53 protein-coding genes (1 of these 53 only partly in view) are annotated in these 57,671 nt (G+C 43.1%); 22 read left to right on the plus strand and 31 right to left on the minus strand.

Translation table 11 applies throughout. The annotated features are described in order from the left end of the window. From ACVBJC_RS12780 to ACVBJC_RS12810, 7 genes are all read right to left on the minus strand, one after another. Positions 1–1,028 carry the 5' portion of a replication endonuclease gene (locus tag ACVBJC_RS12780; RefSeq protein WP_447161157.1) on the minus strand. Its footprint begins 424 nt before the window's first position, so only the first 1,028 of its 1,452 coding nucleotides appear in the window; its start codon is at positions 1,026–1,028; the stop codon falls past the left edge of the window. Further along, the gene (locus ACVBJC_RS12785; protein ID WP_447161156.1) at positions 1,028–1,282 is read right to left on the minus strand and encodes a hypothetical protein; all 255 of its coding nucleotides are present in this window, start codon (positions 1,280–1,282) and stop codon (positions 1,028–1,030) included. Before ACVBJC_RS12785 ends, ACVBJC_RS12780 begins: the two co-directional genes overlap by 1 nt. Beyond that, positions 1,279–1,515 carry a hypothetical protein gene (locus ACVBJC_RS12790; protein ID WP_447161155.1) on the minus strand — a complete coding sequence of 79 codons (237 nt, stop codon included), beginning with the start codon at positions 1,513–1,515 and terminating at the stop codon, positions 1,279–1,281. Before ACVBJC_RS12790 ends, ACVBJC_RS12785 begins: the two co-directional genes overlap by 4 nt. Next, a complete protein-coding gene (locus ACVBJC_RS12795) occupies positions 1,516–1,749 on the minus strand; it encodes a hypothetical protein (protein WP_447161154.1) in 234 nt (77 codons plus the stop codon). A 78-nt stretch (positions 1,750–1,827) separates the two neighbouring features. Next, positions 1,828–2,241, minus strand: a complete 414-nt coding sequence (locus ACVBJC_RS12800; protein WP_447161153.1) for a hypothetical protein — start codon at positions 2,239–2,241, stop codon at positions 1,828–1,830. Positions 2,242–2,286: 45 nt separating this feature from the next. Next, positions 2,287–2,829: a phage regulatory CII family protein gene (locus tag ACVBJC_RS12805; protein ID WP_447161152.1), complete on the minus strand. Its 543-nt coding sequence runs from the start codon at positions 2,827–2,829 to the stop codon at positions 2,287–2,289. A 68-nt stretch (positions 2,830–2,897) separates the two neighbouring features. Further along, complete coding sequence (locus tag ACVBJC_RS12810) at positions 2,898–3,104, minus strand: DNA-binding protein (protein WP_447161151.1); 207 nt, start codon at positions 3,102–3,104, stop codon at positions 2,898–2,900. Positions 3,105–3,177: 73 nt separating this feature from the next. On the opposite strand from ACVBJC_RS12810, the gene ACVBJC_RS12815 reads away from it, so the two are divergent. Genes ACVBJC_RS12815 through ACVBJC_RS12835 form a run of 5 tightly spaced genes read left to right on the plus strand, consistent with a single transcriptional unit; the run spans position 3,178 to position 7,129 of the window. Continuing rightward, positions 3,178–4,245 carry a helix-turn-helix domain-containing protein gene (locus ACVBJC_RS12815; protein ID WP_447161150.1) on the plus strand — a complete coding sequence of 356 codons (1,068 nt, stop codon included), beginning with the start codon at positions 3,178–3,180 and terminating at the stop codon, positions 4,243–4,245. A 28-nt stretch (positions 4,246–4,273) separates the two neighbouring features. After that, positions 4,274–4,870, plus strand: coding sequence for a hypothetical protein (locus tag ACVBJC_RS12820; protein WP_447161149.1), 597 nt, complete (start codon positions 4,274–4,276; stop codon positions 4,868–4,870). Between the two features lie 43 nt (positions 4,871–4,913). Beyond that, the gene (locus ACVBJC_RS12825; RefSeq protein ID WP_447161148.1) at positions 4,914–5,498 is read left to right on the plus strand and encodes a hypothetical protein; all 585 of its coding nucleotides are present in this window, start codon (positions 4,914–4,916) and stop codon (positions 5,496–5,498) included. 18 nt (positions 5,499–5,516) lie between these two features. Then, positions 5,517–6,095 carry a hypothetical protein gene (locus ACVBJC_RS12830; protein WP_447161147.1) on the plus strand — a complete coding sequence of 193 codons (579 nt, stop codon included), beginning with the start codon at positions 5,517–5,519 and terminating at the stop codon, positions 6,093–6,095. A 2-nt stretch (positions 6,096–6,097) separates the two neighbouring features. After that, positions 6,098–7,129 (plus strand): phage integrase, encoded by a 1,032-nt coding sequence (locus ACVBJC_RS12835; protein ID WP_447161146.1) that lies wholly within the window; start codon positions 6,098–6,100, stop codon positions 7,127–7,129. Between the two features lie 114 nt (positions 7,130–7,243). Here the strand turns inward: ACVBJC_RS12835 and ACVBJC_RS12840 are convergent, their stop codons facing one another. The 4 genes from ACVBJC_RS12840 to nfsA all read right to left on the minus strand — a co-directional run bounded on the left by ACVBJC_RS12840 (position 7,244) and on the right by nfsA (position 10,803). Beyond that, positions 7,244–7,846 (minus strand): hypothetical protein, encoded by a 603-nt coding sequence (locus ACVBJC_RS12840; protein ID WP_447161145.1) that lies wholly within the window; start codon positions 7,844–7,846, stop codon positions 7,244–7,246. Positions 7,847–7,936: 90 nt separating this feature from the next. Then, positions 7,937–8,185: a hypothetical protein gene (locus ACVBJC_RS12845; protein ID WP_447161144.1), complete on the minus strand. Its 249-nt coding sequence runs from the start codon at positions 8,183–8,185 to the stop codon at positions 7,937–7,939. Between the two features lie 496 nt (positions 8,186–8,681). Then, entirely contained in the window at positions 8,682–9,023 is a 342-nt protein-coding gene (locus ACVBJC_RS12850) for a zinc ribbon domain-containing protein YjdM (RefSeq protein ID WP_447161143.1), read from the minus strand. 1,057 nt (positions 9,024–10,080) lie between these two features. Continuing rightward, a complete protein-coding gene (gene nfsA, locus ACVBJC_RS12855; RefSeq protein WP_447161142.1) occupies positions 10,081–10,803 on the minus strand; it encodes an oxygen-insensitive NADPH nitroreductase in 723 nt (240 codons plus the stop codon). A 297-nt stretch (positions 10,804–11,100) separates the two neighbouring features. Between nfsA and ACVBJC_RS12860 the strand changes: the two genes are divergently transcribed. Together ACVBJC_RS12860 and ACVBJC_RS12865 are read left to right on the plus strand one after the other, a co-directional pair. After that, the gene (locus tag ACVBJC_RS12860; protein ID WP_447161141.1) at positions 11,101–11,661 is read left to right on the plus strand and encodes a CBS domain-containing protein; all 561 of its coding nucleotides are present in this window, start codon (positions 11,101–11,103) and stop codon (positions 11,659–11,661) included. 262 nt (positions 11,662–11,923) lie between these two features. Continuing rightward, positions 11,924–12,922, plus strand: a complete 999-nt coding sequence (locus ACVBJC_RS12865; RefSeq protein WP_447161140.1) for a lipid A deacylase LpxR family protein — start codon at positions 11,924–11,926, stop codon at positions 12,920–12,922. A 54-nt stretch (positions 12,923–12,976) separates the two neighbouring features. On the opposite strand, the gene ACVBJC_RS12870 is transcribed toward ACVBJC_RS12865, so the two are convergent. Genes ACVBJC_RS12870 through bshA form a run of 3 tightly spaced genes read right to left on the minus strand, consistent with a single transcriptional unit; the run spans position 12,977 to position 17,218 of the window. Beyond that, the gene (locus ACVBJC_RS12870) at positions 12,977–13,798 is read right to left on the minus strand and encodes a hypothetical protein (protein WP_447161139.1); all 822 of its coding nucleotides are present in this window, start codon (positions 13,796–13,798) and stop codon (positions 12,977–12,979) included. A gap of 43 nt (positions 13,799–13,841) precedes the next feature. After that, positions 13,842–16,046 (minus strand): cation:dicarboxylate symporter family transporter, encoded by a 2,205-nt coding sequence (locus ACVBJC_RS12875; protein ID WP_447161138.1) that lies wholly within the window; start codon positions 16,044–16,046, stop codon positions 13,842–13,844. Beyond that, on the minus strand, positions 16,043–17,218 hold the full coding sequence (gene bshA / locus ACVBJC_RS12880) for an N-acetyl-alpha-D-glucosaminyl L-malate synthase BshA (RefSeq protein WP_447161137.1): 1,176 nt from the start codon (positions 17,216–17,218) through the stop codon (positions 16,043–16,045). Before bshA ends, ACVBJC_RS12875 begins: the two co-directional genes overlap by 4 nt. A 359-nt stretch (positions 17,219–17,577) precedes the next feature. Here bshA and ACVBJC_RS12885 point away from each other — a divergent pair, with 359 nt between their 5' ends. From ACVBJC_RS12885 to ACVBJC_RS12900, 4 genes are all read left to right on the plus strand, one after another. After that, the gene (locus tag ACVBJC_RS12885; RefSeq protein WP_447161136.1) at positions 17,578–19,731 is read left to right on the plus strand and encodes an LruC domain-containing protein; all 2,154 of its coding nucleotides are present in this window, start codon (positions 17,578–17,580) and stop codon (positions 19,729–19,731) included. A 14-nt stretch (positions 19,732–19,745) separates the two neighbouring features. Further along, positions 19,746–20,270: a hypothetical protein gene (locus ACVBJC_RS12890; protein ID WP_447161135.1), complete on the plus strand. Its 525-nt coding sequence runs from the start codon at positions 19,746–19,748 to the stop codon at positions 20,268–20,270. 435 nt (positions 20,271–20,705) lie between these two features. Then, positions 20,706–21,218, plus strand: coding sequence for a CIA30 family protein (locus tag ACVBJC_RS12895; RefSeq protein WP_447161134.1), 513 nt, complete (start codon positions 20,706–20,708; stop codon positions 21,216–21,218). 353 nt (positions 21,219–21,571) lie between these two features. Then, the gene (locus tag ACVBJC_RS12900) at positions 21,572–23,809 is read left to right on the plus strand and encodes an acyl-CoA dehydrogenase (RefSeq protein ID WP_447161133.1); all 2,238 of its coding nucleotides are present in this window, start codon (positions 21,572–21,574) and stop codon (positions 23,807–23,809) included. A gap of 99 nt (positions 23,810–23,908) precedes the next feature. Here the strand turns inward: ACVBJC_RS12900 and ACVBJC_RS12905 are convergent, their stop codons facing one another. Both ACVBJC_RS12905 and ACVBJC_RS12910 read right to left on the minus strand, forming a co-directional pair. Continuing rightward, a complete protein-coding gene (locus ACVBJC_RS12905; protein ID WP_447161132.1) occupies positions 23,909–25,318 on the minus strand; it encodes an ammonia-forming cytochrome c nitrite reductase subunit c552 in 1,410 nt (469 codons plus the stop codon). A gap of 88 nt (positions 25,319–25,406) precedes the next feature. Beyond that, positions 25,407–26,618, minus strand: coding sequence for an NnrS family protein (locus tag ACVBJC_RS12910; protein WP_447161131.1), 1,212 nt, complete (start codon positions 26,616–26,618; stop codon positions 25,407–25,409). Between the two features lie 429 nt (positions 26,619–27,047). Here ACVBJC_RS12910 and ACVBJC_RS12915 point away from each other — a divergent pair, with 429 nt between their 5' ends. Then, positions 27,048–27,668, plus strand: coding sequence for an NAD(P)H-dependent oxidoreductase (locus ACVBJC_RS12915; protein ID WP_447161130.1), 621 nt, complete (start codon positions 27,048–27,050; stop codon positions 27,666–27,668). Further along, positions 27,668–29,596: a monovalent cation:proton antiporter-2 (CPA2) family protein gene (locus tag ACVBJC_RS12920; protein ID WP_447161129.1), complete on the plus strand. Its 1,929-nt coding sequence runs from the start codon at positions 27,668–27,670 to the stop codon at positions 29,594–29,596. The genes ACVBJC_RS12915 and ACVBJC_RS12920 overlap by 1 nt, the downstream gene beginning before the upstream one ends. 157 nt (positions 29,597–29,753) lie before the next feature. Here the strand turns inward: ACVBJC_RS12920 and hpf are convergent, their stop codons facing one another. Next, positions 29,754–30,110: a ribosome hibernation-promoting factor, HPF/YfiA family gene (hpf, locus tag ACVBJC_RS12925; RefSeq protein ID WP_447161128.1), complete on the minus strand. Its 357-nt coding sequence runs from the start codon at positions 30,108–30,110 to the stop codon at positions 29,754–29,756. 593 nt (positions 30,111–30,703) lie between these two features. On the opposite strand from hpf, the gene ACVBJC_RS12930 reads away from it, so the two are divergent. The 5 genes from ACVBJC_RS12930 to ACVBJC_RS12950 all read left to right on the plus strand — a co-directional run bounded on the left by ACVBJC_RS12930 (position 30,704) and on the right by ACVBJC_RS12950 (position 34,566). Continuing rightward, positions 30,704–31,003, plus strand: a complete 300-nt coding sequence (locus ACVBJC_RS12930; RefSeq protein ID WP_447161127.1) for a hypothetical protein — start codon at positions 30,704–30,706, stop codon at positions 31,001–31,003. Positions 31,004–31,006: 3 nt separating this feature from the next. Beyond that, the gene (locus ACVBJC_RS12935; protein WP_447161126.1) at positions 31,007–32,638 is read left to right on the plus strand and encodes a PepSY-associated TM helix domain-containing protein; all 1,632 of its coding nucleotides are present in this window, start codon (positions 31,007–31,009) and stop codon (positions 32,636–32,638) included. A gap of 12 nt (positions 32,639–32,650) precedes the next feature. After that, a complete protein-coding gene (locus ACVBJC_RS12940; RefSeq protein WP_447161125.1) occupies positions 32,651–32,974 on the plus strand; it encodes a DUF3325 domain-containing protein in 324 nt (107 codons plus the stop codon). 187 nt (positions 32,975–33,161) lie between these two features. Then, complete coding sequence (locus ACVBJC_RS12945; RefSeq protein ID WP_447161124.1) at positions 33,162–33,683, plus strand: hypothetical protein; 522 nt, start codon at positions 33,162–33,164, stop codon at positions 33,681–33,683. A 436-nt stretch (positions 33,684–34,119) separates the two neighbouring features. Next, the gene (locus tag ACVBJC_RS12950; RefSeq protein WP_447161123.1) at positions 34,120–34,566 is read left to right on the plus strand and encodes an OsmC family protein; all 447 of its coding nucleotides are present in this window, start codon (positions 34,120–34,122) and stop codon (positions 34,564–34,566) included. A gap of 100 nt (positions 34,567–34,666) precedes the next feature. Here ACVBJC_RS12950 and ACVBJC_RS12955 read toward each other — a convergent pair whose 3' ends face one another. The 4 genes from ACVBJC_RS12955 to ACVBJC_RS12970 all read right to left on the minus strand — a co-directional run bounded on the left by ACVBJC_RS12955 (position 34,667) and on the right by ACVBJC_RS12970 (position 41,429). Then, complete coding sequence (locus ACVBJC_RS12955; protein ID WP_447161122.1) at positions 34,667–35,251, minus strand: lipid-binding SYLF domain-containing protein; 585 nt, start codon at positions 35,249–35,251, stop codon at positions 34,667–34,669. 312 nt (positions 35,252–35,563) lie between these two features. Continuing rightward, entirely contained in the window at positions 35,564–36,643 is a 1,080-nt protein-coding gene (locus ACVBJC_RS12960) for a DUF2955 domain-containing protein (RefSeq protein WP_447161121.1), read from the minus strand. Next, positions 36,633–37,778: an HlyD family secretion protein gene (locus ACVBJC_RS12965; RefSeq protein WP_447161120.1), complete on the minus strand. Its 1,146-nt coding sequence runs from the start codon at positions 37,776–37,778 to the stop codon at positions 36,633–36,635. The genes ACVBJC_RS12960 and ACVBJC_RS12965 overlap by 11 nt, the downstream gene beginning before the upstream one ends. Before the next feature lie 375 nt (positions 37,779–38,153). Next, the gene (locus ACVBJC_RS12970) at positions 38,154–41,429 is read right to left on the minus strand and encodes a S41 family peptidase (protein ID WP_447161119.1); all 3,276 of its coding nucleotides are present in this window, start codon (positions 41,427–41,429) and stop codon (positions 38,154–38,156) included. Positions 41,430–41,642: 213 nt separating this feature from the next. Between ACVBJC_RS12970 and ACVBJC_RS12975 the strand changes: the two genes are divergently transcribed. Continuing rightward, positions 41,643–42,059, plus strand: a complete 417-nt coding sequence (locus ACVBJC_RS12975) for a hypothetical protein (protein WP_447161118.1) — start codon at positions 41,643–41,645, stop codon at positions 42,057–42,059. A gap of 119 nt (positions 42,060–42,178) precedes the next feature. On the opposite strand, the gene ACVBJC_RS12980 is transcribed toward ACVBJC_RS12975, so the two are convergent. The 3 genes from ACVBJC_RS12980 to purE form a co-directional block, all read right to left on the minus strand. Continuing rightward, on the minus strand, positions 42,179–42,745 hold the full coding sequence (locus ACVBJC_RS12980) for a hypothetical protein (RefSeq protein ID WP_447161117.1): 567 nt from the start codon (positions 42,743–42,745) through the stop codon (positions 42,179–42,181). Next, positions 42,738–43,292: a sigma-70 family RNA polymerase sigma factor gene (locus ACVBJC_RS12985; protein ID WP_447161202.1), complete on the minus strand. Its 555-nt coding sequence runs from the start codon at positions 43,290–43,292 to the stop codon at positions 42,738–42,740. The genes ACVBJC_RS12980 and ACVBJC_RS12985 overlap by 8 nt, the downstream gene beginning before the upstream one ends. A 325-nt stretch (positions 43,293–43,617) precedes the next feature. Beyond that, on the minus strand, positions 43,618–44,121 hold the full coding sequence (gene purE, locus ACVBJC_RS12990) for a 5-(carboxyamino)imidazole ribonucleotide mutase (RefSeq protein WP_447161116.1): 504 nt from the start codon (positions 44,119–44,121) through the stop codon (positions 43,618–43,620). A gap of 482 nt (positions 44,122–44,603) precedes the next feature. On the opposite strand from purE, the gene ACVBJC_RS12995 reads away from it, so the two are divergent. After that, on the plus strand, positions 44,604–45,872 hold the full coding sequence (locus ACVBJC_RS12995) for a sensor domain-containing diguanylate cyclase (protein WP_447161115.1): 1,269 nt from the start codon (positions 44,604–44,606) through the stop codon (positions 45,870–45,872). A gap of 223 nt (positions 45,873–46,095) precedes the next feature. Here ACVBJC_RS12995 and ACVBJC_RS13000 read toward each other — a convergent pair whose 3' ends face one another. From ACVBJC_RS13000 to ACVBJC_RS13015, 4 genes are all read right to left on the minus strand, one after another. After that, entirely contained in the window at positions 46,096–46,713 is a 618-nt protein-coding gene (locus tag ACVBJC_RS13000; protein WP_447161114.1) for a transglycosylase SLT domain-containing protein, read from the minus strand. Between the two features lie 134 nt (positions 46,714–46,847). After that, complete coding sequence (locus ACVBJC_RS13005) at positions 46,848–47,288, minus strand: hypothetical protein (RefSeq protein WP_447161113.1); 441 nt, start codon at positions 47,286–47,288, stop codon at positions 46,848–46,850. A 2-nt stretch (positions 47,289–47,290) separates the two neighbouring features. Next, the gene (gene gshA / locus ACVBJC_RS13010) at positions 47,291–48,892 is read right to left on the minus strand and encodes a glutamate--cysteine ligase (RefSeq protein WP_447161112.1); all 1,602 of its coding nucleotides are present in this window, start codon (positions 48,890–48,892) and stop codon (positions 47,291–47,293) included. Between the two features lie 145 nt (positions 48,893–49,037). Beyond that, on the minus strand, positions 49,038–51,875 hold the full coding sequence (locus tag ACVBJC_RS13015; protein ID WP_447161111.1) for a M16 family metallopeptidase: 2,838 nt from the start codon (positions 51,873–51,875) through the stop codon (positions 49,038–49,040). A gap of 474 nt (positions 51,876–52,349) precedes the next feature. Here ACVBJC_RS13015 and ACVBJC_RS13020 point away from each other — a divergent pair, with 474 nt between their 5' ends. Both ACVBJC_RS13020 and ACVBJC_RS13025 read left to right on the plus strand, forming a co-directional pair. Continuing rightward, positions 52,350–53,600, plus strand: a complete 1,251-nt coding sequence (locus ACVBJC_RS13020; protein ID WP_447161110.1) for a dicarboxylate/amino acid:cation symporter — start codon at positions 52,350–52,352, stop codon at positions 53,598–53,600. A gap of 101 nt (positions 53,601–53,701) precedes the next feature. Continuing rightward, the gene (locus tag ACVBJC_RS13025; RefSeq protein WP_447161109.1) at positions 53,702–53,887 is read left to right on the plus strand and encodes a hypothetical protein; all 186 of its coding nucleotides are present in this window, start codon (positions 53,702–53,704) and stop codon (positions 53,885–53,887) included. Between the two features lie 434 nt (positions 53,888–54,321). On the opposite strand, the gene ACVBJC_RS13030 is transcribed toward ACVBJC_RS13025, so the two are convergent. The 3 genes from ACVBJC_RS13030 to ACVBJC_RS13040 are packed head-to-tail and all read right to left on the minus strand — an operon-like array spanning position 54,322 to position 57,553. Next, positions 54,322–55,452 (minus strand): sodium ion-translocating decarboxylase subunit beta, encoded by a 1,131-nt coding sequence (locus tag ACVBJC_RS13030; RefSeq protein ID WP_447161108.1) that lies wholly within the window; start codon positions 55,450–55,452, stop codon positions 54,322–54,324. An 8-nt stretch (positions 55,453–55,460) separates the two neighbouring features. Further along, the gene (gene oadA, locus ACVBJC_RS13035; protein ID WP_447161107.1) at positions 55,461–57,284 is read right to left on the minus strand and encodes a sodium-extruding oxaloacetate decarboxylase subunit alpha; all 1,824 of its coding nucleotides are present in this window, start codon (positions 57,282–57,284) and stop codon (positions 55,461–55,463) included. A gap of 20 nt (positions 57,285–57,304) precedes the next feature. After that, positions 57,305–57,553 (minus strand): OadG family transporter subunit, encoded by a 249-nt coding sequence (locus tag ACVBJC_RS13040; RefSeq protein ID WP_447161106.1) that lies wholly within the window; start codon positions 57,551–57,553, stop codon positions 57,305–57,307. Between the last annotated feature and the right edge of the window lie 118 nt (positions 57,554–57,671).

The following is a 57,671-nucleotide window of genomic DNA, read 5'->3' on the forward strand; positions in this document are numbered from 1 at the left end:
GGATTAGCCGTACCAGCCATTGCCGCATCAATCAGTGGTAAAATCACCCCTGATTCAGATTTAATCATGGTGTTCTCTAACCACTCGCGACCACTTCTTTGCTGCTCGCACCACTCGTTAAAGCTTTCTCTGCTTAAATAAGGACTGTCTTCACCCACAAGACCCGCTGCAACATTTAAATGCTCACAGCACAAATCACGTAATGAGCGCAGCTGATTAAGCCACCACTTAGGGCTAGTCATGCGCAAAATGGCGCACTCTGCTGCCTCAATAATTTGGTTTCGCTTTACGTCTGAGTAATAAGGCGGCTTAACTTGCCATTGCTGACACACTGCAGCTGCAGCGTCATAAGCCTTTAAAAAGGCAACATCACCGCTGTAATGGTTGGCGGTGTCTTTCACTTCATCTAAAACAATCAGAGCCAGTCGATTAGCCACATCTTTGAGTCTCTTGCTTTTGCGATATTTGATTAGGTCAAAGCCACCGAAATGCGTGGTTCTTCTGCCGTTGCTTTCGTTAACGTGTTTTGACGTGGTACTTAAAAAGCTGCCCACATTATGGAATGGGTACTTAAGCCATACCTTATTGATAAAATCAGTGGTTTTGCGTAGATAAATATTAGCACTGCGGATCCGCTTACTTGAGTTACCACCCGTTAGGCTAAGGCGGCGCTGATACTCTGCACTGATTTTAAGGCGGATGTTATTAGGCAGGTGACTCAAACGAGCATTGGCAAAACTACGATTACTATTAAGCACTGCAGGATTAGGGGAAACTTCCTCGAGTAGTTCGTTAACCTCTTTCAGTGCCTGGCGAGCATTACCGTTCTTCGGCAGTTCAGCGGTTTTATAGCCATCAAGAAAGGTTAGCTGTTGGTATTGTTCAAGCGTTTTTGGCTCAACTTTTTCAGTATGTTGGTAGTTAGCCGCAAACAAACACGTGCGCCCTTGCGGCGGCGCTTTAACTAATCCAGAAAAAACAGCCGAGGGCAATGCCTCGGACTGTGGTGATAATGTAGGGCTATACATTACAGCCCCTCGATACCATGAATCGCTTTGGCTTTTTCCAGCGTTCGGCGGATCCCTTTGGCTAAATTGGTAAGGTCATTAGCCAAGGCTTGCCAATATAAGCAGTTCAACGCGCCTGAATGTTTGGCTATTGAAAGGTAGCTTGAGTCTGCACAGGTATGCTGGTGCTCTACATACTGTTTTACGTCACTGACTAAAATGCGCTTTTCAGCCCGGTAATGGTTGAGTAAATGTCTGAAGGCAGCATTTTTCATTTTTTACTCTCCGCTTCGTTTTCTTTCACCTCTTGAATACATTTAGGGCAAGCTGTAGAACAAACTTCACCATCAGTTTCGTAGCCATGCCAACCATCGGCAGCGGCTTTATTAATTGCCTCCCCCACCGTGCTGACTCTCGAAATATAATTTGTGCCGGTACACATGAAACAAGTGATCACAAAGACTGATAAAACTTCAACTTCAGTGGGCTCGACGTTGAGTAACTTCATCTAAGCCACCACTTGGTTAACGTGAATGTTGTTGCGAATGGCAACCAAACGAATACGCAGAGTTTTAGCCACTGGCAACTCAAGTGCTTCAGCAATACCCTGCAAGGCTTCAATCACCGACTCGGCCACTATGGGCTCAATGGGATAACTAGAATGGTTTAAAGCGGTTATGACTCTGTTTGCTTCATTGCGAATAGCATCATCTGTTGTTAAACTCTGTTTTGTCGGTTTCATAATGTAAATCCTTGAAAATCTATTGATTGAGTCGACACGGCCACATCCGCTGTAACGGAAGTGGCTTTTTTGTGCCTGTTAATAGCTAACTTGAGCCATTGCGGCCTGATTACTTGCCAGCTCACCTGCAAGTTCTGCAAAACTGTCTTCTGTTGGAGTCTCAATTTTTGCGGTAATGAATTGCTCTCGCCCCAGCCCAATAGAACTGATCTCTTTTACTAATTCACGAATGGCTAGCATCGACATACGCACCGCCTCTTGTTCATCAAACGTCATGTTTTCAAGCGGAATATGAATGTGGGTACTGGGTTTTAGGCGGGCGCCAAACAGGATGATGGCTTTTTTTTGCTTTGAAAGGCCGCTGTATAGACTGGCCGCGCGGTTGCGTCCAAGCATAGAACGCACAGCAGCAATACTCTGCTGACTAGACGGGGAAGCAATATCGTTAGCGGCAGCTTTTTCAATATGTAAGTCGGTTTCTATTCTGGGCACAGCTTCATGCGCAGTTTGTTTTAGAGCATTTATATAATTCCCCTTCTACATCAGCCCAGGCATGGGCATGGCTTGCATTGCATCGCTCGCAACAGTGAGTACCGGAATAGCTTGAAACTTCTGTTCTACGTCATGCACAAAAATGGCTAACTCCGCCATCACGTAAGATGCACGCCTTACGGTTTCATGGCGCATCCGCTCAGTGACGCGTTTGGTGGCTTTAACATCTAAGGCCAGTGCACCTAGCTGAGCAGTATTGGCATTAATGTCGAGCGCCCTATCGGTTAACGCGGTTTTGCTTGCATTGGCTAAGTCGCCCAGTGACACCGAAGCCGCACAACCAAGATCCATCAACACCCCATCAACAATGCAACGATTACCACTGGCTCTGGTGATTTTCACCAACTCACTCACGGTCAACTGATGCGGTTGCTCGGGTAGCAGCTTATTGCGCAGCATCTGCGGGCGTTTCATTCCAGCGGCCTTGGCGATATCACTTATCACTTCGTCATTTGCAAACTGACGCAGTGCACCGGTTAGGTGAACTTGCTCATTTGAATACTGTGTGTTGCTCGAATTGGCATACATAGACGCAAAACTCCATTTTGCTAATCTTCAATTGAAGATAAAAACATTCAAATGACGACTCCAATGTTTTAGCTAACTAAGCAAAGCTCAGAGGCTTCTTTCATCAATGCCAACATGTTGATATACGGGCGTTCTTGCGGCTTACATTTAGGGCGAATAGGTAGGCGTCCTTCACGGACTAGGTAGCGAACATTATCAACTGAAGTGCCGGTACGGCGGGCATATTCTTCAAATGACAAGAATGGGGCGTCAATGTGTAGTGATAGATTGCTCATTTGATGCTATCCTCGAATTTATGTGTCTTTCTGTAATGTGGCGTTACAGACCGTTAAATCATTTGGTGAGGCTATGATTGATCATATTTGTACTAACTTCAATAGTGACGACGATAAATTTCGTAACTTTATTGGTAAACCATTAAATGTGAAAGGTGGAAAGGTTCTAGTAGATAGGCTTTTACATCTGTTCAATCTAAGAAATAAGGTTGAACTATCAGAGATTATTGGGGTATCAACGGGGTCTATAGCTACTTGGCAAACCCGATCTACTGTTCCTTATGAGTTGTTAATTCGAATTCATTTAGCAACGGGGGTTTCAATAGAGTATTTACTCTTTGATAAAGCCGAAGATGATTTGAATGTAATGAGCTATTGTATTAACCCTAATGAAACGCCAAGTTTTGTGACCATAAATCAGAACATTAAGAGTTTTCATTACCCATTACATCAACCCATTCACAGTGATGGTGGCTTACAAATCATAAATCGCTTACAGGAAATATTAGAAATTGATAGTAAGGCTGAATTAGGAAGATTGTGCTCTATAAACATAGGGACGCTAGCGACTTGGCAAACAAGAAAAACAACGCCACACGAACTGCTATGTAGAGTTCATCTAGCGACTGGTGTTTCAATGCACTACCTGTGTTTTGGTAAAGAGTGGATTCCTCCTCAAATTGAGAAGCCTGAAATTAAAAACTGGATGGAAGCCCCTACCGTTAAGGCCGATGAACAAAAGTATTTTAATAGAAACAAAAAACAACGCATTCCTCTACATGATTGGATGCTCAAAGAATCGGATTCTAAAGCCTATCTTTCAGTTTTTGAGATTGATGAAGGAGATATGAAAAGAGTAGATAAAATAAAAATCAATGATGAGTTTCTTACTCTTTTCTCTATCGATGATGATGGATTATCGATAAGTATAAAGGATACTCACTACTTTATAGATCCTAAAATAACTACGATAACTAAAGGGCAATACCTATTCAGAGTCAATGACTCATACCAACTAGGTGAGTTACGCCACCTACCCGATGGAAATATTTATTTAATCGAAGACCAAGAAAAATTTATCTTCGACCCGGCTTCAACCATAGTACTTGGAAAAGTAACCTCAATTTTAAAGCGTGTTTAATTTCTAGTTCAACCAAAAGGAAGTGATCATGTCAGTAGAAAATTCAACTGTTGTCTGGCAAGGAAGTACCAAGGATATTGAGTTTAGTTATGCCGATTTCAAAGGCAACAAAACTCGACGTAAGGTTCAAGTGAACAAGGTTTTATTCGATAAAGATAAACAGCAGTTCTATATAAATGGTATCTGCCAAGAACGAAATTCTGAACGAGATTTCAAAGAAAACAACATATCAACCATGATTAAAGTCGGCTCGAACAGATATGACTTCCAAGAGTGGTTGACGACTCTTGATGTCGACATGTTTGGCTTAATAGATGATGACTCTCAATCCGTAAAAGCTGACCCACTGCCTATCACAGAACAACCGACACAGACCTTCAGCGACAAATTGGAAGAGTACAATAGAAAGCAACAGAAAAAAATTGAAGAAACAAAAGCAAATCAGGTTGATACTCCAGCTCAAGCCAAGGCTAGAAAACTCATCAAACCCTTGTTTATATCGATTGGAGTTCTGTTCATAGTGCTATTTTTGATTTTGCTTTCATCTGCTGCAGATACAGATACAACAGCTAAAATACTGACCTCTCCAGCAGGCGATACTGTCAACATGAACAAAAATGGGTAGATTTACCCTGCTCAAATAAATTTAGAGATTAAGAGTAATATCTATGAGTTTAGAAACATTGTTTTCAACCAATATCATTGTCCCAATTGTCGTTGCATTTATTGGTTTTTTGGTTGCTGTAACTACTGCAATTATTGCGAAAGAACATAAGGTATCAGAGTTTAGGCAAGCTTGGATAAATGACTTGAGAAATGATTTAGCAATTTCACTGAAAAGTGCTTTTGACTGTATTTACGAACTTCAAAACGACTCAAAAAATCACGATATTCAGAAATATAATGAATCATTTAGAGAGCTTGAATTTAGACTAACACTAATAAAACTTAGGCTAAATCCGAAGAAAGACGCCTCATTTATTACACTGACTAACAGCTTGTTACATCAGCTTTTTGAGGTCCATAAAGCCCCTAATAAAAGTAAAGCGATTAGAGAATGTCAGAACTCAGCAAAAATGATTGAGGCATTAAGCCATGAAATGCTAAAGAATGAATGGGAGCGGGTAAAGCTTGGTGAAAAGGGTTTTTTAAGGTTTAAGAGTTTTGGCAAGTTTTTGGCGTCGACATTCATGATAGCAATCTACGTTTTATTTGTAATTGCACTAGTTAACTCACCCATTTTGTTTAACTAAAGTAAAAAGAGTTTTTAAATGACACCTGATATGACTATTTGGATTGGTGCTGCAGCAACCATTTTAGCTGCTTTTATAGCTGGAACTGTTGCTCTAACCAGCACGGTTATAGCTAAAGAGCAAAAAATTTCTGAGTTCAGATTGGCTTGGATTGATGCATTCAGGAACGATATTGTTGAACTAATAGCTTGCGGCACTAAAGTCTCAGCACTAGCATCTATAACTGAAGTCAACTCCAATCACGCTGAAAAATCGTTTCAAGCTAGAGCTGAATACTTTTCAATAGCTACAAAAATAAACCTCAGGCTGAATTGTGGTGATGGCCTAAACCTTTTATACGAAATAGATAGATTAATGCATACAGTTACCTATGGCGAAAGTAAAAATCGAATGATCGCTGTGACTGATGTTAATCATGAAATAATAAAAATATCACAAGAAATCATATCTGTAGAGTGGAAGAAAGTTAAGCAGGGCGAATTACTAAATCGCTTTTTTATCGGAACAGGAAAGGTTTTGATAGGTTCATCAATAACAGCATTTTTCTTTTATGTTCTTTATTCTGGCTTCCCACGTTATTGCCCAGTGGTTGGTTAACCATGTCTATTCGTAATCTAAAAGATAGCAGCGATAAACCTTGGTTATGTGAATGCTACCCTAATGGTCGGGATGGTAAGCGCATACGTAAGAAGTTTGCCACTCGCGGTGAAGCTACCGCCTTTGAATTATTCACCATGAAAAAGGTCGATGACAAACCTTGGCTTGGTGAAAAAGTTGATAACCGCCGTTTATCAGAGTTAATCAAACGCTGGCATGATCTTCACGGCCAGCAACTAACTAAGCCAGAGCTGCGGTTACGAAAGCTTGATTTGATTTGTAACGGCATGGGCGACCCGATTGCCAGCAAGATCACCGTTAATGACTTTGCCAATTACCGGCAGATGCGCCTCGATGGTGAAATTGAAGACGCTCAAGGTAAGATGAACAAGGTTAAACCCAACACCATTAACCATGAGCATGCTTATCTCAATGCGGTGTTCTCTGAGTTAAAAAAGTTAGGCGAATGGAAGTTACCCAACCCACTCGATGGTATATCTCAATTTAAAATTGAAGATACCGAGCTGGCGTTCCTCTACCCAGAAGAGATCCCTATTGTTCTAACCGAATGTGCTAACGCTGAATATGAACACCTCACCACGATTGTGCTGATATGTTTAGCCACTGGTTGCCGCTGGTCAGAGGCCGAAGGTTTGCGCGGCAGTCAAATAGCCCACAACCGCATTACCTTTGTTAAAACCAAAGGTAAGAAGAACCGAACAGTGCCAATAGCGAAAGAACTCGCCGATAAGATACCGCGTGCAAGAGGCCCATTATTCAGGCCATGCCGCAAGTCATTTGAACGTGCTATTAAACGCACCAAGTTGAATTTCCCAGATAGACAGATGACCCACATTTTACGCCACACATTTGCCAGCCACTTTATGATGAACGGCGGCAATATTCTGGTACTAAAACAGATACTCGGCCACTCCGATATCAAAGACACCATGCGTTACGCCCACTTCGCACCCGACCACCTGGACGACGCAATCACCAAAAACCCAATAGCCGAACTATTGGGTAAAAAATGAGATTACGAATTAGGGTATTCTTGATTGGGTATATCTAGGCATATTAGCCTCCTCAAAGTTATAAGGAGATGTCCACTAGATCGGGGGAAGAGCACTGCCCTTTTGAATGACTTGTTATAACTCATTATCGCAAAATTCTTTTGCAATACTTTTTAGGAAGTTTTGATAAAACTCAAGCCCTAGCATTGCAACATCAATGGGAGCAGGCCAACGCAACTCAGTATCTAAGTGTTTTAGTGGCGGTTGATACCATTTTTTACTACTTAAAACCTTTAACAACTCAATTCTCTCAGGTAGAAAGTTATGAACAATAGGATGACTACCTCGATAAGATGAGATATTGCCGCCTCTATCAAATGATAAGTGTTCGATGTAAACATCATCACCTGAGCCACCAATAGTCATAAATTGTTGTGCTCTTTTAGCTTCTATCATTTCTTGAACAGAATGCTGGTCACTATGCCTAGCATGATAGAGGTATTTTAATAAAGGATCAGATTTTCTTAATTTTATATAAGCACCTTGCCATGGTTGAAACTTGTTTCTTATTGGCTGGCATATTCTTTCAGCTTTAACCCAGCACTTCTCAATTGCGCCCAGATAAATCCGCCATTCATCTTCAAATTCATCGAATGAGTTTGATACTTTCATTCGCTGAATAGCTCTTTCTGCTGAATTTAACTCTCTCTGAGCTGATCGTAATGTATCTGATTCCACCTAAACCTCCAAAGAGTTATAACGCCTGTGGAATGTGCCGCAGTGGCGAAGCCACCTTTTAGCGATCGAATTGCCACACTTGTTATACATTTACTTACTACTACCGATTGTTTTTAGGAGTGTAGTAATAGCTATAAGCATACCAAATAATGCAAAACCTAAACCTGGAGCCACACTGATTAGTGATACTGATTTTCCTTCAGACTCTGCTGAAAATTGGAACTCACCCGATGCACCTTGAACAAAAAGATCATAACCAAGATATATTGATAAACCTGACACAAAAAAAGCACCTATAGCGACAATGATTGTAATCCAAACTGTAGATGGGTTATTCAATTAAACTCTTCCTATGTATTGATGTATAACAGTTTATTATACAAACCTCACAAGCTAGTCTACCTTATAAGCTAGAACGCTACTATGTACAAACACACAAAAATATATCCGCTAAAAATTGACTAACTTTTCCAACTTTACATGTTCAAAAATGGCGGCGGAATGGCGGCAACCATTTATAAAGGCTAACACTCCCTAACAGGCACTCAAACGTAACCATTTGAAAGTATTAAAATCTCTAGTGATGACGGCCTATTAGATAGGATGTAGGCTTTTTGGGCGGGGTTCGAGCCCCGTCAGAACAACATCCCACCAATACTAGGTTAGCAATAACCTTCAAAGGCCGCTAAACCCTTACCAGACGGGTTTAGCGGCTTTTTTGTATCTGCAACTTTTCCACACAAATAATTGATACCACCAATTTTAGACACAAAAAAACCTGCACTGGGGCAGGTCTTCTGTACATTCAAGCAGTTCTAGCTGCTTGGCAGTTCGATTAGTTCTGTTTTTTAACGAACTTAGACTTAAGCATCATTGCGCCGTGACCATCAACTTTACAGTCAATATCGTGGTCGCCATCAACAAAACGCTTAATAACCGCTTTAGTACCTACTTTAAGTACTAACGAAGAACCCTTAACTTTAAGGTCTTTGATTAGTGTTACTTTGTCTTCTTCAGCCAATAAGTTGCCAACGGCATCCTTTAAGATGATTGCGTCTGGATCCACGATAACTTCGTTTGGATTCCATTCATGAGCACATTCAGGGCAAACTAAGTTTGAGCCATCTTCGTATACGTAGATTGACTCACATTTTGGGCATGGTGGGATAGCGCTCATGGCATTTTCTCTTTAATAAATTATTTGTTGAATCCTATTAATACGTCACACCTAAAGCTGACGATTAAACGACTCACCTTTAAAGACACATTATAATAAAAATTTCGAATATCAGCTAGGCTCAAAAATTAGTCTTGTGAACAGGCCGCATTTTACATATGACATAGTTCGATCAAGTTAACAAAACCACCAAAAACAGATTGATTTACGTTCAACTTATCTAGCTCTAGTTGTTTTTTTCAACGCGTGCAAACCACTGCCAACGATTCTGATCACAGCAAATGATAGATATTGATGTAGCTCTCACCGAATGTGACAACATTCGATTAGCGCCATAATCTGAACTTGGATTGCTAGAGATTGCTTAAAGCGCACACGTCTCTTTCTAGCTTCGACAGTTAGCAAGCCTGAGATAAATACACGAAAGGAGCGTTTTGAACAGAAGTAACTCAAACAGAAACAAAAAAGGCTTACTAAAAAAGTAAGCCTTGGGAATGAGTGAAAAGCGCGTCGGGGTTAGCCATTACATACAACAACTCAGGGTTATGCTACATCCCTCGTTGACCGCGCTGTAAGCCCAGAAACTACACGGTTGCTACTCTTAGAGTCATGACCTCACACCTACATATTAGCTAGCGTCTGCATTTACTTTACACACACACTTTACACACACTACATACTCTCATAAATGCTTAGCTAATAGACTTACTACTTACAAAATAGTCACTGTCTAAGATACGCTTTTCATTATTCAGTATAGCCGATTTTCGCCCAGCCACAGGGCTGACAGTCAATATTTACCACTAATTCCCCCCTATTTCAGATGGGGCGAAAATAGCTTATTGTTTTAATAGGCTTTCAGCCTGTTAGTGCTCTCAAATATTATTTTAATGAAATACTAAACGGGTTTAAAAGCATTGACTCAAGCGCGTTTACGCTTAGCTCGAAGGAGCAGAGATTCTAACTGAAGCCTTACCGTTTAAGCACTATGTTCAAACCTCTCAGACGGTCAACAATAACAACAACGGAATCAATTGAAACTTATCCCATAAGGTAGTTACTTAATGCTGAACCCTTGGCTATTAATATACGCTCGCATAAATGGCCTCGACTCTTTATTCAGTGTCGATGTGATCTGTTCTGACCAAGAAACATGTTTATTATTGCTACTTCTAGCAGCGTAGTACTCTCTAACATGTTGATCATAAACGACGAGTATTGCCTTATCCATCGCTTGATAGCGATCTTGATGCACCACAATACTCAGCGGTAAACGAGGTTTGACTTCAGGCACATTGGCCGGATATCCCAAGCACATGCCAAATAAAGGCATCACGTTTTTAGGCAGACCTAAAAGTGCTGTCACCTGCTCAGGATCATTGCGGATCCCACCAATGTATACGCCTCCTAACCCCAAAGATTCGGCTGCAATGATGGCATTTTGTGCCATTAAACCGGTATCGATAGCCCCTATCAAAGTTTGCTCTGTAAAGCCTAATTGTGCATCGGGATGTATTTGATGATGGCGATTAAAATCAGCACAGAACACTAAAAACTCAGCTGCCGACTCGACATAACTTTGTCCACCTGCGAGATTGGCTAACAGCGCCCGAACCTCTGGAGCACTCACACGTATAATGCTGGAGCATTGAATAAAACTTGAGCTAGAGGCGGCATTGGCACAACGTAAAATCTGCTCAAGCTTTGGCGCTTCGATAGCCTGTTCCGTGAAATGCCTAATCGATCGGTGCTGTATAATTGTTGCTATGGTCTGATTCATATTCAGTTGGTTCTCTTATGTTCACAAGACTTAGCCAAGCAGCTACTCTCGCTGGTAATGAAAAAGGTTTTATATTCAATAAGTAGCTGTATTAACTACGCATATACGACTTAACTAAAACCTAAAACAGTAGAAAAAAACATCGATTTGGTAACAGATACATCAAAAGCTTAACTAAAATTAAATGTAATTCATAATTATTGACCCAACAGGCACTTGAGGAATAGGTTAGTCATTATGGAACGGAGATCACATTCTGCCATCTCGGTCAGCCATTTTTAGTCATGGAGTATTCTGATGCGAAACCTCGAATTATTTAGTACTGCCTCTATCGATCACCTTATGTGGTCAACCAAAGAGTATGAAACCAATCTCAACGAGTCAGCCCTGACTATCTTTACTGATTTTGATCACACTCAACCTATGGTTGTAGACGCCTCGACGACTGCAATTAATACCGCTGAGATTATGGAGAAAACCCATGCCTTTATGCGACTAGTTGTAGATAAAGATAATAAATTTCTAGGAGTGATTAGCAAGCATGAACTGTCCCCACACAGGATGATGAAACTTGCTGCAAAACACTCAATGCATATTAATGAGCTGCAAGTTACCGATATGATGGTAGCGCGTGACGATTTAATGGCTCTTGATTTCCAAGAAGTGCTGACGGCCAATGTCAGCGATGTTGTCAGGACCTTACAAGAGAATGGTTTACATCATATGTTGGTTATCGACCATCAGAAGCACCATATACGTGGGCTTATTTCCGCCAATGATGTGGCCAGAAAACTCAATGTGCCAATTAATATCCAACAGCCACCTTCATTTATGCAAATATTTAAGGCAACAAAATAAGTTAGGTAACTCAAGTCTATTCATAGAGCGATAAACTTGAGCTCTGAGATTAATCAATCTAAACGTCAAACCGTTTCGTTTATCCTCAGCGTTTAACAAAATCCCCTGAGTAACCGCACTGTTACTCAGGCTCGCAGCCTCTTTCCCCCTCATGCCCAGTAGCGCTTGCACCGCTTAATGATTTAAGGCTATGCTAGGTGCGTTAGCGTTATGTAGATCCTAGCCTGAAATCATACATTCCTGACCTATGAGGAGTCATGCATTGACCTTCTTATCTCCCCTGCAAGCATGTAGTGCTCTTAGTTTGGCTAGCGTGCTGGTTTTCATCCCCCACCCCTCCTTAGCAGATCAATGGCACTTTAGTTTTGATAATGACGTGGTTATTGGTCAAGATGGTGATTACTCCAATGGGTTTGTATTTGGCTGGCAAGCTCTCCCTCAAGCAGACTTTACTCAAGCTCCTTGGCCCTTTAGTTGGCAAAAAAGTTTACGGCTCTCCAGCCATAGCCATACTGCCCAGTGGGGGGCCAAAGTCTATCAAAGGATGTGGACCCCAACTGAGATTAAGTTTGACTATGCCCAGCCCAATGAACGTCCTTACGCCGGCATACTGGAACTTGAAAGCTTTACAGGTAGCTTTAGTGAGACGTTAGCGCAAAAGAACTGGTTTAGCATTGGTGTTATCGGCCCCGCGTCGGGTGCACAGACTATGCAAGAGTTCGTGCATAAAATTACCTCTTCAACCCCTCCTAAAGGATGGCAATATCAAGTCGAAAACCAACTTACTGTGCAACTGGCTTATGAGGTTGATGCATTAGCATTTAGGCAAAAAAGTACTGACGATAGCCAATGGGAACTTAGTGGTTATAGCCATAATATGTTGGGAAATTTTCGCTCAGAGGCGAGCCTTGGCCTTACGCTACGCTGGGGAGATGATTTAGCAAAAACATTTGGCCAATTGAGTAGCCATGCAGGTCATTTTGGTCAATACAGCGCGAGTGCACGCCAACATGGTAGCTGGACAGTATACGCCCGTGCGCAAGCGGGATACCGCTTCAACGACCTGACTATTGACGGCTCATTACCCTATGACTCATACCTGCAGATAAAGCACCAACAAGCCAGAGCTAGCACTGGTGTTATTTGGGCATTCCCCACTTGGTCTGTCAGTTGGAGTTTCGATCTCTACACCAAGGAATATGAGTCAGATCCTGATAAATGGCATGGTTATGGCGTATTGAGTTACAGTTTTATGTTGTAATTCAATAAGGCTTAGCTCGCTGTTAACGCCCTTTTCACGCCTCTGACTCGGCACTTAAAAACTAAAGGCCCAGCCAATCTGTGGGCCCTTTTCAACAAAGTCCATCTGATATTTTACACCATCGACTTCTGAGTCATTGCCAATTTGCAGGTAACGATAACCAATCCACACATTATGTAGGTCGCCGAACCGATATAGAGCCGAGGCATTGAAGCCATAATCTCGATCATTGTCACCATAGATTTTAGTATCGGCGCCTACTGACACGCCCCAAGCTTTTGTCATCCAATATCGATAAGTGGCCCCCACCAACCAGTCGAACAGATGCTCATTCGCAATCGGTACCTGAGTATTAATATTGATCAGTCCATCATCACTCAATGGTTTTATATTTAAATCAATTTTACTAAAGATATGCCGGACACCTGTAAATACACGCAAGCCAGGCGCGACTTCATAGCCCGCTAGCAAATCGTTAACGGCTAAATGCATATCGGTTTCGACATTGTGACCCGGGGAGATAATACCGCCAGAGATGGGCCCTTTAAGGCCCTCGGTCTGACTATCACTTTTAATCCTTAGGTAATTAACTCTAAGGCTATAGAGCCAATCCCCTTTCTGAGCATACAGCTCACCAATAACACCGAAGTTCAAGTTATCAATGATGTCTTTAAACGGCACGTCGATATCAACTCGCTCGCTATCTGCAGCAATTGAGCCAGAGATATCTGGCGCCCAAACCATGGGGAAAGCGATTAAATAGTTCCACTGCAGCTCTCCCTCATCATAGGAATCCGGGCCAACCTCATACTCTTCACTTGCAAAGACTGTAGAGTGAGTCATCAACATGAGTAATACCAAAGACGCTTTTTTCACCCGCTATACTCCTAACCATTTATGGCCCATTGTTTATCGACACTTAATCTACCCAATGCAACACATCTTTAATAACCGACCACCTAGGCTGTTTTGGTTTAGCGTTCTCACCTAAAATCCAATATCCATAGAGCTTGTCGACAAAACCTGACGACTTTTGTAGCTCCAACCAACTGTTTAAAAAGGTTTGTAATGACCCATTGTCAAGAGCCACCGCATAGGATGCTGGAAATGATTTAATCTCTTCTCGATTATAAAGAGTGGTGTATTCTGGGTATAATATTGTCCAGGTTTTACCGGCCTCTAGGCTTATCATCAAGCCATCCCATGTATTACCGTCGTCTTCAAAAAACATCCTATCCGATTGTATGGTTTCAAATTCAAGGTTAGGAAATTTCTCCTCTAAATGCGGAATGATTGAATAGCTGCCAACAGAAGCGATGCGAACTTTGCCCGCATCTTGGATCAATTTATCGGTTTTAAACTCATCGGCTCGATGGTCTTTCACCACAAAGGCGTAGTGCAGATCGAGTACAGGCGTAGTAAAGCCCACCAGCTCTAATCGCTGAGTTGTCATCTGCAAGCCCGATATCGCAATATCAAACTGGCCTTGATTAATCCCTTCAAGTACATTAGCAAAAGTATAAGGGATGAACGCAATGCTTAGATCCATCTCTTGGGCTAACTTTTTCATTAGCTCAACATCAAAGCCAACCAACTTTTGCTCCGCATTGTAGAAAGAAAACGGCACTTGTATCGGGTTATAGCCGACTCTAAGTACACCACTTTCTCTTATCTGTTGTACACTGCGAGGCCCATTCGCTGCTGCGACATCCCCCCAACTGTATGCGATCACTTGATCCGGCACTTTTTCTGCAGAGCTCATCTGCGCAACCACCTCATCCATCTCATATTCAGTATCTACAATCAAACTCAATAACCAACTTGAGCCTAACAAACATATACCAATAAACACTGGCGTTAACGCACTGTATATCACTAAACGCTTCATGCTGATTTTCGCGACACCCACCAGCATTGCCGTGCCGCCAACCGCTAAAATAAAGATATTCATCGCTGCTAATAACGAGGTAAAGCGACTGGTAAACAAACTTGAAACCATATAAAGCTGGAATAAGTCAGAAGACAGCTCTAATGAATCTAGCAACATAGGGATAGTTAAATAGACACTACCAAACAGGCTAACCAGACCATTTAATGACATAGGTAGATAAGTCAAAAAATCCAGCTCTTGGCCAGAAAACCACGCCGCAAACAGGACAAACACAATAGTAAGTAACTTACCGAGGTTAGGGAAACTAAACACAACCGGAATGATGATATTGGCATAATCATCACTTTGCTGACTGCCAATATTATATTTATGGAATAACTCTTTAGTCCGCTCAATCAAAATCGGGATCACGATAAAAATATTACCCGCTGCAAATGCGGTGACCATGGCATCTTTAGCAATACCGGTTATATCGCGATAAGAAAATGGCGTGATCACGGCCAGAATGGCTGGTAACACCCAATAAGTTAAAATAATAGTCATCACTACATGAGCAACAAAATACACCTGCAGCTTTTGAAACTCATCGAAATCCATGGTACCAGCTGTTGCGGCAGTCATGGCAAAAATGCCTATAGGCATCAACTTTACAATGCTTTGAGTCACTTTATTAAACGACTCACCCAATAGCTGCATCGGCTTCATTAACGAGTCTTTATTGTCGATAGAGATAAGCGCTATTCCCGTTGCAACACAAAATAGAACAATCGCAGGAATATAACTATTTGATAATGAGAAGAATGGATTTGAAGGGATATAAATATCAAGCAGATTAATCGAATTAGGATCTTCAAGCGCTGTCAGGCTAAAGAACTCCCCTGCCTGCCAGTCAGGAAATGTGTACTTAATAAAGTACATCGTCAGCAAACCAAAAGCCCAGATAACCAACATTAACTTACCGACTTTCACGCCAAGAGATTTGGCTTGCTCCATACTTAGGCTACCTAAGCTAGAAATCAAAGATACGATAATGTACGGAATAATGGTCATCTGCAGCAGCTTAATAAAAGCATCACCGATAACCGACATCCAGGCCAACATCTCACCAAAAAACAATCCCGCAGCAATACCTGCTGCAAACGACAATAACACCAACGTCGACATACTCATTTTTTGTTTTGGCTTATCGGCAGACTCTTTTTCTGGCGCTATTGCTGCAGTTTTGCTGGTCATGTAATGCCTCCTTGCTGACCCATATCGGCTACCTCTGTTTGAGAGTCCTTAATGGCGTCTTGATAACACTTAAGATATTGTAAAACCTTCTCTTCTGGATTAAATAGTTTAGCCGCTCGAGCTCTTCCAGCCTTGCCTAGATTTTGTTGCGTGTGTGGTTCAGTCAAGATGCCCTCCATGGCTTTGGCCATACCTAACGCATCATTAGGGTCAAACATAAAACCTGTTTTACCATTGTCTACCACTTCAGGAACACCATCGACGTTACTGCTAACCGTTGGAACCCCACAGGCCATCGCTTCGAGTAACACCATACTAAAAGACTCTCGATAACTCGGTTGGATCATGCAATCAGCATTAGGGAGATAATGCTCAACATGGGTAACATCTCCCACAAAGACAACATGCTTTAAAATCCCCAACTTTTCACATTGCTGCTTGATACCATCAATATCAGGGCCACTCCCGAGCAGTACCAGCCGAGCTTTGACTTTCCTAAGTAGCATGTGAAATGAGCGGATCACTGTGTCGCTGTTTTTTAGCGGCCTAAAATTAGACACATGCATCACGATTTTCTCATCGTCTCTCGCTAACTGACGTCGAACATTAATGTCTGCAAATTTGGGGGAGAAAACGTCTAAATCAATAAAATTATGAATAACATCAATCGACTTACTTTTATCGAAATGACTGTATATATAGTTACGTTGATAGCTCGAAACCGTCGTGACCTTACTACTTTTATGGATACTGAAACGATTAAGTGGATACAGAGGCTTATCTTGACCAACAATCGTCACATCGGTGCCATGAATAGTCGTGATGGTTGGAAACTTATGCTCGGTGATTTCACCCGCTAGATAAGCGCATAATGAGTGAGGAATGGAGTAGTGTGCATGTACAACATCAAGCTTAAATTGCTCGACCACTTCCACTATTTTAGCCGTCAATGCAAATGTATATAGAGGATCGGAAAACAGGGGGTAATTAATGGCTTCAACGGAGTGAAAGAATAAGCATTCTGAATCCTCTATCAATTTAAAAGGCCGAACACTGGAGATAAAGTGAACTTCATGGCCAAGCTTAGCAAGCCCTAACCCTAATTCTGTTGCTACCAGCCCCGACCCCCCGATACTCGGGTGGCACACTATCCCTATGCGCATCTTCGACATAAATTCCTCACCACCAAAACAGTTAAGAGAATGTTACAGCAAAAGAAAACTTAGCATCATTAGGAACTTAATCCAAGTAAATCCTTTTACGCTATTAATGAATAATTATCATGAAAATAAAGGTGAATATTAGCGGTTGATGTCATCATTCGAGCCGATATGGTGAGTCACATCTTTCCCTCAACTCTTACATCCAACACCTCACTCCTCACATATATTTTGATTTGCAAAATGCAAAAACTGATCTTTACCTTAATCTTTAAAAACAAATAAACCAATGAAAGTAAACAATAAAAATTAATGGCACAGCTTATGCTTTCACTAAATATATTAATAATATCGACAGTGAGAGATGCATTATGAAAATATCCAAAACAATCCCATTACGCTGCTCCCCATTAATTTTAAGCTTATTAATTTCTGCCAGTGTCAGCGCGTCCGCTCCCTTTAGTGCCTGTCCAACTGAAGCATTTGTGATCCAGAAGCAATCTAATACCCCCAAAAGCTACGGTGTAAACCTAGCAACTGGTAGCTATGTGGTGTTATCTGAGGATATGGGGACAGGCAACGGCTACAACGGCGTTGGGTTTAATTACCATGATAACTACATTTACGGTTGGGATTATGCAACGGGATCATTAGGCCGTGCCGGCAACGATTATCAAATTATCTCCCTTTCTGTTACCAAAGATACAACCGCTGCGAGTGCCGGTAATTTCTATGTCGGAGACGTCGCAATCAATGAAAACGTTTGGTATGGCTATCGAAAAGGTAAAGGGTTATTCAAAATCCCTCTTGATAACCCTGCAAGCTATAACATGACCTTAGTGCCTGGCAGTACCGCCTATGCGACCTATAATATTACCGACCTCGCCTTTCATCCTACCGATGGTTACATGTACAGCATTAGTAATGGATCTACAGGTAGGCTGTTGCGTATCGACCCCGCTAGTGCAGAAGCCACCGACTTAGGCGTGGTCATTACCTCAAATTCGGGAAACTTTATTTTTGGCGCACAATTTTTTGACCCTGATGGCAACCTTTATGTCAGTAATAACAGTAACGGTAATATCTACAAAGTTAACGTTGATTCGGCTTCACCAAGCGCAGTGTTATTTGCGTATGGCCCAGCCTCATCAGCCAACGATGGAGCCCGCTGCGCGTTAGCAGAAGTGGTGGTAGGTGATAGTGTCGACTTTGGTGATGCTCCTGATTCTTACGGCACCCGATTAAACTCAAATGGTGCCAGACACAACATCAGCGATAATCTCTATTTAGGCGCGAGTGTTGATAATGAGTCTGATGGTTATGCCGCGCCACTCTCCGATGATGCCAGCGATAGCTCTGATGACGAAGATGGCGTATCAATGCCTACGGGGTTTGAGCTTGGCGAGAGTGCGATACTACTCGTTACTGCTAGCGGTGGAGATGGCTACCTTAATGCTTGGTTTGACTGGGATCAAAACGGCGAGTTTGACTTAGAAGAACAGATTATCTTAGGTGAACCACTTGATAATGGTCTCAACACCCTCAGTATTGAAGTTCCTAGCTGGGCGAAGGCCGGACCAACTTGGGCACGCTTTCGTCTCAGTACTCAACAAGATATCACTCCAACAGGTGGTGTTGGCGACGGTGAGGTTGAAGATTACCCGGTAACCCTTACCGAAACTGGCGTGACCATTAATTACTACCCCTCTTCGTCTACCTATACCACCCTTGCCTATGAGGATCTTTACCCAGACCAGGGTGACTTTGATATGAACGATGTGGTCGTACAATTACGGATCATTGAGTATGTCAAAAATAATAAGGTTAGACGTATTGGTTTCGAAGCACAGTTAGCCGCTATGGGCGCTGCATATCACAATGGCTTTGCGGTTCATTTACCTGGTGTCAGTCGAGGGAAAATTAAAGAGTCTTTCATTAGTTGGTCGATTGATAACATTGCACAAACAGTGTCGCCATTAGAAACGGGGCAAACCAATGCTGTATTTGTATTTACTCAAGACCTATCGGACTACGTTACCTTAGAACAAGGCTGTGAATACCTGAGAACAGAAACAGGTTGTGAATCCGCCTTTAGAACCACCTGGTCACTGGATATTCCCTTCGATACCCCGGTTGATGAAAGTCTGGTGCCGGCCTTTCCGTATGATCCCTTTATATTTGCGACACCAAATACCGATCATGGTCTGGCCGCGAAAAATGTAGTAGGAGCAAATCCAGGCCGACAATTAGAGATCCACCTGAAGAACCAAGCCCCTACTGATAAGTTCTCAACTAACTACTTTGGAGCCCGAGACGATGCATCTAACCCAAGTGCGTCACAGTATTTCCAAGACGAAAACGGCATGGCGTGGGCAATTGAGATCCCAGTAACGTGGAAGCACCCTAAAGAAAAAGAGCGTTTAGATAATGCCTATAGTGAATTTGTTGATTTTGCAGCAGATAGCACAGGTAACACCAACCCGACTTGGTACGAAAATGCCAATGACTCACTCATCTTTAAATAACTAAGGGCTATGCCATGAATAATCAAATAAAGCGTTTTTTCAATCTACCTAATAGCTTACTGGCATGTATTGCCTTGTTGATTACAGCATGTGGTGGAGGCGGTGATGAAGGCTCTCCTGCTACACCCGCCCCCGTAGAAACGACCGCATCTACAACGACAACGACAGATACCACAAACACCACCACAGAGGAGCCGGCTCCAGATCCGACTTCACTGGACGATCTTGTAGTAGATGCAGATAACAAGCTAGAGTCTGCATATATGTTGACGATAAATGTCGATAAAGACAACACACAAAGAGGTTACTTCTCACTTTGCGATGACTATCAGATCTTAGGGGATAGTTACGCTGTAAATTTTGACTCCTGCTTGTTTAGAGGGCCGCTAAACCAAGGCAAGCTCAGCAAAGAGGTCAAAGTCGCTAACCATGAAAGCCAACTTATTGCGGTTATTTGGTTTTACGAGGGGCAAGATCCACAGTATTTACCGTGGCAATATACGCAAGACTCAAACACTCAGGTGTTAACCATCAATTAGCATAATAAACATTGTTTAAACCATTGCTTAAACCATTGCTTAAACCATTGTTTAAACCATTATTGCAGCGATGGATTCCCCCTATCGCTGCTTTGTTCATTTAAAAAAGCTCCCCTTCTCACGCCAATCCAATATGAGTCTGAGTAAAAGTTAAAGTAAGCGTCGAGTACAAGTTCGGCGACGGAATACGTCAAATTAATCCCAATAAATTGAATTAATCAAAACTTATAAACCAACCAGCCCGTTATAACGTATAAGCTATCAAGGTTTACAATTAGGCGACACACTATGCCACCAGCGAGACCAATAAAACACTGCAGCTTTCCCCCCCATGTTAGCTCTGGATATAGTGCTGTAATAAGAACAATTTTACTTAGTGTCAGCCTGTTATGCCTCACCACAACCAACCAGGCCCTTGCTAAGGAGCAAGCTTTAATGACAAATCAACAGATGCCGTGTTATTTATCCGTGATAAATGAATTGCAAACGCCTAATTGGACATTGATTAACGATACCGTTATGGGCGGGATTTCAAACAGCCAGATTGAAATTATATCCGATATAGCCACCTTCAGCGGCCAGTTATCTTTAGAGCGAAATGGTGGCTTTGCCTCAACCAGAGCTGAAATATCGGTCACCATACCTGAAGGACTTGACCTTATTCGCCTTAACGTCAAAGGTGATGGTAGACGCTACCAATTACGCCTAAGAACAGATAAACAGTGGGACTCTTTTGCCTACTCAAGCGCCTTTAAAACAGAAAAAAACAAATGGCTTACCATTGAGTTTAAAGCTGATGATTTTGAATCAGTGTATAGAGGACGTGTGGTCAATGCCCCAAAACTTAGCTTTGGCGATATCAAGCAAGTCGGTTTTTTACTTGCCGACAAACAAGCGGGTTCATTCGAGTTATCATTTAAAAGTATCGAGTTGGCCACGTCGAAATAAGGCCTAATCGCATTGGCCATGACTTTTCATCTTCAATTTGACTTCTATCTCATAAGCCGTGCAAATTCGATGTAGACGATACACTGAATAATTTACTCCCCTCACACAATCAAATTGTATTCTGTAGCCGCTTTTCGTTTTTTTTTCGCCAATAAAATCAAATCGGTAAAAAATAATTTCATTTAAGCGTACAGGCGTAAGCTTATGAAATTTGTATTGTAAATATTCAAAATCAAACACAATACCAGCCCCAAATATAAACAAGCGTTTAAATTTATCGTTTGAAAATTTGATCTAGCGCTCTTTTTGTGACGTAATGTGAAGCATAACTTCTGGTCGGACGAGCATTGAATATGAGCATTAGAACTAAACTAAAAAAAGTATTGCCAAGTATTTCTACCACAGAACAAGAGGCACTCGATGCCGGTGATGTATGGTTAGAAGGTTCGATTTATCAAGGGGTACCTGATTTTGCAGCCCTACGTGACATTCCTGTTGCCACCCTGTCTAACGACGAACAAGCCTTTTTAGATGGTCCTGTCGCTACCTTGCTAGCGATGGTAGATGATTTTGAGATCCAACGCAGTAAGCATCTACCAGACAACATTCTTAACTTCCTAAAAGAAAATAAGTTTTTCTCGCTTATTATTCCAAAGTCATTTGGCGGTCTTGAGTTCAGCCCGTATGCCAACTCGACGATTGTGGCGACTATCGCAGCTAAAAGTTCTGCCGTAGCTGTAACCGTAATGGTACCAAACTCACTCGGCCCAGGTGAGCTACTGATGCATTACGGTACATCAGAGCAGCAAGATTACTGGTTACCGCGTTTAGCCAACGGTCAAGAGATCCCCTGTTTTGCACTAACCAGCCCAGAGGCGGGTTCAGATGCTGGCGGCATTCCAGATATTGGTACCGTGACCATGGGTGAATACCAAGGTGAACAAGTACTCGGTTTAAGCGTGACTTGGGACAAGCGTTATATCACCCTTGCTCCTATCGCCAGTGTTTTAGGTTTAGCCTTTAAAGTGGAAGATCCTAACGGTTTACTCGGTGGCAAAGAAAACCTTGGCATCACCTGTGCGCTTATTCCTAAGTCGCATCCTGGTGTACAACTCGGTAATCGTCATGATCCTATGGGCATTCGTTTCTATAACGGTACGACTCGTGGCGAAAATGTCTTTATCCCGATGGACTTCATCATTGGTGGCCAAAAGAACATCGGCCGCGGCTGGGCAATGTTGGTTGCTTGTTTAGGCGCTGGACGCGGTATTTCATTACCAGCTCTAGGTGTATCGGTAAGCCAGGCCTCATTTAAATCATCGGCAGAGTACGCAGCGGTACGTGAGCAGTTTGGTTTGTCGATTGGTAAATTTGAAGGTATTCAAGAAAAGCTCGCCGATATTGCCGGTAAAACTTACCTGCAAGAAGCGATGCGCGTTCTCACAACTGAAGGGCTAGGCTTAGGCTTAAAGCCATCGGTGGTTACCGCCATCGCCAAGTATCACATGACAGAGCTAGGCCGAGATGTACTCGATTCAGCCATGGACATTCAGGCAGGTAAAGCTATTCAGTGTGGCCCGCAAAATACCTTAGCCTCTGGCTATGTCGCGCAGCCTATTGCTATTACCGTTGAAGGTGCCAACATCCTGACTCGTAACCTAATGATTTTCGGTCAAGGTGTGATGCGTTGTCACCCGTACCTACAAACGATGGTGGAATCAATTCACTCTAACGACAAAGGTGCAGACAAAGAATTTAACAGCATTTTACGTAAAACGGTTGGTTACAGTGTCGCTAACAGCTTACGTGCGTTTAAACTAGGTCTACTGCCTTTCACTGCTGCTGCGGGCTCAAGCCTTACAGAAGTCAAACCTTATGAGCAATCAGTCCATAAACTTGCCTCTAAGCTTGCTGTTTACGCTGACTTCTCACTCTTAGTGCTCGGCGGTAAACTGAAACAAGCTGAGATGCTATCAGCGCGTCTAGGTGATGTGATGAGTTACCTATACGCAGCAATGGCGTCTATTCGATATTACGAAAAGAAGCTAACCGCTGCAGAGCGACAAGAAGCTGCTCCCTATTTCCATTACGCTACCCGCTGGTCACTTTGTCAGGCAGAGAAAGCCTTGTTGGATTTCTTAGATAACTTCCCGTCATCAGCGACCCGTAAGTTCATGCGTTTAATCACCGTAACTTATTCGGCGAAGATGCCTAAAATCAATGACAATTTAGTGCGCGAGTTAGCAGAGCAAGCTCAACTTAATACAGAGTTTAAGAAAAATCTTACTCACCTGATTAAACCGATTGCCGGTGATGGTAACGATATCAATGAGCAAGCTTATCTGGCGAAAATGGAATGTCTACCACTGCTTGCTAAGGTTAAGAAAGCCCTAAGAGCACGTACTTTTAAGGCTGGAGTCAAATTCTCGTTAACTCTTGATGCCGCTCTTGGGGCCAAGGTAATTAGCAGCGATGAGCACAAACTGCTGCAAGATTACAATCTAAAACGTGAGCGAGCGATCCGAGTCGATGAGTTTGACTTTGATATGAACCTCATTAGCGATAGAGCTGATTTAAAGATCGCTAACTAAGCCGGTCTCAATACAAACAAGCCACCTTGAACTGATTTTTTATTAAAAGTTTATAAGGTGGCTTTTTATTTGAGCCTTCAAAACCAGAGGTGGCAATATCTAGTAGCCGTATCGAGTCACTTCCGACCAGTTGTTATCGACTTCCTGTTTGATAAATTGCTGCTTTTTTCCCGTCAGTTTATCAAGCTCAATCCCTACAGCAGCTTGAGCCGTTTCTTTACTACTAATGTCTGGATAATCAACCTTAGTCACGGCAAACTTATTTAGAATTTCAGCTAATGATTCACGAGCATACTTAACCTGTTTAATAGACATATCGAGTAGTTCATTACCTTCTTGAGGATTGTGTGCATACAAACCATGCGACGCCATAGCAAAATCCCAGCGCCACTGAGAATGACGAATAGCCATAATGGCATCATTCATTAACGGCCATGTTGCCCCCGCTTCCCAGGCCGCTGCCGCCTCGTAATGCGCTTTTACCAATAGCCCTTCAACTTCTCGCGCCTTGGCATTAATTGTCGCCTTGCTGTTCTCAAGGGACTTAATAATGGTCTTTTCACTCTTATGGCAGTTTTGGCAAACCGAATCAAAATGGTCCAGCGCTTTACTCACCTTATGACTGGTAAAAGTATTGCCCTTATCGTCCTTTTCTTCTGGCATATGGCAGGTGATGCAAGTCACTCCGGCCTCTGCATGTTCACTGCGACTCCAATGTTCAAATTCAGGGTGACGCGCCTTTAAGATGGGGGTTTTTGAGATAGGATGGATCCACTCATAGAATCGACGGGTGTCATAGTACTTCTCGATATCATCAACATTGTTACCAAAGATCCATGGAATATTGACTTTATCACTGCGCTCAGGCTGGAAATAATAAGTCACATGGCATTGGCCACATACCTGCGCGCCTTGCATATTGATATCTTGCTTATCAAAAGGCAGGTGCACCTTGGCCATCGCATCCTGAGCATGTGGACGTGGCATAGCGAGCTCAGCCTTACCGTCCACGTGACAATCGGTGCAATACACCACACTGTTAACTTCAGTGCCTACGTCGGTAAAGTTTTTGGCAGAGAAACCTTCAACACCTAACTCTTTCATCAGTCTTGGGGCATCTGGAGTTTTACAAGTCCAGCAACTAGCTGATAATCCCTTTGAACCGGGTTCAGGAGGTATGCCTGTGCGTAGCGTATGGGTTACATCCGCAACGGCAAAGTGATGTCCCCGAGGGCTGTTATATTCTTTGGCAAAGGAAGAGCCTGCCCATAAAATAATCGCAGCGGGGTAGCTTGCCAGCATATCCTCACGCTCTGTTTGCTCCGAGGTTTCTTGCCAGCTTTCATACTGAACCGGAAACTTAGCACGTAATGCTTTATCTCTTAGCTGTTGCTCCTTAGCTGCAGTCGTTTGAGCATTAGCATTATCCGCTGCCTGCACACTCATGGCTGGCAATAGCAAAGCTAACGATATCGACCCAAGCATTTTTATCAGATAATTTACTATCATTGCGTTTTCTATCAACCTTATCTATTTTCTTATTCGTCTGTTTACTTTAGCCTGCTTCTGTAAGCCAGTTTCTAGTTAACAATTAACACTAACCTGGTCTACCGTCGATGCGTGGTTTAGACAATATAGCGGCATAGTTCACCACAAACATCGCAAATGCAAGCGACCAGAAACCACCCGCTAACCACAACCATAGTTGGTACTCTGCTGGTGCAACTATCGGCATGATTGAACGCAATATGGCGGCAATAGGTATACAAGCGAATGCAATCGTCATATTCGGACCTTGATAAATATTGCGGCTGGTATGCCCCAGTGACACCCTTGAAATCATCGACAGACATATTCCAGCTAACGTACCAATTGCAAATAGATGCAGTAAATGGCGATAAGCGTTGGCGTCATTAATGTTCCACGCTAACAAAAACAACGTCACGGGTAAAAACAGATACGCGCTATGCAATGACCATAACATTGGCTCTTTTAGGGTCTTATGAGGGTACCAACGTAGCCAACGCACTAAGTGTAGCGCCGCAGCAATAAATAGCAGAACTTGTTCTAGCTCTTTAGGCAGCACTTGGCTAATAGCCTGTACAACTAAAAGCACCATGATAACAATCAAACTATTGTCAATCATTGCAATAGGATTTGGTTTAGTTTGCTTAATGCGAATGGCAGTGAAAAATGGAATAACTCGACCACCTACAATTGTAATTAGCAAACCTAGCCACCAAAGCATAGCTTGCCAAATTTGATGGCTTAGCGAAAAGTCTCTCTGACTTAATGCGTAATAACTCAGCAAGTTTATGCACATTGCTGCCAGTAACATGATTGGGAAACCAATGTTATGCCACTGCTTCACCTTATAAATACAGCGCCAGAGCTTAACTGCGGTAAATAGTAAAAATAAAGAGTCCAGTAACGCTGGCAGCCACAGTGGGATCGATATGGGTAGCAACAAGGTTAAGCGTGCCAGTAACCAACAGCCGAATGTAACCGCTAAAGCCCAGCCCTTCATACCGGGCTGATTGGTCCATGTTTGCACCGAAGTCAGCAAGAAACCGCACACGATTGCCAAAGCAAAGCCAAAGAGCATTTCATGGGGATGCCACCATAGAGGCACCACTTTCACCCAAAAATCAGTCTGAAATAAACTATATTGGGGGTAGAACCAAGTCACTAACCACAAAGGCACAAACAACATAGCAACGGTTGCACCACCTAAGAAGAAAGGTCGGAAGCCTAAACGAAAAATAGCCGGGATTTTTTCTGTTGCGGTGGGATCATCAATATTTAGCATAGCTATACCTTAATACATTAACCGGCATTTTAAATGCACCTTAAATTCAGTCTATCCTTGTCCATTTGTGAAAACAATCACTATTCTCTTTGATTATAATTTCTGTGACTCATACCGCTATCTCACTGTTTTGATTCTATATCTTTATGAGTAGACTACGCACAAAACGGCGCTAACTTTACTCTACACTTAGCCATATTACTGACTATTTTTATCGACATAGCCAATACGGCAAGCCGCTTTTTACCGTCGAGCTCAACAATAAAATATACGGTCAAACAAGCTCACTCATTCCAATCAATGTTAAGCCGTCATACACGCTAATGGGCTTACGAGATTTCCTGCTAAATACTTAAAATTACTTAGTGCATCTTGCTGCCTATGCTAGATTAAATAGCAATCTGTTTAAGTAAATCGACTGGATAAAAAATGGCACTCGCGGCAAAAAAAGTCCTCGTACTGTATGCACACCCTTCCCAAGAGCGTTCGGAAATTAATACCCCTCTTTTTAAAGCGACCCAATTACAGCCAAATGTGACGGCCGTGGATCTCTATGGTGAATACCCCACCTTTAGGATCAATATCGACAAAGAACAGCAAAGACTCAGAGACCACGACATAGTGGTCTTTATGTTTCCGCTTTACTGGTACTCCACCCCAGCCATTTTAAAAGAGTGGCAAGATCTGGTTTTAGAGTACAACTTTGCCTACGGCGCAAAAGGAAAAGCTTTATATGGTAAAACCTTTCTGTGTGCCCTTAGCGCTGGGGGAAGTGAATCAGCTTACCAAAGCGATGGTTACAACCACTTTACCTTAAAAGAACTATTAAGCCCGCTAGAACAGATGGCTAACTTAACAGGCATGAATTTCTTAGCACCATTTGCACTCTTCTGTGCCCGAACGGCCTTTGAGGAAAATCGAGTTCATATTCACGTTGAAAAATGGATCCGAATTCTAACGGCCCTCAGTGAAGATAGATTCGATATCGAGCTAGCCCAATCACTCGACAAATTAAATGGCCATCTAGACCAATTGATCCAGGAGCACTAATGACAGCTTATTTTATTCAAGCTTTTATCTATTTATGCGCAGCGGTTATCGCCGTCCCCATCGCAAAGCGATTAGGTTTAGGCTCTGTACTTGGCTATTTAATGGCGGGCGTCGTGATTGGTCCAATCATCGGCCTGGTCGGTACAGAGACCAATACGCTGCAACATTTTGCCGAGTTTGGCGTGGTTATGATGCTCTTTCTTGTTGGTTTAGAACTTGAACCTAGAATGCTGTGGGACATGCGTAACAAGCTAATTGGATTAGGTGGGCTGCAGGTTGGCTTATCTACCCTTGTAGTGATGGCAATCGCTCTTAGCTTTGATTATGGCTGGAGTATCGCCCTAACGGTGGGGATGATTTTTTCACTGTCTTCGACCGCCATCGTGTTACAGACCTTTAATGAGAAAAACCTAACCAAGACTGAAGGCGGCAAAAATGCCTTTTCAGTGCTTTTATTTCAAGATATAGCCGTGATCCCCATGCTGGCATTTATTCCGCTGCTAGCCTTGCCTGAATTAGTCGAAAAGGCGCAATCTGTTACCCAAAGCGCCGCAGAGCACCATGAAGAACTGTCATTAGTTGCCGGATTACCTGGCTGGGCTTACGGTATCGTTGTCATGATGGCAATTGCTAGCGTTGTCGTTAGCGGCCACTACTTAAGTCACCCACTGTTTCGTTATGTGGCAAGCTCAGGCCTTAGAGAGATTTTCACCGCCACCGCCTTGATGTTGGTGATAGGCATTGCTGCGCTAATGAGCCTAGTGGGGCTGTCTCCTGCTTTAGGAACCTTTCTTGCCGGAGTCGTACTGGCAAACAGTGAGTTCAGACACGAACTAGAGTCCAATATCGAACCTTTTAAAGGCTTACTCCTTGGGTTGTTTTTTATCACCGTTGGTGCAGGGATAAACTTTGATGTGCTCATCAGCCATTTCGGTCCTGTCATGGCGATGACCGCTGGCGTGATATTAATTAAAGCTTTGGTTTTATTAGTACTGGCCTTAGTTTTTAAAATTAGAGGCAGTGACCGCTGGTTGTTTGCCTTAAGCTTGGCTCAAGCTGGTGAATTTGGCTTTGTGCTACTTAGCTATACCGTGCAAAACCATGTCATTCCAAATGAGTTAGCACAACTGTTATCGCTGGTTGTCGCGATATCCATGTTCCTCACCCCGGGGTTATTTATCTTATTTGATAAAGTCATACTGCCTCGCTATGAAAAATCAGAAAATACTCGTGAACCCGATGATATCGATGAGAAAGGCACTGTGATTATTGCCGGTGTGGGCCGTTTTGGACAAATTGTTAACCGCTTATTAGTGACAAACGGTGTTAAAACAGTGGTGCTTGACCATGAGGTACAACAGGTCGAAAACTTAAGGAAAATTAATACCAAGAGCTATTACGGCGATGCAACACAGCCCGATCTACTCCATACCGCAGGCATTGAACAGGCCAAGATGTTAGTTGTCGCTATCGATAACCCTGAACGCGCAGTAGCTTTAGTCGAATATATAAAACATACCTATCCTCACGTAATTGTGATGGCGCGCGCCTTTGACCGCAGACACCTTTACCGCCTTCGCAAAGCTGGGGCAGACTTCATGGTCAGTGAGACCTTTCATTCGGCGCTTAATTTAGGCAAGCATGCGCTAATAAGATTAGGTGTACATCCATTTAAAGCAGAGCAACAACGAGCCACCTTTTATGAGACGGAAACCACTCATAAGGACACCCTTTACGAAGCTTGGAAGCAGGTGACTGAAGACGATAAATACATCGTCCACTACCGGGATATGTTTATCCAGCTTGAAGAAACGCTGAGCGCTGCAATGAAGGATGAACGTTATCGCAGCTTCTCGAAAGTGGAACGCAGTTGGACGCCTCCGCCAAAAGAAAACCATACTGAGTTTTCAAAAGCGGAAAACGATTAAAAGCGCTAAATAGTTCAGAACAGTTGAAAAAAATAGAGCGATAAAGCACCTGTTCATGGGTGCTTGCGCCATAAAAAAGCCCTCACAACCGTTAGGTAACGAGGGCTTATATCTTATGTCTGCAGACAAATCTGCTGACAAAAAATACATTTAGAGATTAGACTAAGTTCATCTCTTGAACTTTTTCATGTGCAATCTCAGGTGTAGTCACAACAGGCTTAGAATGTAGATCAGCCTTTAGTTGTCCTTTTCGATGCTTTAGTGCCGCATCGAGTTTTTTAGCTGCGCTGGTAATTGCTGGATACATAACGGGATCATTACCAGAAGCTGAAATACTGCTTCCCTCATAATTGGTTCTAATTTCAACCTGGAATTCGCCGTGCTCTTTAGTAACAATAATATCGAGTGCGATCAGGGTTGGAAAATGACTCTCTATCTTCGAAAACTTCTCTTGGACATACTGTCTTACAACATCTGTTACATCAACGTGGTGACCAGAAAGATTTATTTTCATAGGTTTTCCTTTTTACAATGACTTCACCTAATACACTTGGGGTTAACGCTTTAAATTACAAGCTTTTATTAAAAATAATTTATATAAAATTTTGTATAAATTATCAATTTATTCGCTACAGCCCAGTGTTTATCAGGTAAAAACAAATTTTGTTATATTAATGATTTTTATCAAACGGTCATTTAGTTATGGTTAAAGCATAAGCTAAGATGACTTTCCTTTAAGGGGTTAGATAATTAGCAAACAGCCAGCTAAATCTAATTGTTCCTCTACTAATTTAGACAAAAAAAGCTGCCTTGGCTTGATTTTTATCACGCTTTACCCGAATAAAGTAAAATTTATTCGGATCAAGATCCCACATCAAGCACTTACGCACAAAATAACAGCAATTGGCGGTTATAAACTCACCCACCTTACCCAGTTCAATCACCTAATGCCTTCTCCGCCCCAGTTTATTTGAGACATGACTCGCAACTTCAGTATCATAATATTAGATACGAATGAAAACAGTTCTCATTCACTGCGATTTATGTACAATGCCTAACATAGATCTCTTGTTATTTTTAAACTGACGTTTTTAGGTGTGCATCGAAGTGAAACCAATAAAAGCAAAATTACTTCAAACCGTTGTGCCAAATAAATTCAATATTGGGTTACGCGCATTCTCAGCCATATTTGCAGGTTACCTATTAGCCGCAACGGTATCGGCCTGGCTAGCATTAGTACTGCCTCTGTCACCTCTTGAAAATACGCTAACCGCGATGATGTTGTCATTTATCGTCTATGCCTTTGCTGGGCTCTGGGCTTTTAGCGTGCAAACTCACTGGCGTGCCTTTAGCGATCTAGTCCTCCTTAGCGGAATTTTTTACCTGTTTATTTTGGTTATAGGTTAAACAATGAAAGACTCATTTTTTCGCAGTATGACTTGGCTACACACTTGGGTTGGCTTACTGGTTTGTTGGGTATTACTGTTGGTCTTTTTTGCTGGCACATTAAGTTATTACCGTTATGAAATCACACTATGGAGCAAACCTGAGCTGCATAAGAATGTTATCCAGCAATATAACAGTAACCTAGTTGCTAATGAGCTAACGCGGGCTCAGAACTACTTAACTGAGCATGCAAAAAATGCCCGTGATTGGCGGGTCAATTTTCCCACCGACCGCAAACCTTATATGAGTTACGCCTGGCAAACACAACCAGAAGAGGGGCAACGACGCGGTAAATTTATTGAACATATCGTGCCAATTGAAGGTGATAACTTAATTACCGATATCCGAGAATCTAAAGGTGGCCATTTCTTCTACCGTTTGCATTTCGACTTACACTATATGCCAGCCAAGATAGCCCGCTGGATAGTCGGATTCTGCACTATGTTTATGCTGATTGCCCTCATTAGCGGTATAGTGATCCACAAGCGTATTTTTAAGGACTTCTTCAGTTTCCGTCGCAACAAGAGCAGCCGTTCATGGCTCGATGCCCATAACGTCAGCTCGGTGTTAGCGCTTCCCTTTCACTTAATGATCACTTACACCGGATTAGTCACCTTGATGGTGATGTATATGCCCTGGGGAATGATGACAGCCTATGATGGCGACGCTAAGTCATTTAGCAAAGAGTTGCGCCCTAGCCGAGTGCAAACGCAACCGCTAGGGATTGCAGCGCAAACCGTCTCTATTAGCGCATTACTACCAGAAGTTAACACTCTTTGGCCTCACGATCCTATCAAGCAAGTCGTAGTCAATAATCCAAGTGACCAAAATAGTAAAATTAATTTTTATCGAGATACTGGCCAGGCCGTCACAGATAGAAGGGCTGCGATTATTTTTAACGGTATCAACGGTGAGCTACTCAATGCTGCTATTGAGCCAAATTCTGCAGTACAAAATACTCACGACACATTAATCGCCCTGCATACGGGACGGTTTGCCGAACCTCTACTACGTGCACTATTTTTCATCTGTGGCATTTTAGGCTGCGCCATGATTACCACAGGCGCAATACTCTGGGCTGTGAAAATTCGTCAAAAACAACAAAAGCCGCTAAAGCAAGGCATAAAAGCCAGTCTTGGTTTGCGTTTAGTTGAAGGATTAAACCTAACCTTTATCGCAGGGCTCCCTCTGGCTACAGCCAGCTTTTTCTATGCCAACAGATTGCTGCCAGTTGAGCTTGTAAACCGAGCTCAGTGGGAAATCAATATCTTTTTTATTGCGCTTGCGGCTGTCGCGCTTTTAGCTTGTTTTAATCGCACTTTAACTGCCTGGCGCGCAGTCATCACGCTCTCAGCAACCGCATTAATGGCTATTCCACTTCTTAATGCCCTCACTTCGAGCAGCAACATGCTGGATAACATAAGCCTACACCAATGGTCATTGGTCGGCTTTGATTTAATGACTGTACTTATCGGTACGGCACTATTTTTTGTTCGAACGAAACTAGTTAGCAAGCAAGGTGTCATAGCTAGTAGAGCAGCTACACGCACTGTAAACCATGAGGTTATAACCTCAGTCTCATCAGCGACTAAATAAGGAATATAAGCCGTGATCTTAAGTCTTTTAGGATTTAGTTATCTTGCATTTGGACTATTTGCGCTGGCTATGTTTTCTCACTACCGAGATACATTTGGCAATGCGCCAAGTCCTCAACAAGCTAAGTTACTCTATATTGGCGGCTGGGTAGGTATCGCGAGTATTTACTGGGGGTGTATAACAGCCCAAGGCGCTGCTTATGGCAGCATCCTATTCTTCGGTTTATTGTCATTCGCCGGGCTGTTAGTCATCTTAATGCTAAGTTATCGCGCTAAGTTTCTGCCTTATTCCATGGCACTAAGCACACTATTTAGCACTATTCTGGTCTTATACTAATCAGTATAAAGAGGCGAGTTTCGCAATCATGAGGTACAAAATTCTTTATACCGTTTAGTAAAATATTATTTTAATATCAGACTTATTGAATATCTGCTGAGCTCATCGTTTCAATGATGGTTCAGCTTATGTACAGTAAAATGGTTTTAGAATACAGCCATATAAATATATTTATGACTGAGGTTCTATGCTTGTTGCTCACTCTACACCGTCACCATTGAGTGCCGAACAGACTCAAATAAATCAGCATCAATCACACTTAGCACCATCAAATTTAGCGCAATCACGCACAGCCACACCCGCGAGCGAAAACCTGCTGCACGCAAGTGCAAAGAGTCTCAATGTAACGCCGAAAAGCCTACCACTCGATACTGTAACCCTTAGCCCACAAGCGCTTGAGCTTGCAAACAAAAGCCCTAACTCTGGTGATGCACAAACGCGACCAGCTCCATCCACCTTGCCAAATGAGGGAGAAAAAGTTGAGGTATATGTAGAATATAAGAAAGCCAAAATGCAGTATCAGTTCTATTCAGACATGGCTAATATAGCAACAGGAAATAACAATGGAGTATCTCCCGCGACTGCATATTATCTATCGAATAATGATGACGCTCGTGCTGCAACGGTAAACGTAAAAGCCCAGCAACAGCAAGTCACAAGCATGCAAACATATGTTGATACGACTAAAAGCCTTAATGAATTATCTTAATCGACCGTATCAATAAAAGCACAATGTATGAGCCATATGTATTCATTTGGCGCTTATACAATATCTGATATCTACAACAGACTAAAAATCTCAACATGGATGTATAATTCGCTAAAACCTCATCCTAACTTTTTCAGACTCTGTACTCTGTACTCTGTACTCTGCACTCTGCACTCTGCACTCTGCACTCTGCACTCTGCACTCTGCACTCTGCACTCTGCACTCTGCACTCTGCACTCCAAGATTAACCAATGATGATTAAACTTATCAGCTAAAGCTAATCACTTACCCTTGATTAAAATCAAACGAATCTCCCCCTACCAAGAGTATGCTGAACTTTAGTTTTTTTTAAGCAATACAATATTGACTGGAAAAGTTAAGCCTAATCGATTAAACCTAGTCGCTGTCACGTACATCTAATTAAAGAGTTAGCCATATGAGCTTTAGAATTAACCTCAACTGGATTGCCGCAGAGGAACCTATTGATGATCCCCAGAGTTTTAACCGTGATCACTGCATTACCTTTGGCAGTGGCCAGCAAGTAAATGCATCTTCGGCACCTGAGTACAACGGCAGTACCGACAAAATTAATCCAGAGGAAAGCCTACTCGCAGCACTCTCGTCCTGCCACATGCTGACATTTTTAACCATTGCCCATCTCAAGCGTTTACCTATCACCTCTTATCAAGATGATGCATACGCAGAGCTAGGCAAAAATGCAGCGGGTAAGCTGTTTATCAATAAGATTGTGTTACAACCAAAAATAGAGTTTGCAGAAGAAGTGACCGCTGACGTGATAGCGAAGATCCATGACAAGTCTCACAGCAATTGCTTCATTGCCAATAGCCTTAATCCTGAGACGCTCTTTGAAATAAAATACTAACAGAACAAGGCCTGCCAGCCGCGAGATTGTCGAGTTTAGGCTGAATGAAAAAAGCGAGGTCATCACCTAGCTTTTTTCATTCGTCAAACACAAATAAGCGTTAGCCATCATTCTCAACAAAGTCATCGGTAAAGTCGGTTTCCCAATACTTATAGCCCTGCACTGTGGCTTGAGCGGCTGCGCCCATTAAGTTAACTTGATAGGTCTTAACACCTGACACATCAACTGATTGGTTAGCCGATGCTTGTTCGCCACTGCCTTCATATTCGGCACTTGCCTCAGCTTGCGCCTGTCCTTCGTAACCAGACTCTTTAAAACGAGTGAGCGCATCACGCTGAGTAAAGGCTTGTACAAAAGCCACTTGTTTCCAGCCAATACCGGCTCCAACACCACCTGTTGCAAATCGATAGTAAGAAAGCTTGCTGCCCTCATGTAAAACACAGATCCCACCACCTGTCGACAAAGCAAACAGGTAGCTATTACTACCAGTACAAACGACATAGCCGACAGAGTTAGCCACAGCAGTCTTAGCCGCTGGATGTTCATTATAAATCTCCTGTAGCGCTGACTGAGTCTCCTCTCTGGCATGCATTTTTTTCGCTTCAGGGGTATCACCCGTAGCACAACCGACGAGTAATACAGGAAAAGTGACAGCTGCGAGCTTTAGTATATTGGTTCGAAACATAGTTTCATCCTTATCGATAAAAATTGAAGATTAATTAAACAAGGCTTAGTTAAATCCATTATTTATTTCAGCGCCTTTTAACATATAGCACAGGAAACAAGTTGTTGATTCAGCTATATATCACAATCAAGCTTAATGGCGGCTTGATCAAGCCTATGGCCAATTGTCATTCCAATTCTGCTCATTTGATGTTCCTATCTCGCGACCTATCTCCTTAAGCAATCGATCCCTTTTGTAACGATTAAGATAAACCCTTAGGTATAAACTAATGTAACCAGCTTAGATAAACCGCTGGGCTTAACGAGTAAAAAGCTAAAGGCTATTACGCTTCTTTAAAAACGTCCAATCTCGGGATTCCAAAAAGAAAGAGGCAAAAATCATGTAAACCCCCACTAGAAATAGTTGCAAAATCCTAAGATAAAAATTCACCGCAACATCTTTGTCTGTAGAAGACGCCGTAGAGCCAACGACCACCAGCAACGCCGATAAGATCCCTGCATAAAGAGGCGCTTTTGCGGGGTCGGCATAAATTTTTTGCCCAAAGAACAAAGCCGCTAACATCGACATACCGATATAAAATTGCAGTTCAGGCACGATAGTCAGTAAGTTATAAAATACGACTGCTAAAGCCCCACCAATGCCATTGGTTACCAGTAAGAATAAACTCACCTTAATACTTTTCGCTCCCGCTGCTTGCAATGACAAGATGGCAATAAAAATCATGGTCAACAACGCACCCGAAATTTCTAAAAAATAGAAAAAACAGATCACAGGGAAAGCGATAATTAACGCCCGAAATGCTTCATGAGTGCGTTCATCATGGCTCTGCTGTGCGCTCGCTAGCTGCTCTTTTTTAGGAGAAAGATCGGGCAATAAAGCATGCAGTAGTGCAAATATTGCCACCGCCACGACACCTGAAAAACTCAAGCCCACGCCAACGATGATCGCAGCGCCAGGCTGAAGTAGGCTCAGGTAAGGCAGCAGTAAGGTCGCGACAATAAAAATAGTGGCGAAGAAATTCCATTTAGGATCGCTAAAGAGGTAATAGCCCCATAACATCATCATCGCCAGCAGTGGTAGCAACACAATGGGATATTGAGTTGGGCCAAAACTCACCAACCAAGCTAAGCCTATGGTACAGAGCATAGAAATGAGTAGCTCATAAACCGTCTGTATTGTGGGTTCTTGCCTGTCGACTAAAAACTTGGCGACAAATACCGGTACAATAAAGGCGAGTGGCCAAGCCCAAATAGCAGACACCGCTACCGCGAGACCAATGCCAAGAGTAAAGCGCAGTACACGCCGAGTATAGATAGCCTCCGCTGTCACTCCAGACCTAGGGTTGGCACCTGCCTCAGCTAAATCACGAGTAGAGAGATCTTTATCTGACATAAGAGAACCAACTCACCACACGGATCCAAAATTTACCAAACAGGTTAATAATACTGTTGTCGCTGGTATAGACGATCACATCGGCTTGACCACCAACACGTCTTAACCCTACGGCTTCATCTACAGGTAGTACAATCGTCACCGGAAAGCGCTGAGATTGGCGTAGCCACCCAGTTTGGCCTGATACCTGTGCCAGTTTGCCCGTCTGCTCACTCTGGCCCCAATCGACTCCGTAATCGATACTGCCGACTTTGGCTTTAAAGACTTCTCCTGGCGCATAATCAAGAGCAAACTCGACATCATCTCCCGCCTTCATATTACCTAAGCTGTTTTCCCTAAAGTAGGCCTCAATCCATACGCCTTCAGATGAAATAAAGGTCATCACTGGTTGACCGGCACTGGCATAAACGCCCTCTTTTAATCTAAAGTTTGACGCCACACCATCAGTGGGCGCAACAATCGATGTTCGAGCCAAATTGATTTGGGCAGTCTCTAGGCTTAACAAGGCTGATTTAACATTGGTGTTATTCTCCCCTTCTGCACCTAAACGCTCCTTGGCTTTAGCCAGATCAGCTTTGGCACTCGCAACACCCGCTTCAGCCTTTGTCAGCTCAGCACGGGCATTATCTGCATCGGCTTGGGACATCACCGCTTTATCAACCATGGCAAAAATACGCTTTGACTGAACTTGGGCATTGGTTAAATTGGCTTGGGCATTCGTCACTTTCGCTTGAGCAGCGGCTACATTGGCTGTCTGTGCACCAACATTTTGACCCGCTTTCTTTAGGGATTGCTCTGCTTGATCTAGTGCAATTTCATAGTCCTGGGGATTAATTTTCGCCAGTACATCTCCCTCTTTTATTAACGTGTTAGGCTCGACTAAAATATCAATTATTTCACCCGAGACTTGAGGACTGATGGGCACCACATAGCCACGAATTCGACCTAGATCGGTTGATGGAATAAACCTGTCGGCGACAAGGTGAAATACAAATAAACAACTGACAACTATTAAGATGATATTAGTCGCTTTGCGAATTTTAGTGTTCTTCTTGTTTTCGGTTTGCTCGACCTCTTTATTCTGCTCGTTACTCGCTGCATCCTCGTTAGCACTCACACCCTTATCTTCCGTCATACTCATCCCTTTGGTCACCGATAATCCTGCACTAACCGCCGTCAGACAGGTACTCAGTATTAAAGCCTATTAACACTCAAATCGCCTGAGCTACTTTTTAATCAGTTTAGTGTCTTGAACAGACAACATTCAACCGTTTTATCAAATTAATTTATCAGCAATTTACTTAAGGTTTAATTAAAAACACGAGCAGAATTGGACACTTCTAGAATGTCGGTAGCGATATATGACGGGCCAGGAGACTCATGCGGGATTGTGTATCCTATTGTGTATTTTTACCATAAAAATAGGCGTTATTGACCTGGGAACTGCTTCGCCAATAACGCCCTAAACTTCACTGTTGCCATGCTTGATAGAAACAAGCACTAGCGTACATTAAAATGCTTTATTTACATCTTCAGCCATGCCTTTTTTGGGCATTGGCTTAGGGTTGAACTCGGTAACCGGTTGCTTATCAAGAGCCTCTTTCAAATAGCTTACCGCCTTGTTTAATTGCGCATCTGTACCGTTAAATGTCGCGTAAGGTAAGTTATTCACCTCGATGTCGGGGCTGACACCACGGCCTTCAATAATCCAACTTCCATCCATTGCATATTGTGGGTACTCGGCAACACGTGCCATACCTCGGTCAGTGAGCGAGTTACGCCCAGACAACCACACTCCAGCGCCTGCAGTTTGCTTACCTATTAATGGCGCAATACCCAGTGCTTTAACTCCAGCAGAGAAGGTTTCACCATCTGAGTAAGTCAGCTGGTCAGTTAATACAACAAGTTGCCCTTTAAAGGTCTGCTGCATATTTCCAGATGGCGTACCATGAGTCGGAGCCCAAAATGCCCAAGTCCGGCGCAGTAATTTTTCGATGATCCAACTATCAATATTACCACCGCGGTTTCGACGCACATCGATGATCAAGCCGTCTTTATCAACGTTGGCATAAAACTCTCTTGCAAAGCTGGCTATATCACCGCTGCCCATGGCGTATAAATGCAAGTAACCTATCTTGCCGTCACTGTTATTAGACACTTGTTCACTATTATGGTGCACCCAGTCTAAGTATCTCAGCTTGGCATTTTTAGATGGACTGATAGGTTTAATAATTGTTTGGTGTGTTTTACCGCCACGCTTTAGCGTCAGTAGTACCTGTTTGCCACTTTGGTTACGTAAAAGCTTAGTGACATCGGCTATATTGCTTAGCTTCTTAGCATTGATAGCGACTATCACATCACCGACTTTAGCATTAACGCCCATCTGTTTAAGTGGAGCTGCTTGTTCCGGCAATTCAGGATCGCCCTGATATATATGCTCGATAACAACGCCAGTTTTAGTCTGCTCGAGTCGCGCGCCTAAGCTGGCCGATTTAGCTTTATCGAGATCTTTGGCAAAGTCGCCACCACGCACTTGAGAATGAAGAGAGTCAAGCTCGCCCATCATCTGCATAAAGAGATCATTGAGCTCATGGCGATCGGTTAGTCGCTCTACCAATGGCTGATATTTCGCCTTAGTGGCTTGCCAGTCTAAGCCGCGCATGCTCTTGTCATAAAATGAGTCACGGTGCATTAACCATGCATCTTCAAACATCTGTTGCCATTCTGCTGCTGGCTCAATGGCAAGTTGCCATAAATCTGTTTGTACCTTGGTATGCTTAAGCTCTTTAGGAAGCTTATCTCCAGCATCGACAATTAACATCTCACTGCCTTGCTTAGATTGCTTACGAATAAAGAGCTTCTCGCCATCTTGAGACAGCTTGAACTCGCCTACATCTGCAGAAAAAGTGTCAACTTTTGGACTGAGCGGATCGAACTTGACGAGCTTGAGTGTCGACTTGCCACTCATAGTGCTATCGAGTAGGTAAAACTTATCTTTTGCCATCTGCAAAGAATCGTAGTTACCCGCAGCAACCGGAACTTGCCATAATCGACTCGATAAGCCCTCCCAATCGACTTGAGTCTCTACCTCATCATCTGGCTTTGCCGGTTCAGACATCAGCTCATTAGGCTTTTGAAATGCAAATCGCGCGTCCTCATTCAATGCAATTGCAAACACCTGCGTGCGCTTATTGAACATAGGGCCTAGGTTTCTGTCGCCCCAAGGTGAGCTAGGAGTAGAAACAAACTTTCTATTTGATAGGAAATATAGCCAGTCACCATCAACACTAAAGCTTGGTGAAAAAGACTCATACTTATCACTCGTTAACGACTCAGCACGATGCTCTTTTAGCGAGTACAACACTATTTGAGGACGCGCCTTGCCCATCTCAGCTTTCGTTAACGCAATAAAACGGCTATCGCCAGACCAAACAATATCGGCGTATGGCCCTAACCCCTCACCTTGAGTGATTATTTTCTTGTTACTGCCTTTTTTCACATCGAACAACCAAACATTACCGTCGTAATCATCGTGGGCAAGGTAACGTCCATCCGGAGATAAGTGCAGGTTAAGCCTTAAGGTTTTACCGTCTTTAGTGAGTTGCTTAGCGTTGTCACTGCCATCGGCGGCATATCGCCATAGTTCTTGCTCTCCCGATGCATCACTAATCGCGTAAACCCAATGACCATCTTGGCTCATTACAGCATGACTAACTCGGCTGTGACCTGGCAATGCTATTTCAATCAGACGTTGCCCATCTGTACCCGCAATAGCCACATTGCTTCTCGCGGTAATAGCCACCTTATCCCCTTTAGGTGAAAAAGTTGTGGCTGTTGCGTATTTCATCGGCTCCTTGACCCAATGCTCACGCTTTTGTGCAAAGTCAGAGATAAGATTAATATCAAGGATTTGCTCTTTGGCTGAAGCGATATCAAACAATTTAATATCGGCGCCTTGTTGAAACACTATGCGGCCTTGATTTAATCTTGCAGCACGTACTTGCCAGTCTGTGTAATGAGTGTGCTGCTTAAGATCATTCCCCGCGGTAGACATAGACCAGATGTTATCATTGCCGTCGCTGTCACTAATAAAATACAAGCGAGATTGCCACAACATAGGTTGCCTGACAGAGCCTTGATGACCCTGAGTCAATGGCGTAGCTTCTTGTGTGCTGCCTAGCTTGAATTTCCACAGTTCACCTTTAGCTCCACCGCGATATACCTTGGCATTATCACCTGTAGTTTGCAGACCAAAGCGGGTGAAATAGACATATTCACCTTTATCATCAATCGCCCCTTCTATGGCATCGGCAAGCGGTAAATCAGTCGTTAACAGGGTCTTTGGATCAACGGTTCGAAGTACCCAATAATTCGCTGGGCCAAATGCATTGTCGGTTGAGTAAAGCACCTTACCGTCAGCGGTCCAGCCTTGAACGCGAACTCGACTATTTTCAAAGCTGACACGCTTAGCTTGCCCACCCGTAATAGGAATAACGTAAACTTCAGATGAGCCTTCATAATTAGCCACGTACGCTACTGATTTTCCATCGGGGGAGATTGTAGCCCCCAATTCTTGTGCAGGTAAACTCGTTAGACGCGTCGCTTGAGAGTCACCTAATGACTGAGTCCAAAGATCGCCTTCGGCCGTAAAGACCAAGGTTTGTAGGTTTAATGCTGGCGCACGAAAATAACCAGGTTTGACCATGGACTGTGAGGCAAAAGAGGGGAATACATTAAATGTGCCTAAGGCGAGCATGCAGCATGCAAGAGAGTGACGAAGTTTCATCTGAGCTAGCAATCCTGTTGTTATTGTTATTAAACAAATAAATTTAAGGCCACAAGGTAGCAAAAAATTTACAAAGCATCAGCAAAATACTACTGAATAAGTATTAGCAAATGTGTTTCTCAGCCCTTAAGTAAAATTGAGCCAAACTTGCTCAATTTTACTTAATCAGTAACGGCTACGCTTAAACAAGCACCGTTAATGTATGAGGTATGAATGTCTAAAGACTATGTCCGTCCATCATTTAGAGATGACCCAAACGTGATTCGAGCATTGGGCAATATACCCAAGATCCATGCCGATAGTTTTTCAGAGTCACAACTGCTCTATATGAGACGAGCATTACGCAATAACAAATGGCAGAAGCAGATGATAGATAAACGTGGCAGTTTCTATTTGCCCTTTATTGGCTGGCGATTCTTTTATGTGTTCCTATTTGGCCGTAACAAGCGTGCATATAGCCGCAAAGAGAAGCAGCTTTCATTAGCACTATTTGCTCTGTGCATACTGGTGTTTATCTTAACCTCGGTCGCACTTGGCTTGCTACTACTCTACTTGTTAAAATCTATGCTGGGTATCGATCTTCTAGAGGAGACCTCTCTTGGGATCTGGGACGGGTTTAAATCACTTTAAACCCATCTGTGCTAGGTTAAAGTGCTCTCTATCCTCTAGCAATATAGAGATAAAATAAAGCCCGCTTAAAAGCGGGCTTTATCGTTCTAGCGTTAAAAAACGAGAGTTCTGAGCGCTAGTTAATGGCCAGACATAACAGCTTTTTGTAACTTAAGGTACCTCGCGTTAAGCGAGTGCGTCGCCTGTAGCAACTGCGGTTGTTGTTCAGCTAACAGCGTCAGTAAACGCTGAGCCTTGGCTATCTCTTTAGCTCTGATCAACTGCTCAATATTATCAAGTTGTGCGATTAAGACAGCGTCTGCGGCCATAAATTCTTTGCCCTGTTTGACCCAAGCAGCTTTGTCATCTGGTTGCTCCGCCAATTGGCTAGGATTATCCATCGAACGCATCATCTGTGGCTTAGGCGGAGATGACATCATGACCGGCTGCCCCTGCTCTAATACATCACCCTTTTTCATTGCTGGATTTATGACAAACAATGTCACCACGACCAATACCGAGGCTGCTGAAGATAATGGCCAGCGATATTTACGCCAAAAAGACTGACTCTGTAAAGGCTTCTTTATTCGGCTACGCGCCAGATTAAGGATCTGTTCATCAAGTTCACTTGATGGCTGCTCCTGAGTCATTTTTTGATAAAGTGACTTAATTTCAACTTCGTTTGCTTCATGCTCTTTATCAGTCATGATTAGCTCCTTGCCATTTTAAGTCGACACAATCCTTAAGCCCTTTATAAGCGTAACGAATGCGACTTTTAGTCGCCTCTAGCGTCGCGCCTGCGATATCGGCAATGATTGCCGCCGTAAAGCCCATCTCTACATTTAGCAAAAATGCCTCTTTTTGCACTTGTGGTAAGTTCGCCACGCAGCCTTTAAGCAAGTTTGCTTTTTGATTATCCAACATTAGCCCTTCAGGATTAAAGGTATCATTACTCAGTTGAGTCTCAGCATCTTGCTCTGGCTCAAAAACATCACTGAAATTACTTACCGGTTTAACGGCCCTGACATGATCAACAATCAAATTATGAGCAATGCGATATAACCAGGTAGTGAATTTTGCGCTGGTTTCATAGAGGCTGGCAGCTTTAATCACTCGACTCCAGGTTTCTTGGTAGAGATCTTCAGCCAATTGCGGGTCGTGGATCTGTCGAACAAAATACCGATATAGTGGCCCTTTGTGCTTACGATAAAGTAGCTCAAACGCATGGCTACTGCCTGCTGCATATTGCAGCATCAAAACGTGATCGGCATCGAGCTCTAGAGAGCCTTGGGATGAGGGCAAAGGTTGCTCCACAGTATCTTCCTTAGCTAAAAATTTTGGACATTTTCGACCGCTAAGCTTTGTCCAGTTAAACTTATATTGCAAGTGCTTAGCTCAAGCAATAACTTATGAGGTGGCTAGCATTAGCCATAATAGTGAAGAACAGCAATCTGAGACAAGAATTAACAGCAATATGACTAAGTGGCGTGAAGAACGTAACCCATAAAAGTGCCGCACAGAAAAACTATCTTAGCGGCATTTCATTGCTAACAGACGTATTCAGAATAGACTGATTAACTTAAGCGAGCTTGGCTTGTAGAGCGGCATCTTTAGCTGCAACAGCTTCAGCAGACTTAGCACGCTCTTCTTTAACGGCCACAGCAAGGGCATCATCGCCAACGGCTAACATTTGCGCGGCAAGATAACCTGCATTTTTAGCGCCTGCGCTACCGATAGCCACCGTTGCTACAGGTACGCCGCCAGGCATCATCACTGTCGATAAAAGTGCATCGTGTCCTTGTAGTGGGCCGCAATCAATTGGTACACCGATAACAGGGCGAGTCGTAATACCCGCGACCGCACCAGCTAGGTGCGCAGCAAGACCTGCTGCACAAATAAAGACTTTACAACCACGCGCTTCTGCATCAGTTACGTAGCTATGCGTAGCTGCAGGCGTTCGGTGAGCCGAAGTCACTTTTGCTTCAAACTTAATTCCGAAAGTGTTAAGCACATCGAGGGTGGCTTGCATTGTAGGCAGATCTGAATCTGACCCCATTAATACTGCAACAAATGGTTGGCTCATGTTAAGTCCTGTAGGGCGGTGCATTATTATATTTGCGCGCATTATAATGACATTAAGCGCATTGAGTAAACAGGCTTCCCCTAAGCCTGCAACGCCGTTATCACTGGGTTTTCAAAAGCTGAAAATCACTTATTAATACATATGTGTAGCAAACAAGCGCATGGTTAATTAACAGCTTAAAAATTGATAACTCCTGGTTAATTCAGCACTAATTTAGTGGTAAAGTAGTTGCGAAATTTAGCAGGAAAGAATGCTAGATATTAAGTTCTAAACCTACCCGGCTTTATGTATATAGTATGAGATGAGATTTAGTACGATACTCGACGTTGTCAGCAGTGTATTTTACTTGTATATAGGTAGTGTCGATTTATAAGTGAATTAGAAATGAGAGTGGAAAGTGAGTCATAAAGCTGAATATAAGCACTTTTTAAGCGACATCGACGGCACATCAATGGTGAGATTTACGAATAAGGATATTCATAATGCCCATTAAAGATAGCTTGAAGAAAAAAAAGATAGACTCTGTCGGTCTAAAAACGCATCTCGCGCTTTTAGGAACTCCAATGCTATTACTCCTCATCGGCTGGGGCATTTTCTTTCGTATCAGCCCGACGCCAAATTCTGTCGCTAACTTAGTCTTAGTCGCAATTATCTATTTATTAGGTTACAGCTTAAGTTATTACTTCCATCAAGGTCGATTGAACCGATTATGGGAGCATCTTCAGCAGGTCATTCATGTTAACGATACCACCTTTGCATTGGTCAATATTGCTAATCGTTACCAAGATGAGCGCGCCTTTCTTGATGCGTTACTCAAGAAATCTGTCAGTAGTATTGATGGCGCTGAGATGGGATCGATTATAAAAGTGGATGCCAACACTGGGGAGTTGCACTTTGAGTCCACCGTCGGCATTGATATCAACAAGCTCAGACAAGTTAAATTCAATCTCAGCCAGTCTTTCGAATACCTGCTGACCAAAGGCAAATGTGACCGAGTCGTAGTCATCGATGATATGGCCAATATCAATGCCCATAGCACCCTAAGCACCGCCGAACAACAAGTCTTGCTCACCGCACCTGAGGCACCTATTCGTTCAACCTTATCCAGCCCAATACATATCGACGGTGCTCTCTATGGCATGCTGAATTTAGACAGTGCAAGAATTAACGCTTTTAGTCATTACGACAGAAACTTGGTGGCAATCCTAACTCATGAAGCGGCGAATGCTATTGCGCTTTATCAGAAGACACGTCAAATTAACTTATTAGCCAATTTTGATAGTTTAACTCAACTTTATAACCGTCAACGCTTTGAAGAAGGAGTTAACAACTGGAAGATTAAAGCGCACTTTGGCAGTTATTTGGTCGTGTTAGATCTTGATAATCTAAAAGTAATTAATGACAGTGACGGACACCAGGCAGGCGATAAAGCCCTGTTGTATTTTGCTAGTACGCTAAAAACGCATTGGCATAGTAAACACTTGATTGCTCGCTATGGAGGTGATGAATTTGTTGCCCTATGCCACGGACCGCTAGAGCAGCTTGAAGAAGATCTTAAACAGATCAGGCAAATGCTAGCAGAGCAGCACTTAAGCGACAAACCTGCTTATAAATCTATGCCCGATATTCAGTTCAGTTACGGCATCGCTGACTACCAAGGGGATTTAAATACCAGCTTTAAAGCGGCTGATAGACTGATGTATCAACATAAACGAGGCAAAAAGGCCTCAACTCAGACAAATTATCAATAAAAAGCCCCCGCAAATGCAGAGGCTGTTATGTAAAGTCATTTAGCGATTTATTAGCGTTTATATTAGTGGCACTTGCTTATTGGCGCTTATTTCTTAACGCAAGGCTCGAGAGCTTAGTTGTTACTCTTAGCTCTAGAGCATGATGTTAATTTTAGTTTTAGAGCTTGATGTAAATATTAGTGCTAAAACCTGTTCTCATTTTGTCTGGATAGGTCAGTATCGACTACCCAAAAAACAGTCGCCACAACCAGGATGAATCGAGATCCTCCTGACACTGCCTATATTGGGCTGCATATCGCTTAGAACGCTCATCTACACGGCCAGCAACCTTGATTAACCATGCTTTTTGATTATACGTTTTGCGTTTATAGCCCCCCCAACCTTCATGGTAATTCAAGTACTGGTTACGAGCATCCCACTTGGACACGCCATTGATTTTGTGCGTTTTGTAAATAAACCATCCCATAAAATCCATAGCGTCATCAAAGTTACTTCGACTCGACCAGGAGTTACCAGTTTCCTTAACGTAGTCATCCCAAGTCATGGTTTTTGCCTGCGCATAGCCATAAGCATCACTTGCTCGGCCAATAGGAATAAAGCCTAAAAAATATTCCATCGGTGGAGCAGCATTGTGCTTAAAAGAGCTCTCTTGATACATCATGGCTAAAGGAACATGTATCGGTACTCCCCATTTTTCGCGGGTATCTTTTGCAGCGCTATACCAGGAGCGATTCTCTGTGTAAATCGAACAAAGATTTTCGGGATCTTTTGGAGGAGGAGTCGCGCACCCAGTCAATAGGGTCGCTAAAATAACAGTCGTAAATAACGCGGGCCATTTCATAAAAAAAGATACCAACAGACAGTAATAGCAAAGCCATAGTGTCACACTGATAGCTTAAAGATGCAATTGAGCGTTATGGGAATTGTGTTGTAAATCAGATGAGAGTAGCTCGAACCTACCGCGATTACCTCACCCTACTGGGCAGGTTGAAGCTCACAGTCATGGGGCTCTTGTTGCCATACTTCCGGTTGCCAAAAACCTTTATCATTACCGCGATAAACTTTGTCGACATTAAACTTGGCACCAATATGATAGCGCTCATTATGTGCCACATTCACCGTAAGCTCTTTAGGGATGCGAGCGCTAAGTTTGACCTTCAAATTCGGTGCATCAATCAACTCAGCAAGAGTAAAGGTGTGTTTACCTACACTTAACCGATAATAAGGTTTAGATATAACAGGCTTTCCATCTAGGTGAGTTACCACGACGCGATAAATATCAGCGTCGTGGTCGGGCTCCATATACGTCGCAACGATACCGCATTGATTGGCGGTATCAGGTTGAGTTGCACAACCCGATACCAGCAATACCAATGCAGTAAAACTTAATATATTTTTGAACCCTTTAGTCACCAAGGTTAAGCCTTAAAATAATCAACTAAAAACTGATCGAAGCTCACACTTGGCTCAGCTTCTAGCTTCGCTTGTTTCTCGAGTGATACAACTGCGTCTTGCTCATAGCGCATTGTCACAGCCTCTGACAGAGGATAGTTTTTGAGTTCTTGATGGTACTGCTCTGCAAGCTGTAACACCCAGTCACTATGATCTATTTGGTCTTGTTTTAGTCCTTTAATAATTTGTCCCGACAAGGTTTCGTCTGGATTATTAACGGCTTTGTGCCACTTAGTCAGCGCAACCAGGTAATCATCTCGGCCGTCATCGTCAAGTAGTGAAGCGATATCACTAAGATCACCAAACAATGATTCAAGCCAATGACTTAAGCTCAGCGGCTCACCTGAACGGGTTAACATAAGCCCCGGCTTACGCCCCTCAAGCACGACAGCTTGTAGGTTAGCGGCAATTTCCGCCTCTTCACTTGCATCAGATGCCGCTGAAGGTTGCAATAAGCAGTTCAATAAGAAAAGGTCTAAGAAACGGATCTGTGACTTTTCAATACCCACTGAGCTATAAGGGTTAACATCTAATGCTCTGACCTCTATATACTCAACCCCTGCTCGAGCAAGTGATTCTGACGGTTTCTCATTACCTTTCGCAACACGTTTAGCACGTATAGGCGAGTAGAATTCATTTTCAATCTGTAAAATATTGGCGTTAAGCTGACGATACTCGCCATCTACTTTAACGCCAATTTTTGCGAAATTAGCCGAAGGCATATTAATCGCAGATTTCATCCCTTCCAAGTAACAAGCTAAGCTGTTGTAACTAATATTTAAGTTGTCTTGCTCTTGGTTGGTATAACCTAAGTCACTCATCCGTAAAGAGGTGGCATATGGCAAATACAAAGTGCCATTGCCTATGACTTCAAAAGGAAAGTTATTCGTCTTAGGGTCTTGAATAAATGTGCTGCAAAGCGCTGGTGATGCACCAAATAAATACGGTAATACCCAGACTAGGCGACGATAGTTACGAATGAGACCGAAATAAGACTCTGAGATAAAATCCTCTAAGCTTAAAGATTTATCCGATAGCTCATACAGCCTGTCCCAGAGCTGGTCTGAAACAGAAAAATTAAAATGCACGCCTGAAATAATTTGCATCTGAGCGCCATATCGATAGGTCAGCCCTTTACGATATAAACGTTTCATTTGGCCAGTGTTAGAACTACCGTAATCCGCAATGGGGATATCACCCGCATCGCCAAGGTAGCACGGCATACTTACAGGCCACAGTCGTTGGCCATTTAAGTGCCGGACACTATAGGCATGAGTTAAGGTCAAATCTTCGACTAATTCATCGATATCTTCAAAAACAGGAGTAATAAACTCAAGTAGGGATTCGCTATAATCTGTGGTGATCCGCGAATTGGTTAACGCCGAACCTAACGCTTGTGGATGTTTATCCAACGCTAGATGACCCGACTTTTCAATTCTTAACGCTTCACGCTCAATGCCTCGTTGCATTGTTCTTAGCGCTTGACGACTTGCCGTATCCGACAACTTACCTACTAATTCATTGAAAGATTTCAATACATTACTCTCTAGTACGTGACTTTTACCCATATAGCAATTCAGTCAGACCCGCTATAGACAACTTAAATTTCAAGTCGTACCAAATTAGCGTTTAGTTAACTGCCAGCATAATAAACGATGAGATGATGCCATAGATTTAGCACCATCTCTCGGATATATGGACTAATTATGTCTTTTACAACTGTAAAATTTCAATTGGATAACCAAGTGTTGATAATTCAGACTCAATTTGAGCCCGGTCGCCAACAACCAATATCACCATATCGTCTAAATTCAACTGCTCTTTAGCCAGTTGATTGAGTTCATTTAGGCCAATACTGTTAGTGATTGCAGTTTGCTGCTCACTGTAGTTATCGTCCAAATTATAACGCTGAATATTACGCATCAAGCCCGCTTTTTGATATGGCGTTTCATAGTTTAATGCCTTGGACTGTGAGATTGAACTCTTCATAAACTCGAGTTCTTTATCTGTCATCCCTGTTTCCTGAAAAGCATTAATCTCTTTGATAAATTCAATTAGTGCCTTTGTCGTCACATCACTACGCACGCTAGCCGTTGCTTGGTAAAAACCGAGTTCTGGGCCACCTGAGAAATAGCTTCTTGCGCCGTAGGTGTAACCTTTGTCTTCGCGAAGGTTGAGGTTAATTCGGCTATTGAATGCACCGCCCAGTGGGTAGTTCATCAAATACGATTTAAAGAACTCGCCCGTTGCATCATATTTAAGTCCACGCTTGCCAATCTTAATCACAGATTGGGCCGCTTCTGGCTTATCTACAATATAGATTTTTCCACCCTCAAACTTGGGTAACGCTGCAAGCTCTGGCAAAGGCGTTGCGGCCCCCTTCCAACTAGAAAGCGTAGCAAGTTTTGCTAGCATCTGCGCTTCATTCAAGCTGCCTACTGCCACTATTTGCGCATTACCTGCGGTATATTGCTGCTTATAGAAGGCGTTAACGTCATCTAACGTCATTGCTGAAACAGTGGCAATTGAACCGCCAGAGCTTACACCAAATGGGCTATTTTCGCCGTATAACAAACCGCTAAACGCCGTTGAAGCCAGATAGTTAGGCTCGGTAAGCTCTCGCTGTAAGTGTTGTAACTTTTGCTGCTTCACTCGCTCAAAATCGGCAGCGGTAAAACCGGGGACAAATAGCTTCTCTTTGACTATGACCATGGTCTTATCAAGATTAGCTGCTAATGATGAGATTTTAACTTGGCTTTGATAACCACTTGCACTGAAACTCACATTGCTGCCTAGCATTTCTAACGCTTGAGTGAGCTCCTCAGAGCTGCGCTTCTTGCTCGACTCATTCATCATTGACGCTGTCATGCTAGCAAGACCGGCTTGGTTTACATCTAATAAGCGGTGACCGCCATTAAGATAGATAACGATTTCAACCGTTGGCGTTTCGCTCGTCTGAGTACCAATGACCTGGATTTTATTGGCAAGCTCACCAGTCCAAATCTCAGGCATGCTCAGTACTGGCGTTGGACCTGCTGCTGGAATAATACTTCTATCAAATGCAGAGGTGAGCTGTGGCTTAATCGCTACGTTTTCAACCGCAACGGAAGCGACCACCTCGGCAGGGGCAACAAAGTTATCTGCTTTAGCAATAAGTTGAGCTTGCCCCTGGGGCACGACGCTCATTACCACCATGGGCTTATCTTTGATGTATTTGTTAAACACACGCATCACATCAGCTTTGGTGACGTTTGCATAACGAGCCAAATCAAAGCCAATCATATCTGGGTTGTCAGAGAAGGTTTCATTAAAGGCTAGACTTGCCACCTTACCTTGTACGCTCTGCAAGCCGAATATCGCCCCCGCTTCAAAGTTAACTTTAACTTTTTCAAGATCATCATCGGTCACTCCGCGCTGTTCAAACTCAGCAATAGAGTCCTGCATCGCTTGCTCGATTTCAGCTAAGTTACCACCACGAGCAGGGTTTGCTAACGCGTACATAGAAAATTGACAAGCTAGCTCTTGGCAAGGATGACTTACACCCGCTTGTACTGCTAATCCATCTTTGACTAAGTTCTTATAAAATAGTGATGTCTTACCGCCACCTAAGATATTTGATAGCAGATCCAGCGCAGCTTCATCTTCATGGCGGGCATAAACGGTTGGCATACCAATACGCAGTAAGGGTAAGTGGACTCTATCTTCCATCGACAAGTAACGCGTTGCATCAAGAGTCACTAACTCTTTCACTGGCGCGTCGACTGCTGGGCCTGCAGGGATCTCACCGAAGTACTTATTCACCCAAGCAAGAGTTTGCAGCTCGTCGAAGTCACCACCAATGGTTAAGGTTGCATTATTAGGGCCATACCAACGCTGGAAGAAATGCTTAACATCTTCTACATCTGCACGATTTAAATCTTCAGGCCAGCCGATCACTGGCCATGAATAGGGGTGACCTTGTGGGTAAAATGCTTGATTGAAACGCTCCCCCATACGACCATATGGGCGATTATCTACTCGTTGGGCGCGTTCATTTTTAACGGTCTCGCGTTGAACTTCAAACTTTTCTTCTGTTAATGCTGGCAAGAAAAAGCCCATGCGATCTGATTCTAACCAGAGCATTTTTTCCAGCTGATTATTCGGTACAGTTTCAAAGTAGTTAGTACGGTCGGTATTAGTGGTGCCATTTAAGGTACCGCCAGACTCAGTCACCATCTTAAAGTGCTGTTCATCCCCAACATTTTCAGAACCTTGGAACATCATATGTTCAAAAAGATGGGCAAAGCCTGAGCGTCCTTCTAATTCACGGCCAGATCCCACATGGTAAGTGACGTCAACATGTACCAAAGGATCTGAGTGATCTTCATGTAAAATTACCGTCAAGCCATTCGCTAATTGGTATTTGCGGTATGGGATCCCAACTTCATCATTACTAAAACCTACCGTTTCAAGTAAGACCACCCCTTCTGGTAGCGGTATTGAATTTTGTTGCTGTCCAGCACATCCCAATAATGCAGCACTTACCGCTGCGGCCAATATCCATTTTTTCAATGACTCTCTCCTTTTCCAACAGGCGTTATTAGCATCTTTTGCCATGCTGTATATTAATGCACCTAGTATTACCCACTACAGATAAAACAACCAGCGGTGTAATTTCAAATAATTAACCTAAAAATATGCCGTTTTTAATAACAATTGAAGCAAAGAATACACTTATTTATCGACAACAACATCAGGAGTAAAATTCCTTACCGAGTGAATTAATGCAATTTTTTTCACAGATGAAATAAAAACACCACCTTGTTGCAATCAAGTTAAAATTTAAAGTTATTAAAACAAACTCTTTTATCACAATATGTTATAACCAAATCGGTTTGTGATACACGCCACACTATCTATAGAATGAGCATCATTGGGTAACTAAATGTAAACCTTGTTAGAGGTTGCCTGCAAACTATTACTGGAGTGAACACCGATTCCCCCGTAAAGTAACTTTAGAAAAATAAAATTTTTGGAATTTCAACAATGTGGCAAGCAATTAAAAGTATCCCTTTTTGGCAGAAAGTATTAGCTGCCTTTATCTTAGGCGCCGGCGTTGGCGTCATTTTTGGTGAGTCTGCAACGGTACTTAAACCGCTGGGCGATCTGTTCATTAGTGCGATTAAGATGTTAGTCGCACCGTTAATATTCTGCGCCATCGTTGTCAGTATCACTTCGCTAGGCTCCCAAGTCAGTTTAAAAAGACTCAGCTTTAAAACCTTAGCCATGTTCATGTTTACTGGCACAATCGCTTCACTGATAGGCTTAACTGTCGGCTCAGTTATCGATATGGGCGGTTCCATGGAGCTGGTAGCGACCGAAGTTCGTGAGCGAAATGTACCTGGATTTGCTCAAGTCGTTTTAGATATGATCCCTGTCAACCCGTTTGCCTCGCTGGCTGAGGGCAAGGTACTGCAGATCATCATATTTGCAGCTTTGATTGGCATTGCGATTAATAAAGTAGGTGAAAAAGCTGAACCATTAAAACGCACTATCGAAGCGGGTGCAGAAGTCATGTTCCAGTTAACCCGTATGGTGTTACAACTTACCCCAATTGGTGTATTTGGTTTAATGGCTTGGGTTGTTGGCGAATACGGTTTATCTACTCTGCTGCCATTAGGTAAGTTTATCGGTGCTATCTACTTAGCCGCATTGATCCATATTATCTTTGTCTACGGTGGTTTAATTAAGTTTGCCGCCAAGTTAAGCCCGATGCAGTTTTTCCGTAAAGCGATACCTGCGCAAATCGTTGCATTTACCACAGCATCAAGTTTTGGCACTTTACCTGCCAGCACGCGCTGCACGGAATCTATGGGCGTTTCTAAGCGCTATGGCTCTTTTGTGCTGCCCTTAGGTGCCACTATGAACATGGATGGCTGTGGGGGAATTTACCCTGCTATTGCCGCTATTTTTATCGCCCAGATTTATGGCATTTCATTAGATATGACTGACTATATGCTTATCGCTGTAACCGCAACGGTCGCGTCTGTCGGCACCGCTGGTGTACCCGGCAGCGCAATGGTTATGCTAACAGTAACGTTAGGCGTTGTCGGTTTGCCACTTGAAGGTATCGCTTTTATTGCTGCAGTCGACCGTATTATCGATATGATCCGCACAGCAACGAACGTCACAGGCGACATGATGACCGCCGTTGTGATTGGTAAATCAGAGGGCCAGCTTGATGAAATGCAGTTCTACGCCCAAGAGAATGCCCCTGTAGAGCAAGCTAGTAACTAGTACTCACTTGTCATTCAATAAAAAGGCCGCAATCGCGGCCTTTTTACTTTATACTTTTCAATATTCTACTAAGAATACAGACTATTTTGGAGCGCTTAGATATGACAAAACTCTTCATTCTTCCGATACTGCTTTCGCTGGCATGGGCACTTTTTCTTAACTATAACGGCGTACCATTAAAGCAAGGAAAGACGGGGTTTCTCTATATCATCGGCATCAGCCTGACCATCATTTTTGCACTGGTATTTTTACTCTGGCTCACTGCGGGTCAAAACCTCAAGTATTAACCCTCTATAACAAGGTTAATATTGATCAGTACAAGAAAGCATTCGACTCTAGTGTTGTTGGCTCATTCAACACGAAAGGAAGATGAAATATAGGCATAGTTCTATAAAACCGTTGGCGTACACAACCATCGGAACTTAAAACTCAGTGAAAAAATATTAGTGCCTAAAAGCGAACCACTGCACGTTAGTGACTGAAAAATAAGGCATAAAAAAGTCCTACTAAAGAGCAGGACTTTTCGGTTATGTGCTACAAGGCTGTCAGTTCTAAGAACGAGTTAATAATGGGTCAACCCGTTAACCCGTTAACCCGTTAACCCGTTAACCCGTTAACCCAAACTAATGCTCAAGCTAGTACCCAAACAAGTGCTTAAAGCTCAGGCTAGTACTAAAAATAGGTCTTAAACTAGCACTCATAAAATAGTAGTCAAAGCTTGTTAGCCAAGAACCGCCAGTAATACCCCCGCCGCTACCGCACTGCCTAATACACCAGCAACATTCGGCCCCATGGCATGCATCAACAAGAAGTTTTGGTTATTCGACTCTAGGCCAACCTTGTTAACCACTCGCGCAGCCATCGGTACAGCCGAGACTCCGGCAGCGCCCAGTAATGGATTAATTTTACCACCAGAGAGTTTGCTCATCAGTTTTGCCATAAGTACCCCCGTAGCAGTACCAATAGCAAATGCTACTGCACCAAGTACTAAAATACCTAAAGTTTCCATCTGTAAGAACTGTTCTGCTGACAGCTTAGAACCAACTGCAAGACCTAAGAATATGGTCACAATATTAATCAGTTCATTTTGCGCAGTGTTTGATAACCGATCGACAACACCTGATTCACGCATCAAATTACCAAGACAGAACATGCCAACCAATGGGGTTGCTGCAGGCAAGGCTAAGATGGTAAGCCCGAGCACCATCAGCGGAAAGATGATCTTCTCTTTCTTGCTCACTTCACGCAGCTGCTCCATCTTAATTTGACGCTCAGATTCAGTTGTAAGCAAACGCATAATAGGCGGTTGAATTAATGGTACCAGTGCCATATATGAGTATGCGGCAACGGCAATAGCACCAAGCAGATCCGGCGCAAGTTTAGAGGCTAAGAAAATAGCCGTTGGCCCATCTGCCCCACCAATAATGGCAATGGCTGCCGCGTCAGTCATCGAGAACTCAAACCCTGGGATCAAGTTCAGCCCGATAGCCCCTAAAAGGGTCGCAAAAATACCAAACTGAGCCGCTGCGCCAAGTAACAGCATTTTAGGGTTAGCGATAAGTGCACCAAAATCCGTTAACGCCCCGACTCCCATAAAGATAAGCAGAGGGAAGATCCCAGTTTCAATGCCTACGTGATAAGCGAAATAGAGTAGTCCACCTTCATCGGTAAACCCACCGTTGGGAATATTGGCCAGTATTGCGCCAAATCCAATCGGTAGCAGTAGCAAAGGCTCAAACTTCTTTGCAATTGCTAAATATAACAATAGGCAGCCAACACCCATCATCAACAATTGGCCTAAGGTAAAATTAGCAATACCAGACTCAGACCAAAACGCGATTAATCCTTCCATGATGACCCCTACGCCAATGCTAACAGTTGACTACCAACTGTGACTGCATCACCTTCTTTAACCCAAACCTTTGAGATCACCCCATCAGCTTCGGCGCGCACTTCCGTTTCCATCTTCATCGCTTCAAGAATAATCACCACATCGCCCTCTTTGACACTATCACCTGGCGATACATGTACCTTAAAAATATTGCCTGAAAGCGGAGCATTCTGCTCATGCTTAACTGCAGCTATATCAACAATCGCAGGTGCATGGGCAGCCCCATGGTTTGGCGCTGCAAACGGCACAACGTTTTCTGCCGGGGTTATTTGGCTAATGTCGCCACCTTCTGCAACTTCAACAACAAAGCTTTGCCCCTGTACGGTCACCGTATAGGTTTCAGGTCCTTGCTTATTGGCAGCAGCAAGCTCCGCCTTTTTAGCCTCTTCAAGCGCTTTAGCAGCCACGTCAGGTTTAGGTTCAAACGCATCGGGGTTATTGCGATTACTTAAAAACTTAAGGCCTATTTGTGGGAATAAAGCATAAGTAAGTACGTCATCATCAAGCTCTTTAGCAAGCGATATACCATCGGCAGCCGCTTTGTCTTTAAGCTCTATGCGTAATTTATCTAATTCAGACTCAAGTAGGTCTGCTGGTCGACAGGTAATAGCCTCTTTGCCAGCCAATACTCGTCGTTGCAGCTCAGCGTTAACCGGAGCTGGCGTCGCGCCATACTCACCTTTCAACACCCCTTCAGTTTCTTTAGTCATCGACTTATAACGCTCGCCTGTAAGCACGTTAATGACTGACTGTGTACCCACAATTTGTGACGTCGGCGTGACCAAGGGTAAAAAGCCTAAATCTTCACGAACGCGAGGGATCTCTTCTAGAACCAGATCTAACTTATCGCCAGCACCTTGCTCTTTTAGCTGGCTTTCCATATTCGTTAACATGCCACCGGGAACTTGTGCCCGTAAAATTCGTGAGTCGATCCCCTTTAATTCACCTTCAAATGCGGCATACTTTTTACGCACAACTCTAAAGTACGCAGCAATCTCTTCCAGCAAGGCCATGTCATAACCTGTCGCTCTATCTGTTCCTTCAACCATCGCCACTAAGGTTTCTGTTGCGCTATGACCATAGGTTTGGCTCATAGAAGAGATAGCAGTATCGAGCACATCAATACCCGCTTCTATAGCTTTTTGATACGTAGCAGTACTTAGACCTGTGGTTGCATGACAATGCAAAGAGACAATGAGATCGGTCTGCGATTTGATTTGGCTAATCATATCGAAGGCTTCAAAAGGCTTTAATAAACCTGCCATATCTTTAATACAGAGCGAATGACACCCCATATCTTCTATGCGCTTAGCCATATCGACCCAGGTAGTTAAGTTGTGTACCGGGCTTGTGGTATAAGATAGAGTTCCTTGGGCGTGGCCACCGACTTCAACAACAGACTTAACCGCCGTCTCAAGATTACGCACATCATTCATCGCATCGAATACGCGGAAAACATCAACACCATTGGTATAAGCTCTTTCAACAAAGCGATTCACCAAATCATCGGCATAATGACGGTAACCCAGCAGATTCTGTCCTCGTAGTAACATCTGTTGAGGGGTGTTAGGCATTACCTTTTTCAGTTCACGGATCCGCTCCCACGGATCTTCTCCAAGATAACGAATACAGGAGTCAAATGTGGCGCCGCCCCATGATTCTAATGACCAAAAGCCGACTTTATCGAGTAAAGGCGCGATGGGTAACATATCTTCGGTACGCAAACGAGTAGCGAGAATAGATTGGTGTGCGTCTCTTAGGACCACATCAGTTAAAGCCAATGGCTTGCTCATACGAATACTCCCTACTTTTATTATACTTTCTTACGATGCTGATGAATGGCTGCAGTGATCACCGCAGCCATTAAAGGACTTACAGCAGCTTGATCCGATTGTTGTTGAGTCGAAGGGCCTTGACTCATATTTTGTTGTGGCAAAGGGCCAAATTTTCGAGCAACCAAATTCATCGCTAAAATGAGCATACTCAAAAAAACAAATACCAGTGTCATGCCTAGAACCATGATCCCCAGTGCGTCATATAACTGTTCAGATATTGAAGCCATCTCTTCCTCTTGTAGACACTTTATTGTGAACAAACGTGGCGATTAGCCAATATAAATTCACTTAACATTCACATGTTATGCAATTCATTCCATTCATTTCAGATACTGCTTAGCAGTC

It is taken from the genome of Shewanella sp. 0m-6 (assembly GCF_052977325.1).

Bases quoted from the DNA above. Each gene is read 5' to 3' on its own strand.
- ACVBJC_RS12975 (WP_447161118.1), top strand. From the start codon at position 41,643: ATGTCTAAAGACTATGTCCGTCCATCATTTAGAGATGACCCAAACGTG.
- ACVBJC_RS12895 (WP_447161134.1), top strand. From the start codon at position 20,706: ATGACAAATCAACAGATGCCGTGTTATTTATCCGTGATAAATGAATTG.
- ACVBJC_RS12945 (WP_447161124.1), top strand. From the start codon at position 33,162: ATGCTTGTTGCTCACTCTACACCGTCACCATTGAGTGCCGAACAGACT.
- ACVBJC_RS12900 (WP_447161133.1), top strand. From the start codon at position 21,572: ATGAGCATTAGAACTAAACTAAAAAAAGTATTGCCAAGTATTTCTACC.
- ACVBJC_RS12790 (WP_447161155.1), bottom strand. From the start codon at position 1,515: ATGAAGTTACTCAACGTCGAGCCCACTGAAGTTGAAGTTTTATCAGTC.
- ACVBJC_RS13030 (WP_447161108.1), bottom strand. From the start codon at position 55,452: ATGGAAGGATTAATCGCGTTTTGGTCTGAGTCTGGTATTGCTAATTTT.
- ACVBJC_RS12825 (WP_447161148.1), top strand. From the start codon at position 4,914: ATGAGTTTAGAAACATTGTTTTCAACCAATATCATTGTCCCAATTGTC.
- ACVBJC_RS12915 (WP_447161130.1), top strand. From the start codon at position 27,048: ATGGCACTCGCGGCAAAAAAAGTCCTCGTACTGTATGCACACCCTTCC.
- ACVBJC_RS12965 (WP_447161120.1), bottom strand. From the start codon at position 37,778: ATGACGGAAGATAAGGGTGTGAGTGCTAACGAGGATGCAGCGAGTAAC.
- bshA (WP_447161137.1), bottom strand. From the start codon at position 17,218: ATGTCGAAGATGCGCATAGGGATAGTGTGCCACCCGAGTATCGGGGGG.
- ACVBJC_RS13040 (WP_447161106.1), bottom strand. From the start codon at position 57,553: ATGGCTTCAATATCTGAACAGTTATATGACGCACTGGGGATCATGGTT.
- ACVBJC_RS12820 (WP_447161149.1), top strand. From the start codon at position 4,274: ATGTCAGTAGAAAATTCAACTGTTGTCTGGCAAGGAAGTACCAAGGAT.
- ACVBJC_RS13000 (WP_447161114.1), bottom strand. From the start codon at position 46,713: ATGAAATGGCCCGCGTTATTTACGACTGTTATTTTAGCGACCCTATTG.
- ACVBJC_RS12955 (WP_447161122.1), bottom strand. From the start codon at position 35,251: ATGTTTCGAACCAATATACTAAAGCTCGCAGCTGTCACTTTTCCTGTA.
- ACVBJC_RS12810 (WP_447161151.1), bottom strand. From the start codon at position 3,104: ATGAGCAATCTATCACTACACATTGACGCCCCATTCTTGTCATTTGAA.
- ACVBJC_RS12950 (WP_447161123.1), top strand. From the start codon at position 34,120: ATGAGCTTTAGAATTAACCTCAACTGGATTGCCGCAGAGGAACCTATT.
- ACVBJC_RS13025 (WP_447161109.1), top strand. From the start codon at position 53,702: ATGACAAAACTCTTCATTCTTCCGATACTGCTTTCGCTGGCATGGGCA.
- ACVBJC_RS12835 (WP_447161146.1), top strand. From the start codon at position 6,098: ATGTCTATTCGTAATCTAAAAGATAGCAGCGATAAACCTTGGTTATGT.
- ACVBJC_RS12795 (WP_447161154.1), bottom strand. From the start codon at position 1,749: ATGAAACCGACAAAACAGAGTTTAACAACAGATGATGCTATTCGCAAT.
- ACVBJC_RS12935 (WP_447161126.1), top strand. From the start codon at position 31,007: ATGAAAGACTCATTTTTTCGCAGTATGACTTGGCTACACACTTGGGTT.
- ACVBJC_RS12890 (WP_447161135.1), top strand. From the start codon at position 19,746: ATGAATAATCAAATAAAGCGTTTTTTCAATCTACCTAATAGCTTACTG.
- ACVBJC_RS12860 (WP_447161141.1), top strand. From the start codon at position 11,101: ATGCGAAACCTCGAATTATTTAGTACTGCCTCTATCGATCACCTTATG.
- ACVBJC_RS12960 (WP_447161121.1), bottom strand. From the start codon at position 36,643: ATGTCAGATAAAGATCTCTCTACTCGTGATTTAGCTGAGGCAGGTGCC.
- ACVBJC_RS12970 (WP_447161119.1), bottom strand. From the start codon at position 41,429: ATGAAACTTCGTCACTCTCTTGCATGCTGCATGCTCGCCTTAGGCACA.
- hpf (WP_447161128.1), bottom strand. From the start codon at position 30,110: ATGAAAATAAATCTTTCTGGTCACCACGTTGATGTAACAGATGTTGTA.
- ACVBJC_RS12980 (WP_447161117.1), bottom strand. From the start codon at position 42,745: ATGACTGATAAAGAGCATGAAGCAAACGAAGTTGAAATTAAGTCACTT.
- oadA (WP_447161107.1), bottom strand. From the start codon at position 57,284: ATGAGCAAGCCATTGGCTTTAACTGATGTGGTCCTAAGAGACGCACAC.
- ACVBJC_RS12785 (WP_447161156.1), bottom strand. From the start codon at position 1,282: ATGAAAAATGCTGCCTTCAGACATTTACTCAACCATTACCGGGCTGAA.
- nfsA (WP_447161142.1), bottom strand. From the start codon at position 10,803: ATGAATCAGACCATAGCAACAATTATACAGCACCGATCGATTAGGCAT.
- gshA (WP_447161112.1), bottom strand. From the start codon at position 48,892: ATGGGTAAAAGTCACGTACTAGAGAGTAATGTATTGAAATCTTTCAAT.
- ACVBJC_RS12985 (WP_447161202.1), bottom strand. From the start codon at position 43,292: ATGCTGCAATATGCAGCAGGCAGTAGCCATGCGTTTGAGCTACTTTAT.
- purE (WP_447161116.1), bottom strand. From the start codon at position 44,121: ATGAGCCAACCATTTGTTGCAGTATTAATGGGGTCAGATTCAGATCTG.
- ACVBJC_RS12850 (WP_447161143.1), bottom strand. From the start codon at position 9,023: ATGAGCGCTATCCCACCATGCCCAAAATGTGAGTCAATCTACGTATAC.
- ACVBJC_RS12830 (WP_447161147.1), top strand. From the start codon at position 5,517: ATGACACCTGATATGACTATTTGGATTGGTGCTGCAGCAACCATTTTA.
- ACVBJC_RS12995 (WP_447161115.1), top strand. From the start codon at position 44,604: ATGCCCATTAAAGATAGCTTGAAGAAAAAAAAGATAGACTCTGTCGGT.
- ACVBJC_RS12875 (WP_447161138.1), bottom strand. From the start codon at position 16,046: ATGACCAGCAAAACTGCAGCAATAGCGCCAGAAAAAGAGTCTGCCGAT.
- ACVBJC_RS12815 (WP_447161150.1), top strand. From the start codon at position 3,178: ATGATTGATCATATTTGTACTAACTTCAATAGTGACGACGATAAATTT.
- ACVBJC_RS12805 (WP_447161152.1), bottom strand. From the start codon at position 2,829: ATGTATGCCAATTCGAGCAACACACAGTATTCAAATGAGCAAGTTCAC.
- ACVBJC_RS12910 (WP_447161131.1), bottom strand. From the start codon at position 26,618: ATGCTAAATATTGATGATCCCACCGCAACAGAAAAAATCCCGGCTATT.
- ACVBJC_RS12885 (WP_447161136.1), top strand. From the start codon at position 17,578: ATGAAAATATCCAAAACAATCCCATTACGCTGCTCCCCATTAATTTTA.
- ACVBJC_RS12920 (WP_447161129.1), top strand. From the start codon at position 27,668: ATGACAGCTTATTTTATTCAAGCTTTTATCTATTTATGCGCAGCGGTT.
- ACVBJC_RS13020 (WP_447161110.1), top strand. From the start codon at position 52,350: ATGTGGCAAGCAATTAAAAGTATCCCTTTTTGGCAGAAAGTATTAGCT.
- ACVBJC_RS12905 (WP_447161132.1), bottom strand. From the start codon at position 25,318: ATGATAGTAAATTATCTGATAAAAATGCTTGGGTCGATATCGTTAGCT.